Raw genomic sequence first — 55,654 nt, forward strand, 5'->3', positions numbered from 1 at the left:
GAGTCGGCTCGTCTTGACGAGCCGACTCGGCGGGAGTTTCGGTCAGGACGAGCCGACTCGGCGGGAGTTTCGGTCAGGACGGGCCGACTCGGCGAAATCAGGCCGAGCCGCGCGCGGCCCAGTCGCGCAGGGTGTCGATGCGGGCCTTGAGCTGGTCGGCGTTGGCGACCGCGGCGGGCGGGCCGCCGCACTCCTTGCGGAGCCGGTTGTGGGTGACGCCGTGGGGCGCCTTGGTGCGGTGGTGCCAGGCGGCGACCAGCCCGTTGAGCTCACGGCGGAGCACGGCGAGCTGCTCGTGGGCGGCGACCGCGGCGACGGGCTCGTCGGCCGCGACCGGACCCGCGGCGGACTTCTGCTTGCGTGCCCGGTCGCTCTGCCGCTGCTGGAGCAGGGTCTTCATCTGGTCAGTGTCGAGCAGTCCGGGGATGCCGAGGAAGTCCATCTCCTCCTCCGAGCCGACGTGCACCTCACCGGAGTGGCCGAACTCGCCGCCGTCGAAGAGCACCCGGTCGAAGCGCGCCTCCGAACCCATGGCCTCCCAGGCTCCGAGCTCCTCCTCTGAGGCCCCCTCCTCGGCGTTGGCCGCGGCCATCAACGCGTCCTCGGCCGCGAAGATGTCGTCCTCGCTGGTGACCTTCTTGCCGAGCACATGGTCGCGCTGCAGCTCCAGCTCGGAGGCGAAGCCGAGCAGGTTCGGGACCGAGGGCAGGAAGACGGAGGCGGTCTCGCCCCGCGTACGAGCACGTACGAAGCGCCCCACCGCCTGCGCGAAGAAGAGCGGCGTCGAGGTGGTGGTCGCGTAGACCCCGACCGCGAGCCGGGGCACGTCGACGCCCTCGGAGACCATCCGGACCGCGACCATCCAACGGTCCTCGGACTCGGAGAACTTGGCGATCTTCTTCGAGCCGGCCTTCTCGTCGGAGAGCACCACGGTCGCGCTCTGTCCGGTGATCTCGCGCAGCGTCTTGGCGTAGGAGCGCGCCGAGTCCTGGTCGGTCGCGATGACCAGGCCGCCCGCGTCCGGGACGTGGCGCCGCACCTCGGTCAGGCGCTTGTCGGCTGCTGCCAGCACCGACGGGATCCACGATCCGGCCGGGTCGAGCGCAGTCCGCAGCGCCTGCGAGGTCAGGTCCTTGGTCAGCGGCTCGCCGAGGTGGGCGGCGATCTCGTCGCCGGCCCGGGTGCGCCACTGCATCTGTCCCGAGTAAGCCATGAACAGCACCGGCCGGACGACATGGTCGCGCAGCGCCTCGGCGTAGCCGTAGGTGTAGTCGGCCGCCGAGCGCGGGATGCCGTCCTCGCCCGGGGCGTAGGTGACGAACGGGATCGGGTTGGTGTCGGAGCGGAACGGCGTGCCGGTCAGCGCCAGCCGCCGCGCGGCCGGTTCGAAGGCCTCCCGGACGCCCTCGCCCCACGAGAGCGCGTCGCCGGCGTGGTGGACCTCGTCGAGGATCACCAGCGTCTTGAACCGCTCGGTGCGGATTCGCATCGCGAGCGGGTTGACCGCGACACCCGCGTACGTCACCGCGATCCCGACGTAGTCGGCCGAGGTCTTTCCCTGCCCGGCCGAGTAGGTCGGGTCGATCGGGATACCGGCCCGCGCTGCCGCCTCGGCCCACTGGACCTTGAGGTGCTCGGTGGGCGCGACGATGGTGACCCGGTCGATCAGGCGCCGCCCGAGGAGCTCGGCGGCGACGGTCAGCGCGAAGGTCGTCTTCCCGGCGCCGGGCGTCGCGACAGCAAGGTAGTCACGGGGCTGTTCGGACAGGTATCGAGACAGCGCCTCCTGCTGCCAAGCGCGCAGCTTGGTCGCAGTTCCCCACGCGGCCTTGTTCGGCCACGCCGGTGTGAGTGCGCCGGGCAGATCGGCGCGGCTCACTCGTCGTCGCCCTCGCCACCGCTTGGCGGCATCCCCTCGAAGATCTCCTTGCAGTCGGGGCAGACCGGGAACTTGGACCCGTCGCGGCTCGGCACCCACACCTTGCCGCACAGCGCGACCACGGGCGTGCCCATGACCATCGCCTCGGTCAGCTTGTCCTTCTCCACGTAATGGGAGTAGCGGTCGTGGTCACCCTCCTCGGTGGGGACATCCTGCTCGCGGATGTCCTCCCGTTCCTTGACGGCTTCTTTCGTGCCGAATCCCAGGATGCCCATGCCGTCCAGTCTACTGGTCCTCTAGTTGAGTTCCGGATCGGGCGGTCGCGTGGCGTGGAAGGCCAGCTCACCGGGCTGACGACGGAGCACCGCGGCCCACATCGTGCTCACGTCGTCGAGGAAGGAGTCGTACGGCTCGCCGTCGACGACATACCAGGACCCCTCCTCCACCTCGCCCTGGAGCTGGGCAGCCCCCCAGCCCGCGTATCCGGCGAAGATGCGCAGCCGCGCCAAGGTGCCGTCGACCAGCTCGACAGGCGTGTCGAGGTCGAGCAGCCCGAGGCGCCCGACGACGGGCCGGAACCCCAGCGGCGGGTCGTCGGAGTCGACCAGGAGCGCCACCGCGATCGCGGAGTCCTTGCTCACCGGGCCGCCCTGGAAGAGGACGTCAGGATCGGCGACCGAGGTCGCCCACGGGTGCAGCACCTCGGCGACCGGCACGGGCGAGGGCCGGTTCAGCACCACGCCCAGCGCACCCTCGTCGTTGACCTCGATCAAGAGCACGACGGTGTCGACGAAGTTGGGATCGCGAAGCTCCGGGGTGGCTACCAGCAGCCGCCCGGCGCGTACGTCCTTCTGCTCCGTCATGACGCCATGATCGCATCACCTGGGTCACGTCAGCCGCAACAAGAAACCAACAAAGCCCGCCGATCGGATCGAGACGGGAAAAGGACCCGGGGCCGGCACTTAGGGAGGTGCGGAGGGAGTCCGCGGAGGGAGCGCACCGGCACCCGGGACCCGGTCAGGCTGCCGAGCGGACCGCTCGGAGCATGTCGACGAGGCCGGCGAAGGGCCCGCGCTCGACGACCTCGACGGCCGGTACGTACTCGGCACGGGCACGCGCCTCGATCATCGAGCCGAGACGGACGCACTCGGCGTCGGCGAAAGCACCGCGGCCGGCCATGACCGCGAGAGTCAGGTGCTCCTTGGCCTGGGACTTGGCCAGCGCGGTGGCCATCGCGTCGTCGACGGGAAGGGCGTGGTAGCGGTCGAGGACCGTGCGGATGCCGGGCAGGTCGTCGGCAGCGCCGTGCCAGGCCCGGACGACGGCGTCCTCGAGGTCCATCGGCTGGTTGGCGAGCTCGGACTCGATGCGGCCGGACAGGCGGGTGTGCCAGCGCAGCTGCAGGGCGGCGAGCAGGTCGAGCTCGTCGGTGAAGGTCTCGGTGACGCCGGGGAGATCCATGGGCAGCAGGCCGTCTCGACGCTCGTCGATGACGGCGACCACGCCGCGGAGGATCTCTCCGCGCTTGTGATGGCTGGTCCAGCTCATTTTCTCGGCTCCTTGCGGAAGGTGAGCACTTACATACCGTGAGTACGTACCTATAGTACGGGACATACTGACGGTATGGCCATCACCTGGGACGGTGATTCCGGACACGGCCGTTAGAGTGGACGGGTGGCAAAGTCGTCCGTGAGCAAGCTCGTCCCCAAGGTTCCTCCGCTTCCGTCGGTGCCGGGGATGTCACGGAGGCAGCAGTTCTCCGCCTCGACCAAGAAGACGCTCGTCGAGGTCGCCGAGAGGCTCTTCACCGAGCACGGCTACGCGAGCACCTCCCTGGACGCCATCGTGGCCGGGGCCGAGGTCACCAAGGGCGCGCTCTACCACCACTTCAGCGGCAAGCAGGCGCTCTACGAGGTCGTCTTCGAGAAGGTCGAGGCCGCCACCGCGCAGAGCATCGACGCCGCCATGCGCGAGACGAAGGACCCCTGGGAGCAGGCCCGGGCCGGGCTGCGTACGTTCCTGGAGGCCGTCCAGCAGCCCACCTACCGCCGCATCGTCGTGCAGGAGGGGCCTGCTGTCCTGGGCTACCAGCGCTACCGCGAGCAGGAGGAGCGCTCCACGTTCACCGTCGTCGAGGACATCGTCGCCGCCGTCCTGCGCGCCGGCGACCGAACCGTCGACGACGAGATGGTCGCGACCTTCGCCCGACTTTTCTTCGGAGCGATGTCGGCGGCCGGCGAGTCCGTCACCGAGGCCAGCGACCCCGAGGACGCGGCCGAGCGCATCGAGCTGGCCGTGACCTACCTGCTGACCGGGGTGCAGACCCTGGCCAAGCAGGGCGTCAAGGTCGAGGACATGCGCTGAGCCGTCCGGCTACTTGACGGTGACGCCGCCGGGCTCGACCTGGCCGTTGCCCTCCGGGATCAGGTCCAGCCAGACCTTGCCCGGCGGGATCTCGATCGCGGCACCGCTGGCGTCGGTGAACGTCACCGCACCCTTCTCGCCCTTCTTCACCCAGGTCGCCTCGACGATCTGGCCGGCGCGCATGATCCACGCCTTGCCGCGGCCGGTGAAGTGCGAGACCGGCACGATCGCGCCGCCCGGGTCCTTGTAGGGGGCGATGGTGGTCTTGGTCTGCGCGACCACGACGGTGTCTGCGAGGAACTGGCCGCTCTTCGACATGTAGTTGTTCTGCAGGCGGTACTTGCCACCCCTGAAGACCCAGTTGTCCGTGCGCGCCTGAGAGAACTTCACGTCCACGGCCTTGGCGGGCTTGCCACCGGCCAGCTTGGTCGTCGCGTCGCCCCAGGGCATGAAATCGGCCGGCCGCTTGGCCTTACCGTCCTTCGCGGCGGCCTTGCCGGCCTTGGCGACCTTGCCGACCACGCTGTGCAGATAGTCGTGCGGCTTGCTGGTGTCGCGTACGACGTAGGGGGTGGACATGTCGAGCCACGAGATGTCGTGCTTCTTCAGCTGCGCGAAGGTGTAGGGAGCCGCGCCGCTGGTCATGATCGTCGCGTCGATCGGTGCGGCGATCCCGGCGTCGGTCGCCCGCATCGAACGGACCGGCCCCGCCTCCTTCGGAAGGAAGGAGTAGTACGCGACGGCCAACCGGGTCACGCCGCCCTCGACCAGCTCCTGGACGACCATGTCGGCCTTGGCGAGACCGTACTGCGGGTCGCTGGCCGAGGTGTTGTCGATCTTGACGATGTAGGCGGGGTGCTTGCGCGCAGCGGTCTGCCCCTCAGGGAGCTCGACGCCCGTCAACGGCTCGTGGTCGGGCTCAGCGGGCGCGGACGGCGACGGCTTCGCGTCCGTCGGCTCCTCCGCGGAGCCACAGCCGGTCAGGACCAGCCCCGCGGCGGCCAGCGTCGCCGCTGCTCGCAGGAAGAACCCCGGGCGGGACGTACGCATCATCAATCTCCATCTGCATCGGCTCACTACCAAGACGAGTGACAGACGGTAATCGTTGCGCCCAACCAGGCCGCGCCCGGGGTTGCTTCGTCGAAGAACTCAGGCGACCGTGGCGCCGCCGTCGACATAGAGGGTCTGGCCGGTGATGTAGGACGACTCGTCGCTGGCCAGGAAGGCGGCAGCGGCAGCGATGTCGGCGGGCTCGCCGACGCGCTTGACCGGGTTGGCGTCGGCCGAGAGCCTGCGGAACTCGTCGACGTCGAGACCGAGGCGGGCCGCGGTCTGGTCGGTCATCTCGGTGGCGATGAACCCCGGCGCGATCGCGTTCACGTTGACGCCGAACGGGCCCAGCTCGAGCGCGAGGGTGCGGGTGAAGCCCTGCACGCCGGCCTTCGCCGCGGAGTAGTTGGCCTGCCCGCGGTTGCCGGTCGCCGAGGTGGAGGAGACGTTGATGATCTTGCCGTACTTCTGCTTCACGAAGACGCTCTGCGCGGCCTTCGACATCAGGAAGTGTCCCTTGAGGTGGACGTTCATGACCAGGTCCCAGTCGTCCTCGGTCATCTTGAAGAGCAGGTTGTCGCGGGTGATGCCGGCGTTGTTCATCAGGATGTGCAGGCCGCCGAGCTCCTCGACGACGCGGGCCACCGCGGCCTCGGTGTCCTCAGCCTTGGCGACGTTGGCGCCGATGCCGACCGACTTGGCACCCTCGGCCAGCGGAAGCTTGGCGGCGGCCTCAGCGGCAGCCGCCTCGTCGAGGTCGATGATCGCGACCGAGGCGCCCTCCTCGGCGAAACGCGTGGCGACTCCGAAACCGATCCCGCGCGCTGCCCCGGTGATGACTGCGACGCGTCCGTCGAAACGACCCATGACTCAAACTCCTTTGGTTGTGACCGGGCCCACGAACACGTGCGGCCCCCGCCGACAATAGCGAGGGCCGTACGTCATGTCGCGAGGTGTCTACTGATTGGTAGGTTCTACCGATTCTTCAGCCAGGCGTCCCGCGCGGCGACTCCCAGGTCGGGGTGGTCGGTGAAGAACGCGTCGACACCGGCGTCGAGGTAGGCGCCGACCTCACAGGCCAGGTCGCCGATCGCGATCGGGTCGGTGCCCTTGCGGCACTCCACCGGGAGGTTCTTGTTCTCGGCGCGCATGGTCCAGATGACGGTCGGCAGCCCGACGCGTTCGGCCCGGCGGGCGAGGTCGGTGGGCTCGCCGAGCGTGTTGTCGGTGGTGCGCGGGATGAAGTAGTACTTGTAGGGCGCCACCTGGTCGGCGTACTTCTTGATGCTGCGCAGGCCCTTGTCGGTGACCAGGTAGTCGTTGGTCACACCGGTCCCGGCAACCACCTGGTCGTAGGGGGCGCCGCCGAAGTCGACCAGCTGCACCAGCTTGGTGTCGACCATGCGGTTGAGGTCCTTGAGGTTGCTGACCTCGAAGGACTGGATGACCGCCGCGGCGCGCTTGCCGCCGAGGCCGTGCCGCTTGAGGCTCTTGGCCAGCGGCTCCTCGAGCGAGAGACCGATCGAGTCGAAGTACGTCGGGTGCTTCGTCTCCGGGGCGACGCCGATCGTGCGGCCGGTCTCGGCTTCCTTCCTCTCGACCAGCTCGAGGACCTCCTCGAAGGTCGGCACCTGGAAGAGGCCGTCGTAGGCGGTGTTGGCCGGGCGGTCACCCGGGATCCGCTCCTTGGCGCGCAGCGTCTTCAGCTCGGCGAGGGTGAAGTCCTCGGTGAACCAGCCGGTCAGCGCCTTGCCGTCGATGGTCTTGGTCGCCTTCCGGCCCGCGAACTCAGGGTGCGCGGCGACGTCGGTCGTGCCGGAGATCTCGTTCTCGTGCCGGGCGACGAGCACGCCGTCCTTGGTCGAGACCACGTCGGGCTCGATGAAGTCGGCACCCTGCTGGATGGCCAGGTCGTACGCCGCCAGGGTGTGCTCGGGACGGTAGCCCGAGGCACCGCGGTGCCCGAAGACGATCGGCTTCGACGTGTGGTGGTGCTTGCCTGCGTGGACGGTGGCGGCGCCGGTGTCGACACCGGCGGCGGTCGCGGGGCTCGAGACCAGGACGGTCCCGGCGGCGAGCGTGGTGGCCAGGGCGAGGACGACGCGACGCATACGGGTGGTGGGGTTCAACGTGGTCATGCCCCGATCCCACCGGCCCCGGAAGTACCTGGGCCGGTGGGCGGGTGAACGTCTCGTGACGATCTGCCGAAGCGCCTCAGGCGGCATCGGCCAAGTCTAGGGAAGAGGCACGCCGCCCGCCGATGACTTCGCGGAGCACGTCCGGTTTGTTGGTGATGATGCCGTCGACACCGCGGTCCAGGACCGCGCTCATGGTCTCGGCGTCGTCGACCGTCCAGGAGTGGATGTGCATCCCGAGCGCGTGCACCCGGGCGACGTAGCCGGCGTCGAAGGAGCCGAAGTGCGGGTTGATCTGGTCGGCCCAGGTGTAGCTGTCCAGGTCCGCATAGGCCGGGGTGCCGAGCAGGCCGACCGGCATCTCGGGCTGGACGCGCTTGTAGGTCCGCATCGAGTCGAAGTCGAAGCTCTGCACCCCGAGCCTCCCGGCACGGACCGCGGAGCGTACGTAGCCGGGGAACGAGTCGAAATCGGCCGCGACCTGCTTCTCGATGCCCGGGTAGAGCTCGGGCGACTTGAGCTCCATCAGGATCCCGGACCGCGACGGCCGCACCAGCCGGACCATCTCCTTCAGCGTCGGCACCTTCTCGCCCTGGTACTCCTCGCTGAACCACGAACCCGCGTCCAGCGTCCTGATCTCGGCGAGCGTGAAGTCCTTGACGTTCCACGGCGAGCGGCCGGGGAAGCGCTGCTCGACGTCGGTGGTGCGCGACAAGGTGGTGTCGTGCATCAGCACGAGCTCGCCGTCCCTGGTGGCCTGCACGTCCGACTCGATCCAGTCGGCGCGCTGCTCGATGCCGAGCGCGAAGGCGGCGAGGGTGTTCTCCGGGGCGTACGCGCTCGCGCCGCGGTGGGCGGTGATGGTGATGTGGTCGGCTCGGTGGGCCTCGACGGCGTTCACCGCCACCGGAACGATCATCGTGCCTGCGGCCAGCGCGATGCCGGCCAGGGTCGAGGTGAAGGTCTTGGACGCGACGGACGACAGCGACATTGCGCACTCCCGAGATCAGTGGACGACAACTGATCTCGAGTGAATCGGTCACCGCCGACCTCCCCCCGACGGGCTGATGGCCGAAGCCGTACGCCTCGGTGAACTCGGTTCGGGGCCCGCCGCTCGGCATCGACCTTGCCGCCCGCTATGGCAGAGGGTCCGACCTTGTGACTACTTCACAAGGTCGGACCCTCTGTCATAGCGGATGGTCTCGGCGTTGGCCCGCCAGTCATTGCATGTAGCGCGCGATCGGATGGGTCCAATCGGCAGTGCAGTAGTAGGTCTGCAGGGCGTACCCGCGGCCGATGTCCAGATCCGCGGCCGACTGGCTGAGACGCCGGTCGTCGTAGGAGGTCTTGCCCGCGTCCTCGATCGGCCGCCAGATCTCGGTCCCGTCCCACTCGTCCTCGAGCTGGATCAAGGCATCGAGGGCAGCTCCGCACTTGCATCGGAAATAGTCAGGACCGGCAGGACCCCAGAACGACGCTGAACCCGCCCAGCCGCCGACCTTGATGCCTTGGGCCACCGCGAGCAGGTTGTAGGTGTAGGTCGGATCCTCGCCAAGAGCCTCGCAGCGCTGGACGGCCTCGACGAGTTCTGTGGGCAACCAGTCGACCGTCGGATACTCGGTGATCTGTTCCGGGTTGACGACGCACCGCGCTGGAACGATCTCCGCCCACATGCGTTCGTGGGGCGGCGCAGGCGGGTCTGCCAGCACCGTCTTGACGTCCGAGGATGCTCGCCAGAACACCTGGAGATGCCCGTCCGCCGTATGGTCGTCCGCCTCGATCCCCAGCGTCGGACACCACATCATCTGAAGCAGGTCGGCGCCAGGCGGGTGCGGGAGGGAAGGAGCATCTCGCAAATACACCTGTACACCCGCGATGAGCGGAAGCGGATCTGGGCCGTCCTGGTCGAGCGCATGCTCGCCGGGGCACAGCGGCCAGGGCTCATCGGCAGGCCACAGCATCGGCCCGCCGACCGAGCTCTCGAGCACAGTCGGGCTGCCGGGGCGCGGATGCAGCCTGGCCGCCTGTCGAGCCAGCCCGACGATCCGAGGATCGATGCCCTCGAGAGCCACCGGACGCGCACTGGTGGTCAGACTAGGCACGTCAATCTCCTCCGATGGTCGAGCACGTTTCGCGGCGCGCGGATCTTTCCACACCCTCTCCGCTCACGCCAGTCAGCCAAGCACTGCGCGCAGCCGGTCGGCGTACTCCTTCTGTTCGCCGTCGCCGTACTTGTGGCGGGGCCAGAAGAAGCCCTTGAGGCCGTCGCCGCGGGTGCGGGGGACGACGTGCAGGTGGAGGTGGGGGACGGACTGGCTGACCACGTTGTTGACCGCCACGAAGCTGCCCTGGGCACCGAGCCCGTCCACGACCGCGGCGGCCAGCCGCTGGGCGTTCGCGACGAAGCGTTCGTGCAGGTCAGGAGGGAGATCGAGCAGGGTCGCGAGGTGCTGTCGCGGAACCATCAGGATGTGCCCCTTCTGCACCGGCCGATGGTCGAGGAAGGCCAGAAAACCCTCGTCCTCGAAGACCACCTCGGCGGCCAGGTCACCGCTGACCACGTCGCAGAAGACGCAGCTCACCGCTCATCTCCCCACGAGAGCGTCGCGATCACGAGATCGACGGTCGGCAGGGCCAGATCGGCGAGGTCGGGGTGCGGGAACGAGTAGATCAGCCGCGACTCGTAGAGCCGGTCGGGCGAGGCCACCCACCGCTCCCCCACCGTCGTGGTCTCGGCCTGCAGCGGGTGCCGCACCATGCCGAAGGGAGCCGGCCGGCTCAGCGCGACCGCCAGCCCGGCCGGGCGCCGCCCGACCCGCTGCAGCCAGTAGGCCAGGAAGGCCGCGTTCTGCTCGGCAGCCGCATCCTTGGCGGCAGCCATCCACCGTGCCCAGTCCGGCTGCTCGACCCTGGACCGCTGCACCTTCGGGAGCACCTTGGCGGTCAGGTCGGCGAGCTGATAGTCGCGTACGTCCCCGTCGGACATGTCCACGACATACCACTCCTGCGCCTTCGGCAGCCGCAGGTCGACGTGCGGCTTGGGGCCGAGGGTCTTGAGCACGTCCTTGATGCCCGAACGGAACCGGTTCGGCCCGGCCGGGTCGAAGGTGACGTACGCGATCTCCTCGATGTTGGCGGTGAGGAACTCACGCAGCCCGTCGGCGTTGCGCAGCTGTGCGCGCCGGCGGGTGTCCTCGGCGAGGAAGGTCTCCAGCGCCTCCTGGGAGGAGAAGAGCATCGCCTCGTACGGTGGCCGGTTGCCGCGATCCCCGGGAAAGACCCTGATCCGGGCCTCGTCGAGCTGGGGAACGACAACCTGCCCCGTACGCAGCGCGGCCCCGACCGCGTCGGCGTCGGCGGCGGCGAGCGCCACCTCCAGCGCGCGGTTGCGGTAGCCGTCGGGATTCATTCCCCGAGGTTAAGCCCCGTTTGCCGCCGCTAATGGCACGACACGGCATCCGGGCCGCACGGCATGATCTCCCGGGCAGCGACCCGGCCGCTGACCGGAGCGTCGAAGTGGTGCAGGTCGCCCGAGCCGTACGTCCACCGCATTCCGTTGTTGCGCATCGCCCGGACGACGCCGTGGCTGGTGCTGCGCCAGGCCACCCGCGGGTGGGAGCGCGAGGGCCACCACCTGTTGGGCACGTAGCCGTCGCGCGACCGGTAAGGGTTCTCCCAGGGGTTGACGTCGAGGGAGCGACCGTAGGAATGCGGCGAGCGCACACCCGGCCGGCCGACGACGTTGCGACAGTTGAAGGCCGAGGTGTTGTCGGCGTCCATGGACGCGTAGTCGTTGCCGCCACGCAGCGTCCTGGAATAGCCGAACCGGTCGACTCGATACATCCGTCGGATCGGGTAGCGGCCGGCGTACATCGCGGTCAGGGCGTTCTTCATGCGGCCCACCGAGTCTCGGTGGGCGATGATCTCGCCGCGGCGGCGGTAGCCGGAGTAGTCCCAGTAGTTGATGCGCAGCAGCCGCAGGCTAGCCCGCCCCACCGGGCAGCCGCTGTGCCAGGAGACGCCGACCATCGAGCGCCACACCCCGTCGGAGATGCTGGTGACGACGCCGTTGGCACCGCTCCCGGTGGCACGCGGCTGGGCCGGTGGGTTGCGTCTCGGCTTCGGGGCGGCGCTGGGCAGCCGCACCGGGGCCACCGGCGGGACGTTGTCGAGCCGGTAGTAGTTACTCCACGCCGCGTTCACACCGACGACGGCACTCGAGTTGGCCCGCCAGATGGTGTCGTAGCGGGGACGTACGCTGACGCTGGCACGCCCCTCGGCATTGGTCGTCACCGCCGTGTGAAGAGCGTAGCCATCGGCGCCCGCCGTCTTGGTGTAGAGCTTGACCCGGCTGCCAGGGACCGGCCGGCCACCAGGCGTGCGCAGGGTGATCGTGATCGTCGAGCTCCGCTCGTCGACCACCGTCCCGGGACCGGAGAGCCGCAGGACACCGTCGACCGCCGCCGACGCAGGCACGCTCCACAGGAGCGTGACAACACATGCCAGAACAATCCCGACCCAGGCGAATCTACCCATCCCCATGAACCGAGTGTGGGATGACCTAGGACACCCCGCCAGTCCAATTCGTGTATCCGGGCCTGTTCGAGATCTCGCCGCCGAGATCTCGAACAGGCTCTCAGGTCAGGCCTTGGCTGCTACCCCGAGCCTCGCGGGGGTGTCATCGTCGCAGGTCGCGAAGAAGTTGCCGACCTCGTCGACCATGTGGCTGAACGACTCCGCAGCGAAGAGCACCGGCTGGTAGTGGGTGATGTCGTAGTCGACCGTCGCCATCTGAGCGAAGTCGATCGGCCGCACCTCCACCTCGTGCATCTCCTCGATCTCGCCGTAGGAGGAGAGCAACCCGGCCCCGTACGCCTTGATGTCACCGTCCTCGTGGAGCACGCCGAACTCGATCGTGAACCAGAAGACGTCGGCCACGACCTGGAGCGCCTCCCTGGTCTCGACGCGACGCGCGGCGGCGCCGGCGAGACGCTTGACCTCGGCGACCTGCGGGTCGGCGAGGAGGTTCCCGTGGCCGATCACCTCGTGGATGATGTCGGGCTCCGGGGTGTAGAGCGGCACGGCGTGGTGACGCAGATACTGCGTCGAGTGGAACTGCCCGTCGGCCAGGCTCCCGTAGAACTCCTCCAGCGGGACGATCCCCGCGGCCGGGACGTACTCGAACCCGGTCAGCGGCTTCAGTCCGGCGCTGACCTCGTCGAGCTGTGGCACCCGGTCCTGCGGCAGGTTGAGCGACTCGACGGCCGCGATGAAGTTGCGGCAGGCGTACTTCGCGTGCAGCGGTGCGATCTCTCGGCACACCGTCCGCCAGATCTCGTTCTCCGTCTCGGTGTAGTCGATCCGGGGCACTGGCTGCCCCGGCTTCCAACCGAGCGCCGCGCCAGCGATCTCGCTGCGTCGTGCCCGGTAGTCCTGGTCTGCGAACCCGGGGTGGTTGTCCCCCAGATGCACCTCGACCTGCCCATCCTCGCCCACGGTGACGGGTGAGTAGAGCTGTCCTTCCTCGAACATCCTTACCTCCATGTGACGTACGCCTCACAACCCTATCGCGCACGCAACAGAAGTCATCCCGCCAGGGAGGTGAACAACCGGAAGTCTTCCGCCGACAGCAACGGGTCGGAGACACCAGCCCCGCCATCAGGGGTGCGGGTGGCGAAGCCCCCGCCTCCGCGCAGCATCAACGACGCACAACTAAGGGGGTGCGGGGGATATCCCCCGCCGCGACGCGAAGCGTCGCCTATAAATGACGAACCGACGTGGCCCTCCATCTGGAGGGCACACGTCGGCCAAAGGTTCGTGGAGCTGCGGGGAATCGAACCCCGGTCCTCGAGCGCCGTGCCAGGTCTTCTCCGGGTGCAGTCTGTGGGTGGCGTTCTCTCGTCCCCGGGGCTCGACGCAGACACGTCCCCGACAGGCTCAGCCGACTAGATGTCCCTCATGCCCCGTCGGCATGTGCATGAGGTGGAGTCTTCTAGATGACGCCTGGGTCCGAGCCGAAGACGGATACTCGGTCAGACGCTTCGATCACCGCGTCAGGCGGCGAGAGCGAAGGAACTGCGCTTAGCGTTGGCAGTTATTGGTTTCCAGCGATCGTTTACGAGATGACGCTGGCTCCTCGACCCGCTTCCCCTGGGAGCAACGTCCCAAGTCGAAACCGATCAGCCCCTTTTGAGTTTTCAATGCCCGTGGTGCAGGCAGTAAGAGAACACTACAGCCCCCGGCGGGCATTCCCCACTCGGTTATCCGGTCATGCCCTTGAGCTTGCGACCGACCTCGACCTCGGCCTCCCGCTTGGCCGTACGCTCGGCGATGGTGTTGCGCTTGTCCCACGACTTCTTGCCCTTGGCGACGCCGATCTCGACCTTGGCGCGACCGTTGAGGAAGTAGAGGGCGAGGGGGACGACGGTGAGGCCCTTCTCGGAGACCTTGCGCTCGATCTTGTCGATCTCGGCGCGGTGCAGGAGCAGCTTGCGCTTGCGGCGAGCGGCGTGGTTGGTCCAGGTGCCGTTGAGGTATTCGGGGATGTGGATCCCGTGGATCCAGGCCTCGCCACGGTCGATGTCGACGAAGCCGTCGACCAGGGAGGCGCGACCCTCACGCAGCGACTTCACCTCGGTGCCCTGCAGGACCATGCCGGCCTCGTAGGTGTCCTCGATGTGGTAGTCGTGTCGCGCCTTCTTGTTCTGCGCGATCATCTTGCGCCCCTGCTCCTTCGCCATTCCACCATTCTCTCAGGCGCACGGTCATGACCGCGAAACGTTTAGCGCCCGAGTCACAGACCCAACATGGGCATCGGGTCGACGATCTCGCCGTCCTTCAGGATCATGAAGTGCAGATGGCACCCGGTGGACCAGCCGGTCGTGCCGGCGAGCCCGATGACGTCCCCACGCGCGACGGTGTCGTCGACGTCGCTGCGGTACGCCTCGAGGTGGTTGTAGACGGCCGTGTAGGAGTGCCCGTTGATCTTCCCGAGGAACAGGTGCAGGCGGTTCCCGTACGCGTCGTTCCACTCCTGCGCGATGACCGTGCCCGACTCGGCGGCCAGCAGCGGCGTGCCACAGGGGGCGTGCAGGTCGACGCCGTCGTGCAGCTTGTACTCACCCGTGGTCGGGTGGGTCCGCATCCCGTAGGGCGAGGTCACGTAGGAGTCGGCGACCGGCATCTTCAGCATGCCCACGAGCGTGTCGACGGTCCGGTTCCGTGCGCCCTCGGCGAGCGCAGCGATCTTCTTCTCGAGCGCCGCGTCCTGCTTCTCGAGCTCGGCGAGGACCTTGCGGTCCTCCTCCGCCAGCTCGGCGGCCTTCTTCTTCGCGGCGGCGGTCCGCGTCACGAGCGCGGCGATGTCGTCGCGGGCCTCGGCCACGCGGCGCCGGAGCCGCTCGACCTCGGCGACCTTCCTGGCCGCGGTCTGCTCGGTGGCCGCGACGGCGGCGGTGGCCCTGCGCTGGCCGCGCTCACGGCGGGCGACCAGCCGCTCCCCGGCCTCGAGCCGCTCCATGGTGCTGGCCTTCGAGGAGGTCACCGCGTCGGTGTAGTTGCGCCGCCGCATGAGTTCCTCCAGCGTCGCTCCCTCGAGCAGCGCCGAGAACTCCTCGAGCCGCGGGTCACCGACGGCGGTGAACTCCTCCAGGATCGTGTCGCGTAGGTCCTCCCGCGACTCGGTCGCCCGTTTCCGGGCCGTCCGGAGATCCGTACGCGCCGCCTCGAGCACCGCCCGCTGCCGCTCCAGGGACGCCTCGGCACGTCGATGCGCGCGGGCGGCCGCCCGCAGGCGTACGTCGGTCTTCTTCAGGCGATTCCGGGCGCCGGCCAGCTTCTTCTGGGCCGAGGCGAGGGCAGTGGTGGCTCCTTGCAGGGCGTCGCTGGAGTGCTCGACGGCGTGCTGGGCCGCCTCCTTCTCCTTCTCGATCTGATCCTGCTGGTCCTCGAGCGAGTCGTCTGCTCGGGCGATCGGGGTGATCAGCGTCCCGGCGAGCACGCAGCCGATGAGCAGTGCGATCAGGGGACGGCTGCGGCGGATGGCGCCGAGTCGCGCGGGGTACAACGGATTGCCTCCGGTGGCAGTGGGGGTGACCGGACGAGCAGGAGACGATACCCCCGCGGGTTCAGCCGTCCAGAGTCAGCCCACGCCCAGAGTCAGCCCAGCAGCGGCATCGGGTCGACCGGGGTCCCGTCGCGCAGGATCGTGAAGTGCAGGTGGCAGCCCGTGGACCAGCCGGTGGTCCCGGCGTACGCCACGGTCTCACCGCGCCCGACGGATCCCGAGCGCCTCGCGTAGCTCGAGATGTGGTTGTAGACGGCGGTGTAGGAGTGCCCGTTGACCTTGCCGAGATACAGGTGCAGGCGGTTGCCCCACACGCTGGAGTACGAGGTCGAGATGATCTGCCCCGAGTCGATGGCGAGCAGCGGCCGGCCGCAGGGCGCGTGGAAGTCGGTGCCGTTGTGCAGCGAGACGTAGCCGTAGATCGGGTGCTTGCGGATGCCGTAGGGCGAGGTGACATAGGTGTCGGTCACCGCCGGCCCGAAGAGCCCGCCGACCGACCCGACGTTGCGGTCGGTGCCGGAGCCTGCCGAGGCGAGCGACCGGATCTTCGTACGCAGCGCCGACTCCTCGGCCTCGAGCTCGCGCAGCTCGGCGGCGTCCGCCGCTCTGGCCGCCTCGGCCGAACGCTTCGCGGTGGCTGCCTGGGCGGCCAGCGTGGACATCTCGGCGTGGGCCGCGGCGGCCTGGTCCCGGAGCAAGTCGACCTCGGCGACCAGCTCCCGGGCCTTCTTCTCCTTGGCGGCGATCGCGTCGGTCGCCTCCTGCACCTCGCCCTCGCGGACGACGAGCATCGTCTCGGTCGCCTCCATCCGCTGGAGGGTGGCGTCCTGGCCCGCGGAGGCCGCGTCGACGTACGTCTGCTGGCGCATCAGGTCCTCGAGGGATCCTCCGGAGAGCAGCGCCGCCGCCTGGGCGAGCCGCGGGTCTCCCCCGGTGAACCGGGTCAGGATCGCGTCGCGCATCTCCTCGCGCTGCGCCTTCACCTCGGCCTGGCCCTCGGCGAGCTCCCGCTTCGCCTCGGCGAGCAGCAGCCTCTGCTCGGCGAGCTCGGCCTCGAGCTTGGTGTGGGCCGCCTGCACCTCGACGAGCCTGGCGTTGAGCTCATCGAGACGGGTCTGGGCCCGGTCGAGCTTCTTCCGCGCCGCGTCGTACGTCGCCGAAGCCTCACGCAGCCCCTTGCTGGAGTGCTCCAGGTCCTCGGCGGCAGCCTTCTGATCCCGCTGGACCTCCCGCTGCTCCTGCTCGAGCCGGTCCTTCTCATCCGCAGCGGACGGCAAGGAGGGCGAGAGCAGGACGGTAGCCACCACTGCGCAGCTGAGCGCAGCAGCCAGCCGACCGGCACGGGGGAAGACGCGCACGGATCAACCTCGGTCTGTGGGAAGTATTACCGACAGACCGTAGGCGATCCGGATCAGACCTTGATGTATTTCCTCGTGAGCAAGAGTGTCGGGACGAGCGTGAGCAGGATGCCGAGGAGGGCGACGATCGCGAAGGAGCTGAAGAACTCCTCCCAGCCGACCCACTGGGTCACCGCGGTCGAGGAGAGCCGCTGCTCGACGCCGAAGTACATCACCGCGGCCAGCGCGATCCCGGACAGCCCGATCCCGACCAGGGCCACCACGAGCGACTCCAGGAGGAACGGCAGCGCGATGTAGAGGGTCGAGGCACCCACCAGTCGCATGATCCCGATCTCGCGACGGCGGGCGAAGGCTGCCAGCCGGATGGTGTTGGCGACCAGCAGCAGCGCCGCGATCACCAGCACGATCGCGCCGACCAGCGCCGCGCTCTGCAGCCCGTCGACAGCAGCGAGGATGGGCCCGGTGACCTCGTGGACGTCGCCGACGTGGTCGATGCCGTCCAGGCCGGCGACAGCCTCGATGATCTCGGCGGAGTGGTGCGGGTCGGTCATCGTGACCCAGTAGGACTCCCACATGTCGCTGGACTTCACCACCGGGTCGGGACCGCTGACGCCTTCGACGTCGAGAGCCTGCAGCCGCCCGTAGGCCTGCTCCTGGCTCTCCTCCTCGATCTTGTCGACGTACCTGTTGTCCTTGAGGGCGTCGGTGATGACCTGCTTCTGGCTGTCGTCGACGGCCCCGGCGCACTGCGGGTTGCGGTCGTTGGCGCCGTTGCACATGTAGAAGGTGATCTGCAGCTCGTCGCCCCAGACCTCCTCGGTCAGCTGGGCCTGCTCACGCAGCAGCAGGCCGACGCCGGCGAGGGTGAGCGAGACGAGCAGCGTCAGGGCCACCGCGACGTGCATCGACAGGTTGCGGCGTAGCCCCTGGCGGAGCTCGGTGAATACATAGCGCAGCTGCATGGCGGGTCGAGAAACCTTTTCTGGTCGTGAACCTGGTCGGGCGAGGGGTCCGGCTGAGCGCCGAAGGCTAGAACTGGGCCCCGTAGCCGCCCTGGACCTGGTCGCGTACGAGGTGCCCGTGCTCGAGCTCGATGACGCGCTTGCGCATCTGGTCGACCATCTGGACGTCGTGGGTCGCCATCACGATGGTGGTGCCGGACCGGTTGATCCGGTCGAGCAGACGCATGATGCCGACGGTGTTGCCGGGGTCGAGGTTACCGGTCGGCTCGTCGGCGATCAGGATCATCGGCCGGTTGATGAACGCGCGGGCGACGGCCACCCGCTGCTGCTCCCCGCCGGAGAGCTCGTCGGGCATCCGGTCGCCCTTGCCGTCGAGACCGACCAGCTCGAGCGTCTCCGGGACGCGCTCCCGGATCTCGCGGTTGGAGTGACCGGTCACCTGCATCGCGAAGGCGACGTTCTCGGCCACGTTCTTGTTGGCGAGGAGGCGGAAGTCCTGGAAGATCGTGCCGACCTGGCGCCGCAGCCGCGGCACCTTCCAGCCGGCGAGCCGGTTGATCTCCTTGCCGGCGACATAGACCCGGCCGGTGGTCGGGCGCTGCTCACGCAGCATCAGCTTGAGCGCCGTCGACTTCCCCGAGCCCGATTGGCCCACGAGGAAGACGAACTCCCCCTTCTGGATGTCGATCGAAAGGCTGTTGAGGGCGGGGCGCGCCTGCCCTGGGTAGGCCTTGCTGACCTTCTCGAAGCGGATCACCGCACCGAGGGTAGTGCAACGGTGGCTGGGCTCAACACTTCGGCTCTGAGATACCTGCCCCTGTACTCTGACGAAGTGCGCTCTGCAGTCCGGATCCTGATCGGTGCCGTAGTCCTGACCGCGATCGCGGTCGGGGTCGGCGTGCTCACCCTGAAAGACGACGAGCCCGAGGTTCCCGAGGTGAAGGGCGACCTCAGCACCGCCGACACCACCATGATGCAGGTACGCCGCGGCGCGTTCTGCGACCGCGTCCCGACCGAGGATGCGACCGCGGCCCTCGGCGGCGCCGCCACCGAGAAGAAGGCCTACGGCGACGGCGACCAGACCGCCATCTCTGGCGAGGTCAACGACGTCTCCCAGGAGTACGGCTGCATCTGGACCGGGCCGGAGGGCTCGGCCACCTCGGCCCGGGCCTGGGTCTTCGCCCCGCCGGTCACCCTGGACTGGGCCACGCAGATGACCAAGAACGTGCCCAAGGGCTGCAAGGCCGCGTCGACCCCTGCGTACGGGAAACCGTCGGTCACCCTCACCTGCACCGACGCGAAGAAGCAGACGAAGGTGGTCTACCGCGGCCTCTTCGGCGACGCCTGGCTCTCCTGCGAGCTCACCGGCAAGGCCGGCGAGGCGCCCGCGACGGTCCAGAAGCGCGCCTCGCGGTTCTGCCTGGTGACCCTCACCGCGGCCGCCGCCTGACCTCTGCCGTCCTCGACCGGGGCTCCGATTCCGGCGCGTCGTTTGCACCGACGCAAAGTCTAGTGCTTTAATCGACTTAGTCGCTCGGGTCGGGTAGGCACCTCACCGGGCGGCGCGCGACGCCGCGGGCACTGAGTCAGAGCAGAGCCGGCCGGCGAGAGCGGGTGGGGTCCTTAGGGATGGGGATCCCACCCGCGACGCGGGACGCGTCGCATCCGGCGCAGCGACGACGCGGGACGCGAGCCAGGCCAGGACGGTCTCGGCGAACTCGGCGGGCTGGTTGCGATGCACGAAGTGACCGACGTCGAAGTGGACGAGGTCGGCCTCCGGAATCCGCTGGGCGACCTTCTCCAGGTCCGACTGCGGGATGTGGCTGTTGCCGCCACCGGCCACGATCAGGGTCGGCATGGGCAGCAGCTCGAGCTGCTCCCACATCCACGCGTCGTACATGGTCGCCTCGACCAGCAGCGACGCGATGCACTCCCAGTCGTGGCGCATCGGCCTGGCCGCGCGGCCGGGCGACCTGCGCTCGCGCGGCGCGGGTGGCACCACGTCCTCGATGATCAGCCGCGAGACCAGGTCGGGTCGGTGCATCGCGACCAGGAGGGCGACGTTGCCGCCGGTCGAGTGCCCGACGACCACGGCACCCGAGATCCCGAGCGCCTCCATCGCCACGATGACGTCGTCGGCGATGAGCCGGTGGGAGTACTCCGAGGCCCAGTCCGAGTCCCCGTGCCCACGCATGTCGAAGGCATGCACCCGGTGGTCGGCCGCGAACGGCGGCACCACACCCTGCCACCGCGTCGCGCTGCCACCGAGCTCGTGCAACAGCACCATCGGCACCCCGTCCTCGGGGCCGTAGGCGTCATAGACGTACGTCGCCCCGCGGCCCGGGAGTGGAAGCCTGGTGCGCGTCAGCGCAACCATGAGGTCAGTTCTGCTCGGCCTTCTCGGCGCCACGGCGCCACCGGATGCCGGCCTCGAGGAACCCGTCGATGTCACCATCGAAGACCGCCTGCGGGTTGCCGACCTCGTAGGTCGTACGCAGGTCCTTGACGATCTGGTAGGGGTTGAGGACGTAGTTGCGCATCTGGTCGCCCCAGGAGGCGGCGACGTCGCCCTTGAGCTCCTTGAGGTGCGCCTCCTCCTCGGCCTTCTTCAGCGCGAGCAGCTTGGCCTTGAGGACGATCATCGCGGCGGCCTTGTTCTGCAGCTGCGACTTCTCGTTCTGGCAGGAGACCACGGTGCCGGTGGGGATGTGGGTCAGCCGGACCGCCGAGTCGGTGGTGTTGACCGACTGGCCACCAGGGCCCGAGGAGCGGTAGACGTCGACCTTGATGTCGTTCTCGTCGAGCTCGATCTCGTCGGTCTGCTCCAGCACGGGCACGACCTCGACCGCGGCGAACGAGGTCTGGCGGCGACCCTGGTTGTCGAACGGGCTGATCCGCACCAGGCGGTGGGTGCCAGCCTCCACGGAGAGGGTGCCATAGGCGTAGGGAGCGTGGATCGCGAAGGTGGCGGACTTGATCCCGGCCTCCTCGGCGTAGGAGGTGTCGAAGACCTCCACCGGGTATTTGTTGCGCTCGGCCCAGCGGACGTACATCCGCATCAGCATCTCGGCGAAGTCGGCGGCGTCGACGCCACCGGCGCCGGAGCGGATCGTGACCAGGGCCTCCCGGGCGTCGTACTCCCCCGCGAGCAGGGTGCGGATCTCCAGGCTCTCGACGGCCTTCTTCACCCGGCCCAGCTCGGCCTCGGACTCGGCGAGCGTGTCGGCGTCGCCCTCCTCCTGGGCCATCTCGACCATCAGGCCGAGGTCCTCGATCCGGGTGTGGAGCTCGGTGAACTTGTTGAGCTCGCCCTGCAGCAGGGAGAGACGGCCGGTGACGCGGGTGGCGTTGTCCTGATCGTCCCAGAGGTCGGGCGCAGCGACCTGCTCGCCGAGGTCGGCGATCTCCTTGCGCATCGCATCCAGGTCCAGCACCTGGCCGATGGTCTGCATCGTTGCCTGGAGCTGCTTGATCTCGGTGTCGAATTCGGGGCCTGCCACGTCTTACAGGTTACTTGACGCGTGGTGCTGCACCCGATTCGACGGCCCCCCAGATATGCGCTCGCCCTCCGGCATGGGGAACCGGAGGGCGAGCGCCAGGGGGATGTCGCAAAAAGCGGTCAGGCCTGGTGGGTCGAGCCGGCGAACCAGCCGTCCCAGGCAGCCTCCTCGCGAACGCTCGCGCCCGGCTTGGGGGCGTGCAGCATGATCGCCTGTCCGTTCTCCCAGCGCAGGAAGATACCCACGTGGTAGACGGGGCTGCCCCAGAACATCAGGTCGCCGCGCTTGATCTGGTCGTTCGGGACCGTCGGCAGCGCAGCCGCCTGGTCCCGCGAGACCCGGGGAAGCTCGATGCCGGCGGCGCTGAAGGCGTACTGGGTCAGGCCGGAGCAGTCGAACGAGCTCGGACCGGTGGCACCCCAGACGTACGGGTCGCCGATCTGCTCCGAGGCGACGCTGATCGCCCGCTCGATCTTGCCCTCCTGGCTCGCGGCGAAGGCCTTCGCCTCCGCCTCGGCCTTCTTCTTCGCCTCGGCGGCCTTCTTGGCGGCGATCGCTGCCTTGCGCTTCGCCTCGGCCGCCTTGCGGGCGGCCTCGGCCTTGCGCTCCTGCACCTCGACAGCCCTCTCGAGCTGCTTGATGTCGGTGAGCATCGCCGTGGGGGTGGCCGAGGCCTCCAGGGTCGGAGCCTCCACCACCTTGGCCGGCTCGACGGTGGAGGTCTCGTGGGAGACCGGGGCGGCGTTGGCGGCGGGCACCGCCACCAGGGCACCGGCGGCGATGCCGCTGGCGAGGGTGACGCGGCCGACGAACTTGCCGTGGGCCCTGAGCGTCGTCCTGAGCTTGTCGAAGGGAGATCCTGCGATCGTCCGGGCGATCGAGACGTTCGGCGACCGGAACGGCCGGGGCGCGCCTCGATGGGCAGGATGAGATACGGACTTGGACATGCGTGAGTTCCTTCCCACGCCTGCGAGGTGAGCTGTCGGGTTCGGGCTAGAAGGTTGCCCGGCCATCCTGCGATGGCTTCACCCCAAGCGACCGTCCGAGTTAGTCGCGTGGAACTTGGGTCCCCCGCTCCTGTCCCATACGTACTGCTGAGTGTGAGGGTAAAGGGGGTTCAGTAGTCGGGGCCGGCGTCCGGAGGGACAGGATTCGGCGTGTACCGGGGCCGGTCGTGCGTTGTGCACAGCCCAACCAAGGTGACATGCCAACCAAGCCGGATCCAAGCCCGAACGGTCGAATCTGGAGCACATCCGGCGTGTTCACGCGTGACTTTGCCCTGGTTTGTGAAACATCTCACGCGCCGAACACGCATATGACACCGTGTCGAACTTGCGTTTACTCCGCTGCTTCGAGCCGGAAACCGACGCCGCGGACCGCGACGACCTTCTCCTGCACACCGGCCGCCTCGAGCTTCTGGCGCAGGCGTCCGACCGTGACGTCGAGCGTCTTGGTCGAGCCGTACCAGTTCTCGTCCCAGACCTCGGCCATCAGCCGGTCACGGGAGACGACCTTGTCGCGGGAGGCGGCCAAGACGGCCAGGAGGGCGAACTCCTTGCCGGTCAGGGTCACCTCGCGCTCACCGGCGTAGACCCGGTGGGCAGCCACGTCGATGCGCAGGGCGTCGTCGTCGGCGCCGGGCTCGACCGGACCCGAGCGGCGCAGGAGGGCGCGGACCCGCGCCTGGAGGACGGCCAGCGCGAACGGCTTGGCCAGGTAGTCGTCGGCACCGGCGTCGAGCCCGACGACCAGGTCGATCTCGGCGTCACGGGCGGTCAGGATCATGATCCCGCCCTCGTAGCCGTTGTCGCGCGCGGCCTTGCAGACCTCGAGCCCGTCCATGTCCGGGAGGCCCAGGTCGAGCAGCACCAGCTCGGCGTCGTAGGGAGGCGCCAGCAGCTCCAGGGCCTTCTTGCCGGAATCGACCCAGGTGACGTCATAGCCCTCACGCTGGAGCGTGCGCACCAGGGGAGCAGCGATGTCCTCTTGGTCTTCTACGACAAGCACGGAGTTCGACATGAAGAGAACAATAGTTACAGCCCCGTAGGGCTTGTGAAGAGATCCCCCCTTTCAGATAAGCGCGTGATCACATTGTTAGGTCCGAGCTGGTCGATACCGAGCGGATCCTCGGCCCCTTCCGTGACCTCGTCCCAGGTGACCGGGGCCGCGACCGTCGGGATCTCCTTGCCACGCAGCGAGTAGGGGCAGATCGTCGTCTTCGATCCCGAGTTCTGCGACCAGTCCAGGAAAACCTTGCCTGACCTGCGACTCTTGGTCATCGTCGCGGTCACCTTGCTCGGGTGGGCCTTCTGGAGGTCCTCGGCGATCTCCTTGGCCAGCGCCGTGGCGACCTCTGGCTCGACCGGCTCCGGCAGGGCGGCGTACAGGTGCACGCCCTTGCTCCCGCTGAGCACCGGCGTCGCGGCGAGGTCACGGGCGCCCAGCGCCTCGCGCACCAGCAGCGCCACCTCGCAGCACTCCTGCAGGCCGGCGGGCTCGCCGGGGTCGAGGTCGATCACGATCCGGTTCGCCCCGGCCGGGGTGCCGTCGGCGCCGACCGTCCACTGATGGACGTGCAGCTCCAGCGCGGAGAGGTTCGCGGCCCAGGTGAGGGCGGCGAGGCTGTCGAGGATCGGAAAGGTGAGTGTTCCCTCCTTGTGGTCCGCGGTTCGGGATCCCGTTGTCGGAACGGTGACGGTGCGTACCCAGCTGGGCGTGCCGGCCGGTGCGTTCTTCTCGAAGAACGACATGTCGCCGATGCCGTGCGGCCAGCGGATCCTCGTCACGGCGCGGTCCTGGAGCTGCGACAGCAGCGCGGGCGCGACCTGGGCGTAGTAGTTGAGCACCTCGCCCTTCGTCATGCCCGTGCGCGGATAGAGCACCTTGCTGAGGCTGGTCAGGGTCAGCACCCGGCCGTCGACCTCGACGCGTACCTCTTCGCGTTCGACCATCACAGATCCTCCGGCTCGATGTCCTCGCGGATGCCGATGAAGCTCGGCTGCCGCAGCCGGCCCTTGTAGCTCGCCGCCGCGAAGGCGGTGCCGTGGGTCTCCACTTCGACGACGAGGAAGGGCTCGACCCAGTGGGTGCCGCGGGCGTCGACCGGCGGCACTCCCCCGTCGGGGTCGACGTCGGGTCCGGCGAAGGGGTTCCGGCCGGTCTCGCGGAGCAGGTCGCCGAGCCGCTGGGCGCGCTTGCCGCCGATGCCGCTGCCGACCCGCCCGCGGTAGACCAGCCCGTCGGACGTCGGCTGCCCGACGAGCAGAGCGCCGATACGTTCCGTGCCGCCCTCGGTGCCCACCTCGGGCCGCCAGCCGCCGACCACGAGCGAGGCCCGGTAGCGGTGGGCCAGCTTCACCCAGTCCTTGCTCCGCTCACCGGGTCGGTAGCGGCTGATACGCCGCTTCGACACGATCCCCTCCAGCCCCTGGTCGCGGGTCACCTCGTGGAGCATCCGGCCGTCGTCGTAGGTCGCCGGCACCTGCCAGGAGCCGAGGTCGCCGTCGGCGTGGACCGCCTCGAGGATCTTGCGGCGCTCGGCCCAGGGCTCCTCGATGAGCAGCCGCCCGTCGAGACGGAGAAGGTCGAAGACCATGTACGTCGCCGGGATCCGCTCCGCGAACCGCGCGGCGCGGCCCGCGTCGCGGTTGTGCATCCGATCCATGAGCACCCGGAAGTCGGGCAGCCCGGCGTCGTTGAGCGCGATCACCTCGCCGTCGACGAGCACGTCGCGCGCCGGGCCGATGGCGATCTCGGGCCAGGCACGGGTGGCGTCGTTGTCGTTGCGGGTGGTCAGCCGGGTCTGCGTACGTCCTTCCGGGCTGTCGCCGAGGAGGCGGATGCCGTCCCACTTGACCTCATGGACCCACTCCTCCCCCGGCGGAACGTGGGCGCCGGGTGTGGCGAGCATGGGACGCATGCGTCCATCTTGGCCGAGGATGTGGCGTTTGACGTGCTCAAATGGGTTCCCGGAACGATCTATCCGACGGATACTGGGCACGTTGTTGCCTTTGTGGAGGGAGTCACCATGCGTGCGATCTGGAAGGGCGCGGTGTCGTTCGGGCTGGTCAGCGTGCCTGTGAAGCTCTATTCGGCGACGGAGTCCCACGACGTCTCCTTCCGTCAGGTGCACCAGTCCGACGGCGGCCGGATCCGCTATCAGCGGATCTGTTCGATCGACGGCGAGGAGGTGCCCTACTCCGAGATCGCGAAGGGCTATGAGACCGAGGACGGTGAGATGGTCGTGCTCACCGACGACGACTTCGCCAACCTGCCGACGACATCCTCGCGCGAGATCGCGGTGGAGAAGTTCGTGCCGAGCGACCAGATCGACCCGATGCTCTTCGAGAAGAGCTACTACCTGGAGCCGGAGAACACCGGGGTCAAGCCGTACGCGCTGCTGCGCCAGGCCCTGCTCGACGCCGACCGGGTCGCGCTGGTGACGGTCGCGCTGCGCCAGCGCACCACGATCGCCGCGCTGCGGGTGCGGCCGACCGACAACGGTGACGTGATCGTGCTACAGACGATGATGTGGCCCGACGAGATCCGGGTGCCCGACTTCAAGGTCGAGGCCGGCGAGATCAAGGACTCCGAGATCAAGATGGCCAACATGCTCGTCGAGACGCTCGCGGGTGACTTCCATCCCGAGGAGTTCTCCGACGACTACGCCAGCGCCGTCGAGGAGATGGTGAAGGCCAAGATCGAGGGCGGCGAGGTCGAGCGGACCCCCACCTCCACCAAGACCTCCGGCGAGGTCGTCGACCTGCTCGCCGCCCTGCAGCGCTCGGTCGCGGCAGCGAAGAAGTCCCGCGGCGAGGAGGTCCCGGACGAGGCCGAGGACAAGAAGAAGAAGAAGTCGAAGGCGTCCTAGGCGGCCGGGGCGACACGTACCGAAATCTCTGGTGCGGGCGTGTCGAAAGCGGCAGGCTCTCCTCGACGCGTAGGCGACGACGCGCAACGGACGCGTCGCCGACCCGCAAGGAGAAGCAGATGCGCTACATGATGTTCGTGAAGATGGACCCGCAGGCCGGGCCGCCGCCGGCCGCGCTGATCGAGGCGGTGGAGGCCGAGATCAAGCAGCAGTACGCCGACGGCATCCTGCTCGACGCCGACGGGCTCGGTCCCGCGGTGGAGATCCGGCTGAGCGCCGGAGAGGTGACCCACGTGGACGGGCCCTTCGCGGAGGCCAAGGAGGTAGCCGGTGGGTTCTCGCTCTTCGAGGTCCGCTCGCCGGACGAGGCCATCGAGCTCGGCCGCCGGATGATCCAGCTCCACGAGGAGCTGTGGCCGGGGCAGGACGTGACGGTGGAGATGCGGCCGCTGTTCGGTCCGCCGACCCCTGCTGAATGAGCTCTCCCACCGAAGACGCGATCGTCGCGGTCTGGCGCAACGAGTCCGTACGTCTCCTCGCCGGTCTGGCGCGGATGACGCACGACCTCGACCTGGCCGAGGACCTCGCCCAGGATGCCCTTGTCGCGGCGCTGGAGCAGTGGCCGCACGAGGGCATCCCTCGCAACCCCGGCGCGTGGTTGATGTCGATCGCGAAACGGCGCGCGATCGACGGGTTCCGCCGGGACGAGGTGCTGCGCCGCAAGGTCGCCCTGCTGGGCCACGAACTGGAGGAGGGTGAGATGCCTGACCTGGCTGCCGCGGTCGACCACATCGAGGACGATGTGCTGCGGCTGATGTTCCTCTCCTGCCATCCTGCGCTGGCTCCCGACTCCCGCACCGTGCTGACGCTGCGGCTCGTGGGCGGGCTGACGACCGCCGAGATCGCCCGGGCCTACTTCGCCAAGGAGTCGGCCGTCGGCCAGCGGATCTCGCGGGCGAAACGCACCCTGGCCGAGGTCGGTGCCTCGTTCGAGCTGCCGGTGGGGGTGGAGCGGGCGGCTCGCCTGCGCGATGTGATGCAGACGATCTACCTGGTCTTCAACGAGGGCTACGCGGCGACGTCGGGACCGTCGTGGACCCGGCCCGAGCTGTGCCTGGAGGGGATGCGGCTGGCCCGCATGCTCGCCGCGCACGCCCCGGGCGATCCCGACGCCCAGGCGCTGCAGGGGCTGCTGGAGATCCAGGGGTCGCGGCTCGCGGCGCGGGCGGACGCCGATGGTCACCCGGTGCTGCTCGAGGACCAGGACCGGACACGCTGGGACCAGCTGCTGCTGCGTCGCGGCCTGGCCGCGGTCGACCGGGCGACGGCGCTCGCCTCCTCCGGCACCCCCGGCGGGAGCTATCTGGTGCAGGCGATGATCGCCGCGTGCCACGGCCGTGCCCGGCGGGCCGAGGAGACGGACTGGGCCGAGATCGCGCGGCTCTACGACATGCTCGCGAGCGGCGTCCCGGGCGCCGTCATCGAGGTCAACCGGGCGGTGGCGCACGGGCGTGCCTTCGGTCCCGACGCCGGGCTGGCCATCCTGGCGACACTCCCCGAGGGAGCCCTTCCGGGGTCGCATCTGCCTGCCGGCGTACGTGGTGACCTGCTGCACCGCGCCGGGCGGCACCTCGAGGCCGCGGTGGCGTTCGACGAGGCGGCGTCGTTGACCACCAATGCCGGGGAACAGGAGCTTCTCGAGCGACGTGCCGCCGCGTGTCGAAGCGACGAGGACTCGTCCGACGCGTAAGTATCAACCGGATCTTTCGAGGAGTGAACCATGACCACAACCACCGCCTCCGCCGACGGCACCACGATCGCCTACGACGTCGTCGGCACCGGCCCGGCGCTCGTCCTGGTCGACGGGGCCCTGTGCTACCGCGGCTTCGGGCCGTCGAAGGAGCTCGCCGACGCGTTCTCGGACCGGTTCACCGTCTTCCGCTACGACCGCCGCGGCCGCGGCGACAGCAACATCGCCAAGCCGGCGGCCGCCGGCACCATGGAGGCGGTCGAGCAGGAGGTCGCCGACCTGGGCGCGGTGATCGAGGCGGCCGGCGGGCACGCCCATCTGCTGGGCCTGAGCTCCGGCGCCTTCCTCGCCCTGGAGGCCGCGCGGGCCGGGCTGCCGATCGACAAGATCGTCGCCTACGAGGCGCCGCTCATCCTCGACGACACGCACCGCCCCAACGACGCCGACCTGGCGCAGCAGGTCGAGGCCCTGGTGGAGAAGGGCAAGCGGGCCGCCGCGGTCGAGCGGTTCATGCGCGTGGTCGGCATGCCACTGGTCGCGGTCAAGATCATGCGTCTCACCCCGGCCTTCAAGAAGCTCACCCCGGTCGCCCACACGCTCGTCTACGACCTGGGCATGTGCGTGCCGTTCCAGCAGGGTCTGCCCCTGCCGGGCGGCTACTTCAAGAGCGTGTCGGTGCCCGTGCTGTCGGTGGCGGGCAGCAAGAGCCCGACCTACATGACCAATGCCCAGCAGGCCATCGCCAAGGCCGTTCCCGAGGGCCGCTACGTCGTCCTCGACGGGCAGGACCACATGGTCAAGGCGTCGGCCCTGGCGCCGGTCGCGGCGGAGTTCTTCACCGCCTAGCGCACCGTCGTCCCGCCGAGTCAGCGCCGAGTCGGCCCGTCATAACGAGCCGACTCGGCGGGACAACTGGTCAGAACGCGCCGACTCGACCGGACAACCGGTCACGACGCGCCGACTCGGCGGGATAATCGGTCACGATGCGCCGACTCGGCGGGATGGCTGGTCATCTAGGCTGCGGAGCATGGCGCAACTGTGGGACATCTCTCCGCCGATCCAGGCAACGTCGCCGGTGTTTCCCGGTGACCATGCGACCGAGGTCGGCTGGACCTTCCGGATCGGTCCCGGCTGTCCGGTCAACGTCGCCGAGATCTCGGTGTCGGCCCACGTCGGAGCACATGCGGACGCGCCGCTGCACTTCACCGACGGCGGGATCCCGGCGGGCGAGATGGCGCTCGAGCCGTTCCTCGGCCCGTGCCGGGTGGTCGACGTCACCGGCGTGCGCCCACTGGTCACCGTCGACGACATCGACGTCACCGACCTGCCGCCGCGGGTGCTGTTCCGGACGTACGCCACCCAGCCGACGACCTGGGACGACGACTTCTGCGCGCTCGACCCCGCGCTGATCGACCTCCTGGCCGCCCACGGGGTGCGGCTGGTCGGCACCGACGCGGCCAGCCTGGACCCGTCGTCCTCCAAGGATCTTCCGGCCCATTTCGCGACCCATCGTCATGACGTACGCATCCTGGAGAACCTGCTGCTCGACGAGGTGCCCGCGGGCGACTACGAGCTGATCGCGCTCCCCCTCAAGCTCACCACCGCCGACGCCGCGCCCGTGCGGGCCGTGCTCAGGCCGATCAAGGAGATCAACGAATGAACCGCGACGACGCCGTCGCCCTCGACCGAGCCGACCCACTGGCTCCGCTGCGCGACCTCTTCGACCTGCCCGAGAAGACGATCTACCTCGACGGCAACTCGCTCGGCGCGCTCCCCCGCGCCACCGCCGCACGGGTGGCCGAGGTGGTCACCCAGGAGTGGGGGCAGGGGCTGATCGAGTCCTGGAACACCGCCTCCTGGATCACCCTGCCCCAGCGGGTCGGCGCCAAGATCGCCAGGCTCGTCGGCGCAGGTGACGGCGAGGTCGTGGTCGCCGACTCGACCTCCCTCAACGTTTACAAGGTGCTCGCCTCGGCGCTCTCGATCGCGGCCGTCGACTCGCCCGAGCGCCGGGTCGTGGTCAGCGAGCGCAGCAACTTCCCGACCGACCTCTACATCGCCTCCTCGCTGTGCCGCGACCGCGGCTACGAGCTGGTGCTGGTCGACTCGCCCGACGAGATCGAGGGGCTGCTCGACCGCACCGCGGTGCTGATGCTGACCGAGGTCAACTACCGCACCGGCTACCTGCACTCGATGGCCTCGGTGACCGCGCTCGCCCGCGAGCACGGTGTGCTGGCCGTCTGGGACCTGTGCCACTCGGCCGGCGCGGTGCCGGTCGACCTCCGTGGCGCCGACGCCGACTTCGCGATCGGCTGCGGCTACAAGTTCCTCAACGGCGGCCCCGGCTCGCCGGCGTTCCTGTGGGTCAACCCGCGCCACGTCGACCGCTTCGAGCAGCCGCTGTCGGGCTGGATGGGCCACGCGGCGCCCTTCGAGATGTCGCCGGGCTACCGTCCCGCGGAGGGTGTCTCGCGCTACCTGTCCGGCACCCCTGCGGTCATCGGCATCTCCGCCTTGGAGTGCGGGGTCGACACGCTGCTGGCCGCCGAGACCTACGGTGGTCTCGAGGCGATCCGGGAGAAGTCGCTCGCGCTGACCCGGCTCTTCGCCGACCTCGTCTCCTCCCGGCTTCCCGGGTTCACGATCGAGTCCCCGCTGGACGATGCGCAGCGCGGCAGTCAGCTCTCGCTGAGCATCGGCGAGGGTGCGTACGCGATCGTGCAGGCGCTCATCGAGCGCGGGGTGGTCGGCGACTTCCGAGCCGGGCCCAAGAATTCAACCCAGCCTGACATCCTGCGCTTCGGCGTCACCCCGCTCTACACCCGCTACGTCGACGTCTGGGATGCCGTCGACCACCTGGTCTCGGTGATGGACAACGACGAATGGCGCGACGAGCGCTTCTGGACCCGAGGAGCAGTCACATGAGCAGCACGCAGGACCTTCCGATGGACTACTCCGACTACCTCCACCTGCCGGAGGTGCTCGGCGCGCAGCACCCGCTCTCGGGCGACCACAACGAGATGCTCTTCATCGTGCAGCACCAGGCGATGGAGCTGTGGATGAAGCTCGCGCTGCACGAGCTGACCGAGGCGCAGCGACTCCTCGCCGAGGACGCGGTACGCCCGGCGTTCAAAGGGCTGGCCCGGGTCTCGAGGATCATGGAGCAGCTCGTGCACGCCTGGGACGTCCTCTCGACGCTGACCCCCACCGAGTACGACAAGTTCCGCCCCTACCTGGCCACCGGCTCGGGCTTCCAGTCGTGGCAGTACCGCTGCATCGAGTTCGCGCTCGGCAACAAGGCCGCCTACACGCTCCGCGTGCACGAGGGACGGCCGCACGAGCAGGACGTGCTCGCGGCGTACGGTCGGCCCTCGCTCTACGACGAGTCGCTGCGGCTGCTGGCCCGGCGCGGCTTCGACATCCCTGCCGATCACCTCGACCGGGACTGGAAGCAGGAGTACGCCGCCTCCGACGCCGTCGAGGCGGCCTGGGGCGAGGTCTACCGCGACCCGGAGAAGCACTGGGACCTCTACGAGCTGGGCGAGGAGCTCACCGACCTGGAGACCGCCTTCCGGGTCTGGCGGTTCCGGCACGTGACCACCGTCGAGCGGATCATCGGGTTCAAGATCGGCACCGGCGGGACCAGCGGTGTCTCCTACCTGCGCAAGCAGCTCGACATCATCCTGTTCCCCGAGCTGTGGGCGATGCGTACGGGGCTGTAGACCTCAGCGCGCGAGCTTCCCCCGGAGCCGCTCGGCGAGACGTACGGACGCCTCGATCTCGACCTTGCGGATCGAGACCGACTCGATGTTGATGCCGAACGGCACCCCGAGCTGACGGCAGAAGGACATCAGCTCGATCGCCGTCGCCTCGGCCTGCTCGAGCGAGGCGTCGAGGGTGTCGGTGGCGTGACGCAGCTCGTTCTCGATCCAGCGCGGTACGTCGACGCCGAGCCAGCGGAGGAACTCGAGGGTCTTCATCGAGCCGCAGACGGAGAAGGTGAACACGATCGGCACCGGCGCCAGGCCGCGGGAATCGCACTCGTAGCGGTAGTCGGAGACGAGGTTCTTGGCGGCGTTGACGTCGTAGACGACCTGGGTGACGAAGTAGGAGCAGCCGGCCTCCTGCTTGGCGATCAGCCGAAGGTGCTCGTCGCCCTTGGCCGTGTGGCGCTCGGGGATCGCGACAGCGCCGAGGAGCAGGTCGGGGTTGATCTGGTTCCGGATCTCCTGGGCGCGGCGCAGGCTGGTGGCGACGCGCTTCTCCCCCGAGGATGCGCCGACGAAGACCGACAGCGCCTTGGCCGGGTCCTGGGTCTTGACCCAGTCGCGCAGCGTCGGCTCGTCGTACTTGCCGGTGGCCCGGTAGACGACCGCCGGCACGTCGAGACCGGCGAGGTTGCGCTCGAGGAAGTCGGCGGGGTCGAGGGTGCGTACGAACGGGAACGGCCGTTCCTCGGGGTTGCGGTCGGACTCGTCGTCGATGTCGTAGAGGATCAGCCCGTCGACGTCGAGGGGCCGGATCCGCTCGAGCGTGATCTCGGCGATCTGCTGCACCCTCTCGGGTGCCGTCGTCACCCTCGGCGGGGTGACGGCGAACAGAAGAATCTCACCGGCCCGGTCATTGATGCGCTGCTGCAGATCCACGGCGTCAACGCTAGCCGAGTACGTGGGGACCCGGCGCGTGCGTCCAATCACAGCGCCGGGTCGGCGTCGTCAGTAGACGCTCGGCCCCGAGACCGGGTCGCCGTAGGTGTCCGGCTTGATCTTGAACAGCTCGGCACGACGCTTGATCGTCTCGGCACGAGCCAGGCGCGGCTTGTCGCTGCCGTCGCGGATGACTCGGCCGCCCTCCTCGAACTTGTGCAGGAACTCGTGGGCCCAGGTCACGTCGGACGGGGACGGGCTGAACGACTCGTTGATCACCGCGGGCTGCTCGAGATCGAGGCAGAGCTTGCCGGTCATGCCCATCGCGACGCCGTCGGCCGACTGCTCACGCAGGAGCGGGTGGCTGCTGCCCACGGTCGGGCCGTCGATCGGACCCGACAGGTTGCCGATCCGCGAGGCGAGGACGAGCTTGGTCCGCGGGTAGGCCATGGCGAGCGGGTCGTTCTCCGCACCCGTGTCGCGGCGGTAGTCACCGGAGCCGAAGGCGAGCCGGTAGGCACCACGGGCGCGCGCGATCGTCGCGGCGTCCTCGATCCCGAGCGCCGACTCGAGCAGCGGGATCACCGGGGTCGACCCGCCGAGCCGCTGGAAGGTGTCGGTCACCTGGTCGGGCGACTCGGTCTTCGCGAGCATCACCCCGGCGAGCGTCTCGATCCCGGCCAGCGCCGCGAGGTCCTCGCTCCAGTCCTCGGTGGTCCAGTCGTTGATGCGTACCCACGCCCGGCCGCCGCCCTTGAGCCAGCTGGTCACGTTCTCGCGCGCCTGTGACTTGAGCGAGGTGTCGATCGCGTCCTCCATGTCGAGGATGATCTGGTCGGCTCGGCTCAGCTGGGCGTCGTCGAAGATCTCGGTACGCATCGCGGAGACCAGCAGCCATGACCTGGCGTTGTGCCCCTCGACTCGGTTGGCTTCGCGCACCTCGCGCTTCTCGGCGATCTGGGTCGTGCTCATCGTTCGCGTATCTCCCTACTGGCGTCCTGGGCTGGGCGCAATTGGACGGTAAACCAACGCGCCGGTGACTCGCGAGTAGGAAGTCGGCAGCCTGGGGCGCGTGAGACATAACCCACATCAGGCCTCGTGCTCGCCGGCCAGGTCCGGCATCGGCTGGATGAGCTGGTAGACCGAGTAGAGCTCGAGGTCGTCGTCGGAGGACTCTCTGCCGACCTCTCGATAGCGGGCGACGACCTGGTTCAGCTCTCGCTGGAGCCGCTCGGCGTCGTCCTTGGTCAGCCGCAGGGACGACTCGGAGACGATCCGCTTGGCCGGGTCGTCATCGCGGGCGATCTGGAAGGCCTGGTCGACCAGGTGGTGGCCCCAGGCGACGGAGCTGCGCCGGAACACCGTGTACGCAGCCTCGCCCCCGGGCTGCTCGACCATCTCCCGCGGGCTCAACGTGATGTCCTCGTCGACCAGCCTCCAGACCCGGTCGCGCTTGTCGCGGCCGGCATCGGGGGCGACCTCGACGAGGCCGTACTTCGCCAGCTGTCGCAGGTGGAAGCTGGCCTGGTTGGCCGGGATGCCGGTGCGCTTCGCGATGTCTGCAGCGCGGAGGGAACCGGCTGCGGACAGCTCGTGCAGCACGCGGTTGCGCGTCGGGTGGGCGATCGCTCGCAGGATTCGCGGATCGTCGTACGTGGCCATGACCCCACCCTAGCGAATCCCGCAACACATAGTGCGCAAGAACTATTGCGCAATATATGTTGCGCACTCTACGGTGCGGGTATGCCCTCCTACCGCGAGCTCGCCCGCAACCACGACTTCACCGCTCTCTGGATCGGCGCCACCGTCGCCGAGCTCGGGACCCGAGTGAGCCTCTTCGCGATGCCCCTGGTCGCCTACGCGATGACCGGGTCGGCGTTCTGGGCGGCCACGGCGGAAGCCGCCCACCTCATCGGCATGGTCGGCATGCTGCTGCCCGCCGGGGTGATCGCCGACCGGCGCGACCGGCTGCGGATCATGCGGCTCGCCCACGGGTCGGGAGCGATGCTGTACGCCTCGCTCGCGGTCGCCGGCCTGCTCGGGTCGCTCACCCTTCCCCACCTGCTCCTCGTCGCCCTGCTCACCGGAGTGCTCAACGGGCTCTTCGTCCCCGCCGAGAACTCGGCGATCAGATCGGTGGTCCGGGCCGAGGACCTGCCCACGGCGCTCTCCCAGCAGCAGGCCCGCCAGCACATCGCGGGGTTGCTCGGCGGACCGCTCGGTGGCGCGCTGCTCGGGCTCTCCCGATGGGCGCCGTTCGCCGGGAACGCCATCGCGTACGCCGCCGGCTGGCTGCTGCTCGCCCGGGTCCGCGCCGATCTCTCGGCGCCTCCGGTCGACGAGCAGGACACCCGGCACAAGCCGCTGGCCGACCTGCTCGCGGGCTTGGGCTACAGCTGGCGGCAGCCGTTCCTGCGTACGCTGCTCTTCTTCAGCCCTGCCGCCAACCTGGCGATCAACGCCCTCTTCTTCCTCGCCCTGCTGCGGCTGGTCGAGGCCGGGTTCCCGGCATGGCAGATCGGTCTGGCCGAGGCCGCCATCGGTGCCTGCGGCATCCTCGGGGCCCTCGCCGCGCCCTGGCTGATCGAGCGGCTGCCGACCGGCCGGCTGACGATCCTCGTCGCCTGGAGCTTCGTGCCGCTCTCGATCCCGCTGGCCTTCTGGACGCACCCCGCGGTCATGGCCCTGGCCGCGTCGGTGGGGCTCTTCCTCAACCCGGCGGGCAACGCCGGGATCGCCGCCTACCGGATGGCGACCACGCCGCAGGAGCTGATCGGGCGGGTCCAGTCGGCCGCGCAGTTCGTCGCGATGCTCTCGATCCCGCTGGCACCCGCGCTCGCCGGGGCGCTGCTCGCCGTCACCGACGGTGCCACGGCCGTCCTGGTGGTGACGGCGATGACCGCCGCGGCAGCCCTGATCCCGACTCTCGCCCGGTCGGTCCGATCGATCCCGCGTCCCGCGGACTGGCAGGCTCAGCCGTCGAACGACGACAACCTCGATCACACACGCGCTTCAGAGCGTAAAAACGAGGTTCTGCAGGGATAACCTTCTGAAGATCCATCAACGCAACGTTTGCTGCTCGGAAGCAAAGGAACCCCTCCCATGTTCAAGCGGGCCTGTCTGGCGTTGGCACTTCTGGCCGGAGTGTTCGTCACGGTGCTGTCGCCGGCGCCGGCTCACGCGATGACCGACTCGTGGGCCGAATGGGCTCCCGTCTCCGGGACGTCCAACGACTACTCCACGACGATGACGCAGCGGTCGACGGGCTTTCCCGCGGCTCAGATGGCCAGTGACTCCCGGGCCAACGTCGCCCTCCCCAGCGGCGCGACCACCTTCCTCGACGCCGGGACGCCGCCGGGGGCGAAGTACGGCTCGAGCCGCGGGTCGGCCTACATCAACCTGCGGCCGAAGGCCGACACCCCGAGCGGCGCCTCGACCACGACGTACGCCTTCGAGCACCCCACGCCCGACACCGGCTGGGCGTTCGTGCTCGGTGACATCGACTCCGACCAGGTCCAGGTCCAGGCGACCGACGAGAACGGCGACCCGGTCACGGCCGCGGAGATCTCCTCGTGGTTCCAGGGTTCGTTCAACTACGCCGGCGGCGCTGACCTGCCGACCTGGAACCCGGCCACCTCGACCCTGACCGGCAACCCGACCGCCACCGACACCAACGGCGCCACCGGCTGGTACGAGCCCGACATCCGACTCACCAGCCTGTCCTTCGTCTTCACCCGTCGTGCCGGGTTCCCGGTCTACCAGACGTGGTTCGTGAGCAGGGCGCGGCCGATCGGCGGCACGGTCACCGACGTGTCGACCTCCGGGTCGTGCCCGGTCGAGGAGTCGGTGCTCACCCTGGTCTCGCCCTACGGGGAGACGCTGGCGACCACGAGCCCGTCCGCCGACGGCACCTACACCTTCGGCGAGCTCGCGACCCAGGACGGCTACACCGTCCGGCTCACCCGGCCCGAGGCGTGTGCGACGGTCGGGCAGACCGAGGCGAGCGTCAGCAACCGCGGCAACGACGACGACCCCGCCTCACGGGCCGACTTCGAGGTGCGGCAGGTGATCCCGCACGCGATCAGCGGAACCGTAAGCGACGACGCCGGTGCTCCGGTTCCAGGCGCGACCGTGACCCTCACCAAGCCCGACGGAAGCACCGCGACCACGACCACCTCGACGGACGGCAGCTACCTCTTCGACGACAACGCGGTCGGCACGGGCTACTCGCTGACCCTCACCGTGCCCGACGGCTACACCCCCGGCCCCGACGGCACCACCCGTTCCGGCATCACCGTCATCGACGCAGCGGTCACCGACCAGGACTTCGTGGTGGACCAGCTGGCCGGCGTCTCGGGCACCGTGACCGGCGGTGGCGGCGGCCTCGGCGGCATCCAGGTGCGCCTGGTCCCCGCCAACGGCGGCGACCCGATCACGACCGTCACCGACGGCGACGGCAACTATGCGCTCGACGGGGTGCCGCCCGGCGACTACACCGCCGAGATAGACGCGCCCGAGGGCTACACGGGCGCCACCAGCCGACCGGTCACCGTGGCCGCGAGCGACGTGACCGGGGTCGACTTCGACCTCACCCGACCCGGGACGATCGCCGGACGGGTCTCCGACGCCTCCACCGGAAACCCGGTCGCGGGAGTCACCGTCACCATCGACGGCCCCGAGGGCCCGATCACCGCCACCACCGACGAGGCCGGCGACTACTTCGTCGAGGAGCTCCCCCCGGGCGACTACACGATCACCATCACCGCGCCCGAGGGGACGCAGGTGGTGGGCGAGACGTCGCGTACGGTCACGATCACGTCGGCCGGCGAGATCCGGGGCGGACAGGACTTCCGGGTCGACGAGGTCGCCTCGCCGAGCCCCACGCCGACCCCGACGCCGACTCCCACGCCCACCCCGACGCCGGATCCGACGCCGACGCCGACGCCCGATCCCACCGACGTGCCGACCCCGGGCGGAGACGAGAATCCGCCGGCGGCCCCGAACCCGGGACCGCCGACGGAGACCTCACCTCAGAGCTCGCTGCCGGAGACCGGCGGCCCGTCGTGGGTGTTCGCCGCGCTCGGCATCTCGCTCCTGCTCGCCGGCACAGTGCTCACCGTGACAGCGCGTCGAGCGTCCCGAATGCGAGGTTGACCTCCTCGTTGACCACCGAGGTCGCCCAGATCTCCCACCGAAGCGGGTGATCCACGATGGCCTCGGGGAACCGCTCGCGGATCGCGGTCGGGAAGTACGCCACCAGGCGCTTCGTCATCTCGGGATCCGCGGCCGGGTCGGGAACTCCCTCGGCGACCAGCTCGCGCCGGCGCTCGATCTTGGTCCACGCGAGCACGACGGCGAGCTCGGGGGCGGTGAGCCCCTCCCCCGCCTCCAGGCGACGCGCGACCTCGGTCGCGGAGGGCAGGCCCTCCACGTCTCGGTCGAGCAGTCCGGCCGTGACCCACTCCGCGATCTGACGCTCCTGAGCCTCCAGGAGCTGCGGGGCCGAGGCCACCGCGCGGGTCAGGGTCACGTTGTGGGCCTCGTTGTCGGCCAGCACCAGCGCGGCGACCTCGTCGGTCATCTCCTCGAGGAGCTCGTCACGCGCAGCCAGCGTCAGCGAGCCCGCACGTACCTCTCGTTCCAGCAGGATCTTGAGGTTGACCTCGTGGTCGGAGGTGTCGACACCGGCTGAGTTGTCGATCGCGTCGGTGTTGATCAGCCCACCCTTGCGGGCGAACTCGACGCGGCCGGCCTGGGTGATCCCCAGGTTGCCGCCCTCACCGACGACCCGCACCCGCAGCTCGGCGGCGTCCACCCGGACCCCGTCGTTGGCGTGGTCACCGGCGTCGGCGTCGGTCTCACCCGACGCCTTGACGTACGTCCCGATCCCGCCGTTCCACAGCAGGTCGACCGGGGCTCGCAGGATCGCGCTGATCAGCTCCTGCGGGGTGAGCCGCTTGACGTCGGTCGCCAGACCGAGCGCCTGCCGCACCTCGGGGCTGATCGGCACCCACTTCAGCTGCCGCGACCACACGCCGCCGCCCGCCGAGATCAGTGAGGCGTCGTAGGACTCCCAGGTCGACCGGGGCATCTCGAAGAGCCGCTTCCGTTCCTGGAATCCCATCGTCGCGTCGGGCGTGGGGTCGATGAAGACGTGCCGGTGGTCGAAGGCGGCCACGAGCCGGATCTTGTCCGAGCGCAGCATGCCGTTGCCGAAGACGTCACCGGACATGTCCCCGACGCCGACCGCGGTGATCTCGTCGGTCTGCGGGTCGATGCCGAGTCGCTTGAAGTGGTGCTGCACCGAGACCCAGGCGCCACGCGAGGTGATGCCCATGGCCTTGTGGTCATAGCCGGCCGAGCCGCCGGAGGCGAACGCGTCGCCGAGCCAGAAGTCGTACTCCGCCGCGACCGAGTTGGCCAGGTCGGAGAACGTCGCGGTGCCCTTGTCTGCGGCGACGACCAGGTAGGAGTCGTCGGCGTCGTGGCGGACCACGTCGGCCGGCGGCACGATCTCACCGTCGACCCGGTTGTCGGTGACGTCGAGGAGACCACGCAGGAACGTGACGTAGGCGTCCGGACCGGCCACGCCCTTGGGGACGAAGCCACCCTTGGCGCCACCCGGCACGATTACGGTGTTCTTGACCTGCTGCGCCTTCGCCAGCCCGAGCACCTCGGTGCGGAAGTCGTCGCGCCGGTCGCTCCATCGCAACCCACCACGAGCCACCGCGTCGAAGCGCAGGTGCACGCCCTCGACGTCGGGCGAGTAGACGAAGATCTCGTACGCCGGCCGCGGCAGCGGCAGGTCGGGCAGCTGCTGCGGGTCGAACTTGAACGAGAGATAGCTACGCCCGCCGGCCTCATTGCCTCGGGCTCCGCTTCGGTGGCCCTCATTGCCTCGGGCTCCGCTTCGGCGGTAGTAGTTCGTCCGCGTCGTCGCCAGGATCGTGGTGACGTAGCTGCGCAGGATCCGGTCCTGGTCCAGGCTGGCCACGTCGTCGAGCGCCTCGATGATCGCCTCGGCCCGCTTCGTCTCGTCACGCACCGTGAGCGAGGGGTCGAACCGGGTCTCGAACAGCTCCACGATCTGCCGGGCGATGCCCGGGTTGGTGCACAGCGCGTTGCCGATCGAGAAGAACGAGTTCGGGGTGCCGGCCTGGCGCAGGTAGCGGCCGTAGGCACGCAGCATGGAGACCTGACGGTGGTCGAGACCGGACAGGACGAGTGCGTTCAGCCCGTCGATCTCGCTGCGACCGGACCACGCCTGGTGCAGGGCGGCGACGAGCTGGGTCGGCGCGCCGACCGGGGTGCCGGCGTAGGCGAGGCCGAAGTCGTAGATGAACCACTCCTCCGAACCCGAGGTGCCGACACCCTCGATGTCGTAGGGCCGCTCGTCGGTGACCTCGAAGCCGAACGAGGACAGGATCGGGAGCATCAGGGACAGCGAGAGCGGTCCACCGGTGCGGAAGATCTTGATCCGGAACCCGCCGGGGCTCTCCGGGTCCTTGTAGAAGGAGAAGTCGACCGCCTCGCCCTGGTGCGAGAGCGACTCGAGCCGGGTCAGGTCGGCGGCGCCGGTGTCGGCGTCGAAGTCCTCCTTGTAGGCCTCCGGGAAGGCGTCGAGCACGTGCGAGAGCCGGGCCGCGCCGTCCTCCCCGGCATGGGCGATGACCGCGCTGACCAGGTCGTCGCGCCAGCTCCGCGCAGCCTTGCGCAACCGCGACTCGAGGCTGTCGACCAGCCCCGGGGTGTCCAGGGCCTTCCCCAGCGACTCGGTGGTGCCGTGGACCACGAAGTGCACCCGCGCGGTGGTCGACTCGCTGATGCGTACGGTGAACTCCAGGTCGGTGCCACCGAGGACGTCGAGAAGCACCTTCGAGAACCGCTCGCGGACCGTCGTGTTGTAGCGGTCACGCGGCAGCGAGACGAGCACCGAGACATAGCGACCGTACGTGTCCGGCCGGACGGCCACCCTCAGGATGCGACGCTCGATGGCTCCCAGCGCCGCCTCGGCGAGGTCCATCAGCTCCTCGGCGGAGGCGTGGAAGAGCTCCTCGCGCGGGTAGGACTCCATCGCGTCGAGCATCGCCTTGCCGGTGTGGCTGCGGGCGTCGTAGCCGGTGTGGTCGAGGACCGCGGCGACCTTGCCGCGTACGACCGGGATCCGGGTCACCGACTGCCGGGCCGCCTTCGTGGTGAAGAGGCCGAGGAAACGGTGCTCGCCGATCACCTCGCCGGCGCCGTTGAAGATCTTGATGCCGACGTGGTCGAGGTAGGCGGGCTCCCCGACCGTCGAGCGGGAGTTGGCCTTGGCCAGGACGAGCATGACCTTGTCGCGCGCATGGGCGGCGACCTTGGCCGGCATCTTGCCGTGGTCGGCGGCCTGCGGCGGGTCGGCGCGCAGGATGCCCAGACCGGTGCCGGAGCGACCGCGCAGGTAGTCGCCGTCGAGGCGGTACTCGCGATAGCCGGTCAGCAGGAAGTGGTCCTCGGCCAGCCAGGCCAGCAGCTCGGCGGCCTCGGCGGCCTCCTCGCGCGGCACGCTGTTGGGCGGGGTGTAGCGCAGGCCGGCCGCGATCTCCGCCAGGCGGCGGTGCAGTCTCGGCTCGTCCTCGACGACCTCGCGTACGTCCTCGAGGACTCCCTCGAGGCCCGCGACGATCTCCTTGGCGGCGTCGGGGGCGAGGCGGTCGATCTCGATGTGCATCCAGGACTCGCGGATGTCGCCTTCGTTCACCCCCTCGAGCGCACCGGTCACGTCACGGGCGACGTCGATGACGGGGTGGACCACGAGATGTACGTCGAGGCCACGACGGTAGAGCTCGGTCTTGACCGAGTCCACGAGGTAGGGCATGTCGTCGACGACGATCTCGACGACGCTGCGGCCTCCGGCGGACCAACCGTCTGCGGCGGTGGTCGGGGTGAGGATGCGCACGGCGGCGGTGCCCTGCGGGCGGTTGGCTGCCAGCGCCAGATGCGATCCCACCGCGCCGGCGAGATCAGTCTCGCTGCGGCCGGTGAGCTCCTCGGGGGCTACGTGGCGGAAGTAGGTGGTGCTCGGCAGGCGGAACTGCTGGACGTTCTGCGGAGCTTGGACAGGTTTGATATGCGTCTCCGTTGACACACCTGTCACGGTATCCCGGGATCGTTTCGAATAGATGTCCCGATCCGAAGGAATCGCCGATGTGAGTCATAGGCCCAAGGCCCACCCGCTCGCTGCGCCACCGCAAGCATACCGAAGGAATGTGTCGGTTCTCTCGGCGGCTTCACTGGTGACTCCGGACCGGGTAGGCGTCATGATGTGTGTTTATGAGTAAAAAGCTGTCGATCGACCTGGCCTACGACGCGCCGATCGCAGCCGTCTCCGGGATGCTCGCCGACGCGGCGTTCCGCGAGCAGGTCTGCGACGCCCAGCACGCGCTGTCCAAGAGCGTGGCGATCACCGGGTCGACCGTGAGTATCCGCTACGCCCAGGCGGTCAGCGGGGTGCCCGGGTTCGCGAAGAAGTTCGTCGGCGACACCATCGAGGTGCACCAGGACGAGATCTGGTCGGCCGACTTCACCTCCGGCGACCTCAAGCTCACCCTGCCGGGCAAGCCGGGCTCGCTCTCCGGCATCGCGCGGCTGGCCGAGAACGGCACGAAGACGATCGAGACGGTCACCCTGACCGCTACCGTGAATGTGCCCCTGGTCAGCGGAAAGCTGGAGGATCTCATCCTCTCGATCTTCAAGAGGGCGCTCGAGAGGGAGCACGAGGTAGGCACCCGCTGGCTCCTCGCCCGAGCCTCCTGATCCCCCGTCCCAACCCGCAGAAGAGCCCAAAGGATTCGGCAATGACGACGACCCTTCAGTACGAGCTCGTCTACGACGCCCGCATGGGCGAGGTGTCCGCGATGCTCGCTGATCCGGGCTTCCGCGAGCGGGTCGCCGACGCCCAGGGAGCGCTCCGTCGCCGGGTGACCATCGGCGGTGCCCCGCGGGAGGTCCGGATCGACCGGGTGCAGTCGACCGTCGGCGTACCCTCCTTCGCGAAGCGCATCGTCTCCGGCGACGTCACCGTCCGTCAGAGCGAGGTCTGGTCCTCCGACACCGTCGCCGTCGTCGACATCACCGTCCCCGGCGGCCTGGCCACCCTGCGCGGCAACATCTCGCTGTCCGAGTCCGACGGACGCACCACCGAGAGCGTGCGACTGAACATCAAGGTGCCCGTGCCGCTGGTCGGCGCCAAGCTCGAGGAGTACGTCGAGGAGCTGATGCTCAAGGCCTTCGACCTCGAGCAGGCCGTCGGCGCGGCGTACCTCTCGCGATAAATTCTCCTCGATCCGATGCAACCGGATCGAAAAGTTAACCGTCACCATATGTGGCTGGCAATAAATTGCCGGTACTCGGCCTCGGATCAGGAGGGATTCGGGCCACTCACTAGGGGGCATCTCGATGGTCAAACCTCGTACGCGCACTCGGCAGCTGGTCTCGGCCGGCATCGGGCTGGTGGCAGCCGCGCTCGTCGTCACGACGACGGTGACGGCGAACTCCGGTCCCGCGAGCGGCAGCACCGGCAAGGGATCACTGAAGCTCGTGGCCGCCTCGGACACCGTCGAGGTCGAGGCCTGGGGCGGGGAGGCGTTCGTCCAGCCGTCGGTCTGGCTGGCCGCCTATGACGCAGCCTTCGAGTTTCGCGCGACCCAGTCGTCCTACGACAAGCCGGTCAAGCTGACCAAGACCGTCATCCGGGGCAAGAAACGCACCACGACGACCGCGCCGGCCGCGATCGTCGACAGCATGAAGGGCTTCAAGAACGGCCTCCGGGTCACGCTCAAGAACAAGGCCGGCAAGGTGATCCTCGACGAGAAGCGCCCGCTCTGCCCCGGCGGCTACGACCGGCAGCGGGTGCAGACCGACGGCGCCACCGGCCCGGTCTACCCCGAGTTCTGTGGCGGCAACTGGTTCACCAAGGGGATCCTGTACGGGATCGAGCGCGGCATGGCGGTCCCGACCGTCTCCGACCTCGGCTTCGAGACCAAGGGCGAGACCGAGCTCATCATGACGATGAGCATCGACAAGCCGGTCGCCGACTTCCTCGGGCTGCCGAAGTCCAACCGCACCGCCAAGCAGAACCTGGTCATCGTCGACCAGTGCCCCGACGGCAACTGTGAGGGGGAAGGCGAGGAAGGCGTGGGCGCCATGGCGGCCGACGGAGCGCACGACGACCAGGGGGCTCGCACGGTCGTGCCGCGAGAGACCCTCGAAGGCGGCGAGAACGGCCGCGGCCGGCTCCCGCTGGGCGGCGCCCGCGGCGAGATCAAGCCGGGCAAGCCCAAGCGGGACACCCTGCCCGACCTCATCTCGCTGCCCGCGTGGCAGATCTCGACCGAGGTCGACGAGGGCGGCACCGACCGCCTCAACTTCGCCGCCAACGAGTGGAACGCCGGCCCCGCACCGATGGTCGTCGAGGGCTTCCGCCGTGGCACCGCACCGGTGATGGACGCCTACCAGATGTTCTACCGCGACGGTGAGCAGGTCGGGGTCAAGAAGACCGGCACCATGGAGTTCCACGAGGCTCCCGAGCACAACCACTGGCACTTCCTCGACTTCGCCAAGTACGAGCTGGTCGACGCCAAGGACAAGGTCGTCTCGACCAGCGGCAAGCAGTCCTGGTGCCTGGCGCCCACCGACCCGGTCGACCTGACCGTGCCCGGCGCGACGCTGCGACCGGGCCAGACCGGCCTGGAGTCGGCCTGTGGCGCCAAGTCCGCGCTCTGGCTGCGGGAGAGCATGCCGACAGGCTGGGGCGACACCTACGACCAGTCCCAGACCCAGGCCTTCGACCTGCGCAAGGTCAAGAACGGCACCTACCGGATCAAGGTCACCGTCAACCCCGACGGCAACCTCTACGAGCGGACCCGGTCGAACAACGTCAGCCACCGCACCGTCATCATCGGCGGCAAGGCCGGCGCCCGCACCGTCAAGGTCCCGCCCTACCAGGGCGTCGACACCGAGACGTGGTGGAACGAGGAGTGAGCTAGCCGATCAGGTCGGGGATCTCCTGGGTCGCGAACCAGCCCAGGTCCTCGTCGGGGTCCGCGTCGGCCGGGCGATCAGCCAGGTCGGCGTGGACCGCGGCGACGAGCTTGAGCGGAACCACCTGGCTCTCCAGATGATGGGCCACAGCCGCCGGGGCGTCGACGACGACCACGACCCGGCGCCCGGGGCCGGCCAGGAGCGCCGCCGAGTCGTCAGCGGCGCTCATCAGCGCGGCGTACTCGGCCTCTTCGCTGTCGTCGGGGGACGCGTAGCCGTCGGCGGTGCCGGGCAGCTCGCCCTTGGCGTACCAGTCAGCGAGGAGCTCGAGCGTGGCGGGTACGTAGATGCGGGTCACGGTGGGATTGTCTCACTGTGCCTCACTCGCCGGAGTTCTTGACCACGCGCAGGCCCCGAGGTGCCCGGAAGCGGCGCCCCGAGACGGTGTCGCGCAGCTCGTCGAGGGCCTCGCTGATGCACTGCCCGACCAGCGACGCATCCGGCACCAGGTCGCGGTCGGCGGTGATCGCGAAGAAGACCTGGCCGTCGTAGGAGGTCACCCCGATCGCGAGCGTGTGCCCCTCGGCCAGCGGGTGGATCGGGTAGGAGGCCACCAGCCGGGAGCCGGCCGCATAGCGCGGCTCCTGCGGGCCGGGCACGTTGCAGACCGAGAGCAGGTAGTCGTGCTCGCTCTCGGCGGCCACCCGCGAGCCGACCACGTGGAAGGTCGCCGGGGCGAAGCCGCTGATCCCGGCCAGCCGCTGCGCACTGACCGTGCGGGCGTTGGCGTTGTGCTGCTCGAAGGAGTAGGACACCTGATGGAGCCGGACGACAGGCGACGGCTCCGCGACCGGGAGCACCACGAAGTGGGGCGCCACCGCGGAGCCGAGCTGGGTCGGGTCGAGCTCCTCGTCGATCACCGAGACCGGCACCAGCGCCGGCACCTGCCGTACGCCGGCCAGGGACTGCTGCCGGGTCATCAGCCAGGCGCGCAGACCGCCGGTGACGGCAGCCAGGATGACGTCGTTGACAGTGCCGCCGTGGGTGTCCCGGATGCGACGGAAGTCGGCCAGGTCGGCCTCGAGCGTGACCACGAGCCGCTGCTGGGACAGCGTCCCGTTGAGCGGCGTCGGCCGCTCCGGAGCCCGGCGGGTGAGCGCCCGGGCGATGCCGACACCCGCGTTCTGGACGTCCTTGGCCACACCGGTGACCCGGCCCAGCGCGAAGCCGCCCAGGCTGCGCGCCGTGCCGGTCAGGCCGCTGACCGAGGTGACCGCGTCGAAGACCGCGCCCGCGACCAGGCGCGCGCTCGACTGCGCCTCCGGCGGCGTCCACAGGTCCGGCACGACCGGCCCGACCTCGGGCTTGTCGTCGAGCAGCAGCTGGACCAGGTCGACGGTCTCGGCTCCGTCCACCAGCGCCTGGTGGGTCTTGGTGACGAGCGCGACCCGGTCGCCTGCCAGCCCCTCGATGACGTACAGCTCCCACAGCGGCCGGGAACGGTCCAGGGGCCGGGAGACGATCCGTCCGGCGAGGTCGAGGAGCTGATCCATCGAGCCCGGGCGGGGCAGCGCGGAGCGGCGTACGTGGTAGGTGAGGTCGAACCGGTCGTCGTCGGCCCAGACGGGGTAGGCGATCCGGCCGGGCACGACCCGGACCCGTTGGCGGTAGCGGGGCACGAAGGCGAGCCGGTCCTCGACGTGCTCGAGGAAGGCTCCGTAGTCGAAGCCCTCGGCCTTCGGTTCGATCAGCTCGATGCTCGCCACCTGGTGCGGCACCGCTAGCGTCTCCCTGTCCAGGAACGCCACCTCGCGTGCACCCAACCGCTCGCTCATGCCGCGGCCCATGGCCGCTCGCTGACGCTCGCTCATACCGCCGCCTCCGTAGCGCAAGCGCCATCGTACGGACGCGGCGGCCTGAGGCCTATGGCCGCTCGCTGACGCTCGCTCATACCGCCGCCTCCGTAGCGCAAGCGCCATCGTACGGACGCGGCGGCCTGAGGCCTATGGTCGCTCGCTGGCGCTCGCTCATGCCCTCTCAGCCCCCTCTTTGGTTCATGTGCGATTGTGGCAGAAGCCAGCTCGAACTTAGCCCACGAAACGGGGGAGTAATGCGCCTCACGGCCCGGATCATCGCGGTCGTGGCAGCAATCTGCGGGATCGCGTCCATAGCGACAGCCTGCGGAAACAACGTCGCCACCGAGCCCAGCAACGACAGCGACCCGGTGGTCGTCGAGATCAACTTCTCCGGTGACTCGGTCGACCCGCACGGGACCCAGGTCGACGTACCCGTCGGCCACGCAGTCGAGCTCGACGTGACCGCCGACGCCGCCGGCGAGATCCACGTGCACTCCGATCCGGAGCAGTCCGCCGCCTACGGCGTGGGCACCACCCGGATCAGCCTGGGCGCGTTCGAGATCCCCGGTCAGTACGAGGTGGAGTCGCACACTCTCGGCAAGACCATCGTCACCCTCGAGGTGCAGTGAACCTTTCCTCGGGGATCCTCACGCACGGCGTGGGCGGTCGACAGGACCTGCCGCTACCCCTCGAGTACGTCATCGCGGGCGCGGTCCTCGCCCTCCTCGTCTCCTTCGGGCTGCTGGTGCTGACCACCAAGCGCGCCGCCGAGGGCCAGGTGGTCGGCGTACGGAATCCACGCGGCTGGCCGCTGCCGCGTCTCGGGCGTGTCGTCGACTCCCCCGCCTGGACCGCACTGTGGCGCGTCGTCGGGCTGCTGATCTTCGCCTACTTCGTGCTGGTCGCCTTCGCCGGCTCCGACAACGCCAACAACCCCATCTTCGGGATGACGTACGTCTGGCTGTGGGTCGGCCTCGTCCCGTTCTCTCTCCTCTTCGGACGGGTCTGGAGGGCGATCAGCCCGGCCCGCACGATCGTGGCCGGACTGACGTGGCTGCGCGGTGCCGGCGATCCGCCGCTCCGCCTGCCCGAGCGCCTCGGCCTCTGGCCTGCGGCGTTCACCATCCTCGCCTTCGCCTGGCTCGAGCTGGTCTACCCGGAGAACAACTACCTCGGCCCCGTACGCCTCTGGCTGGCCGTCTACCTGGCCGTGATGATCCTCGGCGGCGTGCTCTTCGGCGAGAAGTTCCTGGAGCGCTGCGACCCGTTCGAGGTCTACTCCTCGCTGACCGCGAAGCTGTCGGTGTGGGGACGTACACAGGCCGGCAACCTGGTCCTGCGGACCCCGCTCGGCAACCTGGACACCCTGCGGCCGACGCCGGGCCTGGTCGCGGTCGTCTCGGTCCTCTTCGGCACCATCGTCTACGACTCCTACCGGGAGTCGCCGGCATGGCTCCAGTTCGTGCAGAACCCGGAGATGTCGGGCAACACCGCCTACCTGATCAGCAACGTCGCACTGATCGCGTTCCCGCTGCTCGTGGCCGGGTTCTACTGCGCCGGGACGATGCTGACCGGCGTCGGCGACGTGCCGCGCCGGGCCCTGCCCGCCGAGCTGGCGCCGTCGCTGGTGCCGATCATCGTCGGCTACGTCGTGGCCCACTACCTCAGCTACTTCTGGGAGAGCGGGCTGGCAACGCTGCGCAACGCCTCGGATCCGTTCGGAAACGGAAGCGACTGGTTCGGAACCGCGGACATGCCGGTGTCCTACTTCTTCGCCTTCCACGCCACGCTGCTGGCCGTCATCAAGGTGGCCGCGGTGATCACCGGACACGTGCTGGGAGTCTGGTCGGCCCACATCCGCGCGCTCCAGGTGCTTCCGCCGCAGCACCTGGTGACCGGGCAGATCCCGCTTCTGCTCACGATGGTCGGCTTCACTGTCGGTGGGTTGTATCTGCTCTTCGCTGCATAGCGCGTCTCTGCTTCACGGTTCACCCACCACGCATCCACAAAGCAGCGCAACAGTACCTAATGCGGACTAACAGGTTGGCGCGATGGTTTACGGCCGCTTGCAGAGTCTGGGAGACTGATCCTTATGTCTGGTACCCCCCGCTTCCTGACTCTTGCCGACGTCGCCGAGGTGCTCAACACCTCGAGCGCACAGGTCTATGCCCTTGTCCGCCGTGGTGAGCTCCCCGCCATCAAGATCGGCGGGCGCGGCCAGTGGCGCGTTGAGTCCAGCGTCCTCGAGAAGTTCATCGATGACATGTACTCGCAGACCAAGGCCTTCGTGGCCGACCACCCGTTCGTCGAGGCCGAGCCTGCTGCGCCCGCCGCCACGCCGGACGCTTCTTGAGTCAAAGCAACCTCAACCCCCACAACTAAACCTTCCCCACAACAACGCGAAGAGCTGCCAGGCATCGTGCCGAGCAGCTCTTCGCGTCTTTTCTGGCTGGTCAGGCGAGGTTCTCGGTCTGCGCCTCCAGCTTGATCTTGAGCTCGTGGCGGGCGCCGTTGCGCATCACCGTGAACTCGATCGTCTCCCCCGGCTGGTGAGCCCGGATGGCGACGATCATGCCGATCCCGTCGGTGACGGTGACGTCTCCCACCTTGGTCACCCGGTCGCCGTCCTTGAGTCCACCGGCGGCAGCCGGAGAGCCGGCGTCGACCACCGAGATCAGCGCTCCGTTGTGGTCGGCGGCCTGCACGTCGACGGAGGCTCCCACGATCGGGTAGGTCGCCTTGCCTGTCTTCAGGATCTGCGCCGCGGTCACCTTGACCTGGTCGATCGGGATCGCGAAGCCGACGCCGATGCTGCCGCCCTCTCCGCCTTCTCCCCCACCGGCCGTAGCGATGGCCGAGTTGACCCCGATGACCTGGCCGACGAGGTTGACCAGCGGACCGCCCGAGTTGCCGGGGTTGATCGCCGCGTCGGTCTGGACGGCGTTGATGTAGGAGGTGTCGTCCTCGGTCTGCCCGGTGCTCACCGGGCGCTGGAGCGCACTGACGATGCCCGAGGTCACCGTGGAGCTGAGGCCCAGCGGCGACCCGATGGCGACGACGCCCTCGCCGATCCTCAGCCGGGACGTGCTGCCGAGCGAGGCCGGCTCGAGCTCCTTGACCTCGGGAACGTCGAGGACCGCGAGGTCGTAGACGGCGCTGCGGCCGATCACGTCGGCCTTGTAGCGGCGACCCTTGTGGTCGACCACCTCGATGCTGCCCTTGGCCTTGGCCGCGTCCGCCACGACGTGGTTGTTGGTCACCACGTGGCCGTTCCGGTCGAAGACGAACCCGGAGCCGGTCGCGGCGTCCTCGACGCCCTGGTACTCGGCGAAGATCTGGACCGTCGAGGGCAGCAGCGTCGCGGCCACCTTCACGATGCTGGCGTCGTCAGCCTCCAGGGGCGCGTCGGTCTCGATCGAGCCCGGGTCGAGCCCACCGCCGGCCAGGCTGGACATGTCGTCCTGGTCCTCGAGCACGCCGCCCGCATAGCCCCCCAGCACGCCGAGCAGGAACGCGACCGCGGCCGCGAGCGCCCAGATCGGGCCAGGGACGCGGCGTCGCGGCGAGGAGTCGGTCCGGGATGAGGGCGGTGGCGCAGGAGGGACATCGAACCCGGGCAGGGATCCGCCCGGCGGTGGCGGCACCAAGGGCGGCAGCGGAGCGGTGTCGGCTGCCGGAACCGGCGCGGCTGCGGGTGCGGGCATGCCCGGCAACGGCACCTCGGCCGTGTCCCGCTCGTCGTCGACAAGGTCTTCAGGGGACGGCTGCCCGGCCGGGGGCACGTCGGACGGTGGTGCCCAACGGGAGATCGGCCGCGACTGGTCGTCTTGTGGTTCCTGCGTCACGACACCCATTCTTCCCACCCGCACCAACAATCGGCAGCCCGGGTCTCGTGTCGGGTCGCCGCGCCGACGTTCAGCGGCGTACGTGGGCGACGACGGGAGCGCCCGGGGTGCCCGGGACCTGGGTGACCGCGGTGATCGGGAGATTCCTGGGGACCGGCGCGTCGGCCGGCGCGGCAGCGAAGGTGAACATGCCGAACACGGCGGCGCTGACGGCACCGCCACCGGCGGCGACCATCACCAACGTACGCCGCATCGACCGGGGGTCGGAGTAGGCCTCGTCGAGGTCGTCGGCCGGCCACACCGAGGCAGCCAGGGCGCCGCCACGGAGCGAGCCCTTCAGGTCAGCAGGCGCGGTGACTCCGGGGTCGACGCTGAGGCCGGCCAGGCGTCGCTTGAGCCAGCCCTCACGCTCCACGGCGCGGCGGCAGGCGCAGCACTCGTGCACGTGGGCCCAGGCCCGCTCCTCCTCCACTACGGGGAGCTGTCCGTCGAGAAGGGCGCTGGTGCGCGCGCCGAGGTGGTTGCCGAGAAGACTCATGAAGCCCCGCCCCACAACACCTTGGGCCCGGAGTGACGCAGTCGTCCCCCGCGCGGGGCGCGGTGGGCGAGGGCGTCACGGAGCATCGCCCGGCCGCGGTGGATACGCGAGCGGACGGTGCCGAGCTTGGCACCGAGGATCTCGGAGATCTCCTCGTAGGAGAGCCCCTCCACGTCACAGAGCACGACCGCGGCCCGGAAGTCGGGTGGCAGCGTGGCCAGCGCGCGCTCGATGTCGTCGTCGAAGCGCTGGTCGGTGTAGGCCACGTCCGGCGTCGGGCCGCTGCTCGTCAAGCGCGAGGCGCGCTCGTCGGAGAGGGCATCGAAGCGGATCCGCTGCTTACGACGGGCCTGGTCGAGGAAGAGGTTGGTGGTGATCCGGTGCAGCCAGCCCTCGAAGGTGCCGGGGCTGTAGGTGTCGAGAGAGCGGAAGACGCGCACGAAGACCTCTTGGGTGAGGTCCTCCGCGTCGTGGCGGTTGCCGGTGAGACGGTAAGCGAGCCGGTAGACCCGGTCGGAGTGCTTCTCCACGATCTCGTCCCACGTCGGAACACCCGGCTCTACGGTCGGGGTCTGCGTGGGCTCCGCGGTCATGGTGCTCCTGTCGTCTGTCTCGCTGATCGCTGACATCTCCTACGTTAGATCGCCTGGGACCCTGAAGGGCTGAGAGTTGCCTGTGAGGCTCCTATTTTTCCTCTTCCCGTGCTCTTCCAACGCACAAGTTGGATCAGGCGTTCCCGCACCGTTGCGCGAAACAGGTTAGGTTTTGCGGTGTGACCAGCCCTGTTTCGACCGCAAGTTGGACCTACGCCGACGAGTTCGTCGCGGAGGACGACCTCCTCGCAGCCGCCCGATCCCGGGCCGAGGAGGTCGGAGTCGCGCCGATCGGGCCCGGTGGCGGAGCGGCGCTGCGCTTCCTCGCCTCCGTCCTCGACGCGAAGAACGTCGTCGAGGTCGGCACCGGCACCGGTGTCTCCGGACTGTGGCTGCTGCGCGGCATGCGTCCCGAAGGGGTCCTGACCACCGTCGACATCGAGACCGAGCACCAGCGGCTGGCCCGGCAGAGCTTCACCGAGGCCGGCTTCGGCCAGCGGCAGGCTCGGTGCATCGCCGGCGCCGCCCTCGACGTGCTCCCCCGCCTCACGGACAACCACTACGACCTGGTCTTCGTGGACGGCGACAAGACCGAATACTCCGCCTACCTCGAGGAAGCACTGCGTCTGCTCCGTCCCGGCGGCGTCGTCGCCTTCGACAACGCGCTGTGGCACGACCGCGTGGCGGACCCGTCCGTGCGCGACGAGGAGACCGCCACCATCCGCGAGCTCAACCAGCGGGTCGCCGACAACGACGATCTGATCCCGCTGCTGCTCCCGGTGGGCGACGGCCTCCTGCTCGCGCGGAAGCTCGAGGCCTGAGCCTGCTTCCGGACGGGGCCTCAGGTCAGCACAAGTGAGTGGCGCACCAGTTGGCTCGGTCGTGGCTGTCGATCATCCGGTTGACGGCCTTGATCAGATTCCGAAGCGCGCTGAGCGCCTTGGCGTAGCGATGTGCACGGGCGTAGCTGACGAAGGCGGAGCGAGCCCTCTCGACCGTCTGGGCGGCCTGCCCGGAGCCGATGGCCTGCTGGATGGTGGACATCTCGTTGCTGACGGGCGCGATACGAGGCTTCCACGCCTTCCACGTGCGGTGTGAGCTCAAGTACGAGTACTTGCTGGTCAGCGCCGCGTTCGACTGCTTGATCTCGGCGAGATTCACACGGATCCCGCTCGCAGCCTGCGCCGGTTGCGACGCCATCGTGAGCAGTCCGAGCGGAAGCAGCAAGGCGGCGACGAGCACCAGGAGTCTGGCTCTCATGAAGAGTCCTTTCGACTAGGTGACCTACGGTCCGAGGTCGACCCACGATCGCAGGACCGAGTGTGCTGGCGCTCCCGTAGCCTGCCCGTACAAAACCCGTAGCCGAACCCCTGGGGAGAGTTGTTCGAACGGCGTTCGGATCACCCTCCCCAGGGTCACGACAGGCTCGCGGGCGTCAGGAGCCTACGCGCGCCAGCGGATCCTCACCGGCGAGCCAGGTGAGGAGGACCCGGGCACCGAAACCGGTGGGTCCGGGAGTGAGCTCGTGGACGTCGGCGTACGCGTCACCGCAGGCGACGTCGACGTGGGCCCACGGGACGCCACCGGTGAAGTGGTGCAGGAAGAGCGCGGCGGTGATGGCGCCGGGCCCACCGGGGGCGTTGTCGGCGTCGGCGACCTTCGAGGAGAGCTTGTCCTCGTAGTCGGCGACCAACGGCATCCGCCACAGCGTCTCGCCGGAGATCTCGGACGCCTCGGCCAACTGCGTGGCCAGCGCGTCGTCGTCGGCGAAGTAGCCGGCCATCGTCTGCCCGAGCGCCACCCGCATCGCACCGGTCAGGGTGGCGATGTCGACCAGGGCCGCCGGCTTGAGCTTGTCCACGGCGTACGCCATCGCGTCGGCCAGCACGAGCCGGCCCTCCGCATCGGTGTTGGTGACCTCGGAGGTGCGGCCGCCGTAGTGGGTGACCACATCGCCGGGGCGCATCGCCGAACCGGAGATGGAGTTCTCTGCGGCGGCGATGAGTCCGACGACCTTGACCGGGCAGCCGACCTCGGCCAGCGCCGCCATCACGGCAAGCACCACCGCGCCGCCGGTCATGTCCCGCTTCATGTTGAGCATGCCGTCGCTGGGCTTGATGTTGAGCCCACCGGTGTCGAAGGTGATGCCCTTGCCGACCAGCACCACCGTCGGCGTCTTCCTCGACGAGTTCAGCCGTCCGGTCTTGCGGGGGCTGTAGTCGAGCCGGATCAGCCTCGGCGGAGTCACCGAGCCCTGACCGACCGCGACGATGCCTCCGAAGCCGTCCTTCTCGAGCTCGCTCTCGTCCCAGACCGTGATCTGCAGACCCTTCTCGGCCGCGAGCTCTTCGGCCTGCTCCGCCAGCCAGACCGGGTTCTTCAAGTTGCTCGGGACCGAGGCGTAGAACCGCGCGCGCCTGCTGGCGCGCGCGATCGCCTGAGCCCGGTCCAACGCTGCCGCCTGGTCGTCGCCGAGGTCGGCCAGGGTGATCGTCTCCACCGGCTTCCACGGCGCGCCCTCGGAGCGCCAGTGGAAGAGGAAGGAACCCAGCGTCGCGCCGGCCACGAACGGCTCCAACCCGACCCCCGGGTCGGCCGCCGGAATGGTCGTGACCACCTCGGACCGATCCCGCACGGCGCGAGCCAGCGCGGCCCCCGCCCGCCGGAAGTCGTCGCGACGTTGCGCGCCGACACCGATCAGGAGGATCTGTCGCAGGGTGCCGGAGCCGGTGACGGCGTACGTCGTCACCTCACCGGCACTGCCGGTGGCACCTTCGAACTCGAGGTGACCCAGGAGGTCGTGCCGGTCGCCGAGGTCGGCGGCCCCGGGTCCGATGGTCAACACATCGTCGCCCGGAATGACCGGCAGCGCGATGATCTCGGCATCGAGGCGCTCCGGGCCGAGCGGGTTGAGCGTGAAGGTGGGCGGCCCGACCTGCGACGGCAGAGCCGGTGACGGCAGCGTTGTGGTCATCTACGCGTTCAGCCCAAGACCTTTGATCTCTTCGCCGAGCGCGGCGGCCTCTTCGGCGTTCAGTTCGACGACCAACCGGCCACCACCCTCGAGCGGGACGCGCATCACGATGCCCCGACCTTCCTTGGTGACCTCCAGCGGACCGTCTCCTGTCCGCGGCTTCATCGCCGCCATGCGGCACCTTCTTCCGTGTCTCGCGTGTCGGCGCTCACCTGCCGGATGGCCTCGGAGCGCGCATTGCACGTCCATTATCCCTCATCAGGTCCGCAGACCTGACGGCAAGGTGGGAGTTTCGGCGGGTTGACCTGCCTTCGAACCTGTCAGATGACCGAGGTTCCGTACGCCCAGGTCAGCCAGATCGCGAGGATCACCAGCGTGATGTGCACCACGATGGCCGCGCCGGACGACTCGTTGAACGCTCCGCCCCGGTCCCGACGGTCGCCTCCGACGGACCGATCATAGGCATCGTCGTAACGCTCGTCGTAGCGCTCGTCATAGCCGCGGTCGTAGGCGTCGTCGTGGTCGTAGCCCTGCGCGTACGCCGGGTCGTAGCCCTGGTCGTAGCCCTGGTCGTAGCCCTGGTCGTAGCCCTGCTCATAGCCCGCATAGGCAGGCTCGTCGCGATGCCCGGAGCCGGTCGAGGAGTAGCCCTGGTCCCGCTGACGTCGCCGCGGCTGGGCCTCGGGCGCGGGCGGGATCTGGGCCGGGGGCTCGACCCGTTCCCGGTCGCGGTCCTGCGGACCGTAGGACTCGAAGGAGTAGGGGTCGTACGCCTCGGGCTGCTGCTCGGTACGGCGGCCTGACGGCCGGCCCGGCGCCTGCGGTGAAGGCGCGGGCTGCGGTGCCGGTCGAGGGTCGGGCCGGGGCGCCGGGCGCGGCGCGCGCGGCGGACTCGGCGGGTTCGGCTGCTGGCCCGGGTAGTCGGAGTAGCTGCTGTCGCGCCGGTAGCGGCGGTCGGCGAACTCGTCCTGGCTGTCGTTGCGGCGGTCGTCGTAGCGATCGTCGTAGCCACGCGGGCGGCGCTGCGGCGGCTCCTGACGGCGGCCCCACGGGTCCTGGCCGCCGCGGCCCGGCTCGCCCTGACCCGGCTGCGGCTGCTCGGGCGCGGGACGCGGTGCCGGACGCTGAGGTTCCGGACGCTGAGGTGCCGGACGCTGGGGAGCCGGACGCTCACGCATCGGCTGCTCCGGGGCTCGCCGCTCCGGTCGCGCGGGCGCCGGGCGGTCCTGCCGCGGCCGGCCGGGGGCCTCC

The 55,654-nt window shown here is 69.3% G+C and carries 55 protein-coding genes, 1 other RNA gene and 1 riboswitch (1 of these 57 cut by a window edge); of the genes, 18 read left to right on the forward strand and 38 right to left on the reverse strand.

Features of this window, described 5'->3' with window-relative positions; translation table 11 throughout:
- Positions 1 to 97: 97 nt before the first annotated feature.
- The 4 genes from ACFV9G_RS16835 to ACFV9G_RS16850 form a co-directional block, all read right to left on the reverse strand.
- The gene (locus ACFV9G_RS16835; RefSeq protein ID WP_378728637.1) at positions 98 to 1,879 is read right to left on the reverse strand and encodes a DEAD/DEAH box helicase; all 1,782 of its coding nucleotides are present in this window, start codon (positions 1,877 to 1,879) and stop codon (positions 98 to 100) included.
- Positions 1,876 to 2,154 (reverse strand): DUF3039 domain-containing protein, encoded by a 279-nt coding sequence (locus ACFV9G_RS16840; RefSeq protein ID WP_160024715.1) that lies wholly within the window; start codon positions 2,152 to 2,154, stop codon positions 1,876 to 1,878. Before ACFV9G_RS16840 ends, ACFV9G_RS16835 begins: the two co-directional genes overlap by 4 nt.
- A gap of 21 nt (positions 2,155 to 2,175) precedes the next feature.
- Positions 2,176 to 2,742, reverse strand: coding sequence for a YqgE/AlgH family protein (locus tag ACFV9G_RS16845; RefSeq protein ID WP_378728638.1), 567 nt, complete (start codon positions 2,740 to 2,742; stop codon positions 2,176 to 2,178).
- A 154-nt stretch (positions 2,743 to 2,896) separates the two neighbouring features.
- Positions 2,897 to 3,427 (reverse strand): hypothetical protein, encoded by a 531-nt coding sequence (locus ACFV9G_RS16850; RefSeq protein WP_378728639.1) that lies wholly within the window; start codon positions 3,425 to 3,427, stop codon positions 2,897 to 2,899.
- A gap of 126 nt (positions 3,428 to 3,553) precedes the next feature.
- Between ACFV9G_RS16850 and ACFV9G_RS16855 the strand changes: the two genes are divergently transcribed.
- Positions 3,554 to 4,243, forward strand: a complete 690-nt coding sequence (locus ACFV9G_RS16855) for a TetR/AcrR family transcriptional regulator (protein WP_350664140.1) — start codon at positions 3,554 to 3,556, stop codon at positions 4,241 to 4,243.
- Between the two features lie 9 nt (positions 4,244 to 4,252).
- On the opposite strand, the gene ACFV9G_RS16860 is transcribed toward ACFV9G_RS16855, so the two are convergent.
- From ACFV9G_RS16860 to ftsE, 15 genes are all read right to left on the reverse strand, one after another.
- On the reverse strand, positions 4,253 to 5,293 hold the full coding sequence (locus ACFV9G_RS16860; protein WP_378728640.1) for a DUF3048 domain-containing protein: 1,041 nt from the start codon (positions 5,291 to 5,293) through the stop codon (positions 4,253 to 4,255).
- A 99-nt stretch (positions 5,294 to 5,392) separates the two neighbouring features.
- On the reverse strand, positions 5,393 to 6,160 hold the full coding sequence (locus ACFV9G_RS16865; protein ID WP_091049154.1) for an SDR family NAD(P)-dependent oxidoreductase: 768 nt from the start codon (positions 6,158 to 6,160) through the stop codon (positions 5,393 to 5,395).
- 107 nt (positions 6,161 to 6,267) lie between these two features.
- On the reverse strand, positions 6,268 to 7,431 hold the full coding sequence (locus ACFV9G_RS16870) for a glycerophosphodiester phosphodiesterase (protein WP_378728641.1): 1,164 nt from the start codon (positions 7,429 to 7,431) through the stop codon (positions 6,268 to 6,270).
- 76 nt (positions 7,432 to 7,507) lie between these two features.
- Entirely contained in the window at positions 7,508 to 8,419 is a 912-nt protein-coding gene (locus ACFV9G_RS16875; RefSeq protein WP_378728642.1) for a glycerophosphodiester phosphodiesterase, read from the reverse strand.
- Positions 8,420 to 8,648: 229 nt separating this feature from the next.
- Positions 8,649 to 9,530, reverse strand: a complete 882-nt coding sequence (locus ACFV9G_RS16880; protein ID WP_378728644.1) for a hypothetical protein — start codon at positions 9,528 to 9,530, stop codon at positions 8,649 to 8,651.
- Positions 9,531 to 9,602: 72 nt separating this feature from the next.
- On the reverse strand, positions 9,603 to 10,010 hold the full coding sequence (locus ACFV9G_RS16885; protein ID WP_378728645.1) for an HIT family protein: 408 nt from the start codon (positions 10,008 to 10,010) through the stop codon (positions 9,603 to 9,605).
- Entirely contained in the window at positions 10,007 to 10,837 is an 831-nt protein-coding gene (locus tag ACFV9G_RS16890) for a hypothetical protein (RefSeq protein WP_378728647.1), read from the reverse strand. Before ACFV9G_RS16890 ends, ACFV9G_RS16885 begins: the two co-directional genes overlap by 4 nt.
- Positions 10,838 to 10,866: 29 nt before the next feature.
- Positions 10,867 to 11,904 carry a M15 family metallopeptidase gene (locus ACFV9G_RS16895; RefSeq protein WP_378728649.1) on the reverse strand — a complete coding sequence of 346 codons (1,038 nt, stop codon included), beginning with the start codon at positions 11,902 to 11,904 and terminating at the stop codon, positions 10,867 to 10,869.
- Between the two features lie 165 nt (positions 11,905 to 12,069).
- Complete coding sequence (locus ACFV9G_RS16900) at positions 12,070 to 12,960, reverse strand: phenylalanine 4-monooxygenase (protein ID WP_378728651.1); 891 nt, start codon at positions 12,958 to 12,960, stop codon at positions 12,070 to 12,072.
- Between the two features lie 283 nt (positions 12,961 to 13,243).
- Positions 13,244 to 13,615: a transfer-messenger RNA gene (gene ssrA / locus ACFV9G_RS16905) on the reverse strand.
- A gap of 73 nt (positions 13,616 to 13,688) precedes the next feature.
- Entirely contained in the window at positions 13,689 to 14,168 is a 480-nt protein-coding gene (smpB, locus tag ACFV9G_RS16910) for an SsrA-binding protein SmpB (protein ID WP_091049138.1), read from the reverse strand.
- A 53-nt stretch (positions 14,169 to 14,221) separates the two neighbouring features.
- Positions 14,222 to 15,493, reverse strand: a complete 1,272-nt coding sequence (locus ACFV9G_RS16915; protein ID WP_378728652.1) for a peptidoglycan DD-metalloendopeptidase family protein — start codon at positions 15,491 to 15,493, stop codon at positions 14,222 to 14,224.
- A 92-nt stretch (positions 15,494 to 15,585) separates the two neighbouring features.
- Entirely contained in the window at positions 15,586 to 16,851 is a 1,266-nt protein-coding gene (locus ACFV9G_RS16920; protein WP_378728653.1) for a peptidoglycan DD-metalloendopeptidase family protein, read from the reverse strand.
- 53 nt (positions 16,852 to 16,904) lie between these two features.
- The gene (gene ftsX, locus ACFV9G_RS16925; RefSeq protein ID WP_378728654.1) at positions 16,905 to 17,813 is read right to left on the reverse strand and encodes a permease-like cell division protein FtsX; all 909 of its coding nucleotides are present in this window, start codon (positions 17,811 to 17,813) and stop codon (positions 16,905 to 16,907) included.
- Positions 17,814 to 17,880: 67 nt separating this feature from the next.
- Positions 17,881 to 18,570 (reverse strand): cell division ATP-binding protein FtsE, encoded by a 690-nt coding sequence (ftsE, locus tag ACFV9G_RS16930; RefSeq protein WP_008358693.1) that lies wholly within the window; start codon positions 18,568 to 18,570, stop codon positions 17,881 to 17,883.
- Between the two features lie 75 nt (positions 18,571 to 18,645).
- On the opposite strand from ftsE, the gene ACFV9G_RS16935 reads away from it, so the two are divergent.
- The gene (locus ACFV9G_RS16935) at positions 18,646 to 19,263 is read left to right on the forward strand and encodes a hypothetical protein (protein WP_378728656.1); all 618 of its coding nucleotides are present in this window, start codon (positions 18,646 to 18,648) and stop codon (positions 19,261 to 19,263) included.
- A 102-nt stretch (positions 19,264 to 19,365) separates the two neighbouring features.
- Here the strand turns inward: ACFV9G_RS16935 and ACFV9G_RS16940 are convergent, their stop codons facing one another.
- The 6 genes from ACFV9G_RS16940 to ACFV9G_RS16965 all read right to left on the reverse strand — a co-directional run bounded on the left by ACFV9G_RS16940 (position 19,366) and on the right by ACFV9G_RS16965 (position 25,232).
- Positions 19,366 to 20,190, reverse strand: coding sequence for an alpha/beta fold hydrolase (locus tag ACFV9G_RS16940; RefSeq protein ID WP_378728657.1), 825 nt, complete (start codon positions 20,188 to 20,190; stop codon positions 19,366 to 19,368).
- Positions 20,191 to 20,194: 4 nt separating this feature from the next.
- Positions 20,195 to 21,313 (reverse strand): peptide chain release factor 2, encoded by a 1,119-nt coding sequence (gene prfB / locus ACFV9G_RS16945; RefSeq protein WP_378728658.1) that lies wholly within the window; start codon positions 21,311 to 21,313, stop codon positions 20,195 to 20,197.
- Between the two features lie 119 nt (positions 21,314 to 21,432).
- Positions 21,433 to 22,260, reverse strand: a complete 828-nt coding sequence (locus ACFV9G_RS16950; protein WP_378728659.1) for a C40 family peptidase — start codon at positions 22,258 to 22,260, stop codon at positions 21,433 to 21,435.
- 5 nt (positions 22,261 to 22,265) lie between these two features.
- Positions 22,266 to 22,438, reverse strand: a riboswitch (cyclic di-AMP (ydaO/yuaA leader).
- A 213-nt stretch (positions 22,439 to 22,651) separates the two neighbouring features.
- Complete coding sequence (locus ACFV9G_RS16955; protein ID WP_176884042.1) at positions 22,652 to 23,332, reverse strand: response regulator transcription factor; 681 nt, start codon at positions 23,330 to 23,332, stop codon at positions 22,652 to 22,654.
- 14 nt (positions 23,333 to 23,346) lie between these two features.
- Positions 23,347 to 24,264: a non-homologous end-joining DNA ligase gene (gene ligD / locus ACFV9G_RS16960; RefSeq protein ID WP_378728660.1), complete on the reverse strand. Its 918-nt coding sequence runs from the start codon at positions 24,262 to 24,264 to the stop codon at positions 23,347 to 23,349.
- A complete protein-coding gene (locus tag ACFV9G_RS16965; protein ID WP_378728661.1) occupies positions 24,264 to 25,232 on the reverse strand; it encodes a DNA ligase in 969 nt (322 codons plus the stop codon). The genes ligD and ACFV9G_RS16965 overlap by 1 nt, the downstream gene beginning before the upstream one ends.
- A 108-nt stretch (positions 25,233 to 25,340) precedes the next feature.
- Here ACFV9G_RS16965 and ACFV9G_RS16970 point away from each other — a divergent pair, with 108 nt between their 5' ends.
- The 7 genes from ACFV9G_RS16970 (at position 25,341) to kynA (ending at position 31,655) form a co-directional block, all read left to right on the forward strand.
- The gene (locus ACFV9G_RS16970; RefSeq protein ID WP_378728662.1) at positions 25,341 to 26,183 is read left to right on the forward strand and encodes a Ku protein; all 843 of its coding nucleotides are present in this window, start codon (positions 25,341 to 25,343) and stop codon (positions 26,181 to 26,183) included.
- Between the two features lie 119 nt (positions 26,184 to 26,302).
- A complete protein-coding gene (locus ACFV9G_RS16975; RefSeq protein ID WP_378728663.1) occupies positions 26,303 to 26,662 on the forward strand; it encodes a YciI family protein in 360 nt (119 codons plus the stop codon).
- Complete coding sequence (locus ACFV9G_RS16980) at positions 26,659 to 27,933, forward strand: RNA polymerase sigma factor (RefSeq protein ID WP_378728664.1); 1,275 nt, start codon at positions 26,659 to 26,661, stop codon at positions 27,931 to 27,933. Before ACFV9G_RS16975 ends, ACFV9G_RS16980 begins: the two co-directional genes overlap by 4 nt.
- A 30-nt stretch (positions 27,934 to 27,963) precedes the next feature.
- Positions 27,964 to 28,779 (forward strand): alpha/beta fold hydrolase, encoded by an 816-nt coding sequence (locus ACFV9G_RS16985; RefSeq protein ID WP_378728665.1) that lies wholly within the window; start codon positions 27,964 to 27,966, stop codon positions 28,777 to 28,779.
- Positions 28,780 to 28,960: 181 nt separating this feature from the next.
- Positions 28,961 to 29,593, forward strand: coding sequence for an arylformamidase (kynB, locus tag ACFV9G_RS16990; RefSeq protein ID WP_378728666.1), 633 nt, complete (start codon positions 28,961 to 28,963; stop codon positions 29,591 to 29,593).
- Complete coding sequence (gene kynU, locus ACFV9G_RS16995) at positions 29,590 to 30,858, forward strand: kynureninase (protein ID WP_378728667.1); 1,269 nt, start codon at positions 29,590 to 29,592, stop codon at positions 30,856 to 30,858. The genes kynB and kynU overlap by 4 nt, the downstream gene beginning before the upstream one ends.
- On the forward strand, positions 30,855 to 31,655 hold the full coding sequence (gene kynA, locus ACFV9G_RS17000) for a tryptophan 2,3-dioxygenase (RefSeq protein ID WP_160024742.1): 801 nt from the start codon (positions 30,855 to 30,857) through the stop codon (positions 31,653 to 31,655). Before kynU ends, kynA begins: the two co-directional genes overlap by 4 nt.
- A gap of 3 nt (positions 31,656 to 31,658) precedes the next feature.
- On the opposite strand, the gene ACFV9G_RS17005 is transcribed toward kynA, so the two are convergent.
- From ACFV9G_RS17005 to ACFV9G_RS17015, 3 genes are all read right to left on the reverse strand, one after another.
- Complete coding sequence (locus ACFV9G_RS17005) at positions 31,659 to 32,579, reverse strand: methylenetetrahydrofolate reductase (RefSeq protein WP_378728668.1); 921 nt, start codon at positions 32,577 to 32,579, stop codon at positions 31,659 to 31,661.
- Positions 32,580 to 32,648: 69 nt separating this feature from the next.
- Complete coding sequence (locus ACFV9G_RS17010; RefSeq protein WP_378728669.1) at positions 32,649 to 33,551, reverse strand: HpcH/HpaI aldolase/citrate lyase family protein; 903 nt, start codon at positions 33,549 to 33,551, stop codon at positions 32,649 to 32,651.
- A 117-nt stretch (positions 33,552 to 33,668) separates the two neighbouring features.
- Positions 33,669 to 34,241, reverse strand: a complete 573-nt coding sequence (locus ACFV9G_RS17015; protein WP_378728670.1) for an ArsR/SmtB family transcription factor — start codon at positions 34,239 to 34,241, stop codon at positions 33,669 to 33,671.
- 81 nt (positions 34,242 to 34,322) lie between these two features.
- On the opposite strand from ACFV9G_RS17015, the gene ACFV9G_RS17020 reads away from it, so the two are divergent.
- Positions 34,323 to 35,624, forward strand: a complete 1,302-nt coding sequence (locus tag ACFV9G_RS17020; protein WP_378728671.1) for an MFS transporter — start codon at positions 34,323 to 34,325, stop codon at positions 35,622 to 35,624.
- A 57-nt stretch (positions 35,625 to 35,681) separates the two neighbouring features.
- The gene (locus ACFV9G_RS17025) at positions 35,682 to 37,733 is read left to right on the forward strand and encodes a collagen binding domain-containing protein (RefSeq protein ID WP_378728672.1); all 2,052 of its coding nucleotides are present in this window, start codon (positions 35,682 to 35,684) and stop codon (positions 37,731 to 37,733) included.
- Here the strand turns inward: ACFV9G_RS17025 and ACFV9G_RS17030 are convergent.
- Positions 37,693 to 41,703: an NAD-glutamate dehydrogenase gene (locus ACFV9G_RS17030; RefSeq protein ID WP_378728673.1), complete on the reverse strand. Its 4,011-nt coding sequence runs from the start codon at positions 41,701 to 41,703 to the stop codon at positions 37,693 to 37,695. The two genes, ACFV9G_RS17025 and ACFV9G_RS17030, sit on opposite strands and share 41 nt — an antisense overlap.
- A 185-nt stretch (positions 41,704 to 41,888) precedes the next feature.
- On the opposite strand from ACFV9G_RS17030, the gene ACFV9G_RS17035 reads away from it, so the two are divergent.
- From ACFV9G_RS17035 to ACFV9G_RS17045, 3 genes are all read left to right on the forward strand, one after another.
- Positions 41,889 to 42,371 (forward strand): DUF2505 domain-containing protein, encoded by a 483-nt coding sequence (locus ACFV9G_RS17035; RefSeq protein ID WP_378728674.1) that lies wholly within the window; start codon positions 41,889 to 41,891, stop codon positions 42,369 to 42,371.
- A gap of 41 nt (positions 42,372 to 42,412) precedes the next feature.
- The gene (locus tag ACFV9G_RS17040; protein WP_091049078.1) at positions 42,413 to 42,889 is read left to right on the forward strand and encodes a DUF2505 domain-containing protein; all 477 of its coding nucleotides are present in this window, start codon (positions 42,413 to 42,415) and stop codon (positions 42,887 to 42,889) included.
- A 124-nt stretch (positions 42,890 to 43,013) separates the two neighbouring features.
- Positions 43,014 to 44,597 carry a lysyl oxidase family protein gene (locus ACFV9G_RS17045; protein ID WP_378728675.1) on the forward strand — a complete coding sequence of 528 codons (1,584 nt, stop codon included), beginning with the start codon at positions 43,014 to 43,016 and terminating at the stop codon, positions 44,595 to 44,597.
- A 1-nt stretch (position 44,598) separates the two neighbouring features.
- On the opposite strand, the gene ACFV9G_RS17050 is transcribed toward ACFV9G_RS17045, so the two are convergent.
- The gene (locus ACFV9G_RS17050) at positions 44,599 to 44,955 is read right to left on the reverse strand and encodes a DUF6912 family protein (protein ID WP_378728676.1); all 357 of its coding nucleotides are present in this window, start codon (positions 44,953 to 44,955) and stop codon (positions 44,599 to 44,601) included.
- Between the two features lie 22 nt (positions 44,956 to 44,977).
- The gene (locus tag ACFV9G_RS17055; protein ID WP_378728677.1) at positions 44,978 to 46,468 is read right to left on the reverse strand and encodes a wax ester/triacylglycerol synthase family O-acyltransferase; all 1,491 of its coding nucleotides are present in this window, start codon (positions 46,466 to 46,468) and stop codon (positions 44,978 to 44,980) included.
- Between the two features lie 239 nt (positions 46,469 to 46,707).
- Here ACFV9G_RS17055 and ACFV9G_RS17060 point away from each other — a divergent pair, with 239 nt between their 5' ends.
- From ACFV9G_RS17060 to ACFV9G_RS17070, 3 genes are all read left to right on the forward strand, one after another.
- Positions 46,708 to 47,082, forward strand: coding sequence for a hypothetical protein (locus ACFV9G_RS17060; RefSeq protein WP_378728678.1), 375 nt, complete (start codon positions 46,708 to 46,710; stop codon positions 47,080 to 47,082).
- Entirely contained in the window at positions 47,079 to 48,422 is a 1,344-nt protein-coding gene (locus tag ACFV9G_RS17065; RefSeq protein WP_378728679.1) for a hypothetical protein, read from the forward strand. Before ACFV9G_RS17060 ends, ACFV9G_RS17065 begins: the two co-directional genes overlap by 4 nt.
- 123 nt (positions 48,423 to 48,545) lie before the next feature.
- Positions 48,546 to 48,806 (forward strand): helix-turn-helix domain-containing protein, encoded by a 261-nt coding sequence (locus ACFV9G_RS17070; RefSeq protein ID WP_355018617.1) that lies wholly within the window; start codon positions 48,546 to 48,548, stop codon positions 48,804 to 48,806.
- 100 nt (positions 48,807 to 48,906) lie between these two features.
- Here the strand turns inward: ACFV9G_RS17070 and ACFV9G_RS17075 are convergent, their stop codons facing one another.
- From ACFV9G_RS17075 to sigE, 3 genes are all read right to left on the reverse strand, one after another.
- Positions 48,907 to 50,298, reverse strand: a complete 1,392-nt coding sequence (locus ACFV9G_RS17075; protein WP_378728680.1) for a S1C family serine protease — start codon at positions 50,296 to 50,298, stop codon at positions 48,907 to 48,909.
- Between the two features lie 70 nt (positions 50,299 to 50,368).
- Entirely contained in the window at positions 50,369 to 50,836 is a 468-nt protein-coding gene (locus ACFV9G_RS17080; RefSeq protein ID WP_378728681.1) for a hypothetical protein, read from the reverse strand.
- Positions 50,833 to 51,429: an RNA polymerase sigma factor SigE gene (gene sigE, locus ACFV9G_RS17085; protein WP_218131415.1), complete on the reverse strand. Its 597-nt coding sequence runs from the start codon at positions 51,427 to 51,429 to the stop codon at positions 50,833 to 50,835. Before sigE ends, ACFV9G_RS17080 begins: the two co-directional genes overlap by 4 nt.
- 179 nt (positions 51,430 to 51,608) lie before the next feature.
- Between sigE and ACFV9G_RS17090 the strand changes: the two genes are divergently transcribed.
- Positions 51,609 to 52,250: an O-methyltransferase gene (locus ACFV9G_RS17090; RefSeq protein ID WP_378728682.1), complete on the forward strand. Its 642-nt coding sequence runs from the start codon at positions 51,609 to 51,611 to the stop codon at positions 52,248 to 52,250.
- A 25-nt stretch (positions 52,251 to 52,275) separates the two neighbouring features.
- On the opposite strand, the gene ACFV9G_RS17095 is transcribed toward ACFV9G_RS17090, so the two are convergent.
- From ACFV9G_RS17095 to ACFV9G_RS17110, 4 genes are all read right to left on the reverse strand, one after another.
- A complete protein-coding gene (locus tag ACFV9G_RS17095; RefSeq protein WP_378728683.1) occupies positions 52,276 to 52,689 on the reverse strand; it encodes a hypothetical protein in 414 nt (137 codons plus the stop codon).
- A gap of 175 nt (positions 52,690 to 52,864) precedes the next feature.
- On the reverse strand, positions 52,865 to 54,403 hold the full coding sequence (locus ACFV9G_RS17100; protein WP_378728684.1) for a leucyl aminopeptidase family protein: 1,539 nt from the start codon (positions 54,401 to 54,403) through the stop codon (positions 52,865 to 52,867).
- Positions 54,404 to 54,577: a DUF3117 domain-containing protein gene (locus tag ACFV9G_RS17105; RefSeq protein ID WP_008358749.1), complete on the reverse strand. Its 174-nt coding sequence runs from the start codon at positions 54,575 to 54,577 to the stop codon at positions 54,404 to 54,406.
- Between the two features lie 146 nt (positions 54,578 to 54,723).
- Positions 54,724 to 55,654, reverse strand: the 3' portion of a protein-coding gene (locus ACFV9G_RS17110; protein ID WP_378728685.1) for a hypothetical protein. Its footprint extends 887 nt past the window's final position; 931 of the gene's 1,818 nt are visible here — the last part of the coding sequence; its start codon lies beyond the right edge, outside the window; the stop codon is at positions 54,724 to 54,726.

The sequence above is a fragment of the Nocardioides sp. NPDC059952 genome (assembly GCF_042730435.1).
In the GTDB taxonomy this organism is placed as follows: domain Bacteria; phylum Actinomycetota; class Actinomycetes; order Propionibacteriales; family Nocardioidaceae; genus Nocardioides.

Excerpts from the sequence above, each read along its gene's own strand:
- ACFV9G_RS17055 (WP_378728677.1), bottom strand. The coding sequence starts at position 46,468 with ATGAGCGAGCGTCAGCGAGCGGCCATGGGCCGCGGCATGAGCGAGCGG.
- ACFV9G_RS16900 (WP_378728651.1), bottom strand. The coding sequence starts at position 12,960 with ATGTTCGAGGAAGGACAGCTCTACTCACCCGTCACCGTGGGCGAGGAT.
- ACFV9G_RS17070 (WP_355018617.1), top strand. The coding sequence starts at position 48,546 with ATGTCTGGTACCCCCCGCTTCCTGACTCTTGCCGACGTCGCCGAGGTG.
- ACFV9G_RS16950 (WP_378728659.1), bottom strand. The coding sequence starts at position 22,260 with ATGTCCAAGTCCGTATCTCATCCTGCCCATCGAGGCGCGCCCCGGCCG.
- kynB (WP_378728666.1), top strand. The coding sequence starts at position 28,961 with ATGGCGCAACTGTGGGACATCTCTCCGCCGATCCAGGCAACGTCGCCG.
- kynA (WP_160024742.1), top strand. The coding sequence starts at position 30,855 with ATGAGCAGCACGCAGGACCTTCCGATGGACTACTCCGACTACCTCCAC.
- ACFV9G_RS17035 (WP_378728674.1), top strand. The coding sequence starts at position 41,889 with ATGAGTAAAAAGCTGTCGATCGACCTGGCCTACGACGCGCCGATCGCA.
- ACFV9G_RS16970 (WP_378728662.1), top strand. The coding sequence starts at position 25,341 with ATGCGTGCGATCTGGAAGGGCGCGGTGTCGTTCGGGCTGGTCAGCGTG.
- ACFV9G_RS17010 (WP_378728669.1), bottom strand. The coding sequence starts at position 33,551 with ATGAGCACGACCCAGATCGCCGAGAAGCGCGAGGTGCGCGAAGCCAAC.
- ACFV9G_RS17080 (WP_378728681.1), bottom strand. The coding sequence starts at position 50,836 with ATGAGTCTTCTCGGCAACCACCTCGGCGCGCGCACCAGCGCCCTTCTC.
- ACFV9G_RS17020 (WP_378728671.1), top strand. The coding sequence starts at position 34,323 with ATGCCCTCCTACCGCGAGCTCGCCCGCAACCACGACTTCACCGCTCTC.
- ACFV9G_RS16955 (WP_176884042.1), bottom strand. The coding sequence starts at position 23,332 with ATGTCGAACTCCGTGCTTGTCGTAGAAGACCAAGAGGACATCGCTGCT.
- ACFV9G_RS16875 (WP_378728642.1), bottom strand. The coding sequence starts at position 8,419 with ATGTCGCTGTCGTCCGTCGCGTCCAAGACCTTCACCTCGACCCTGGCC.
- ACFV9G_RS16865 (WP_091049154.1), bottom strand. The coding sequence starts at position 6,160 with ATGGGTCGTTTCGACGGACGCGTCGCAGTCATCACCGGGGCAGCGCGC.
- ACFV9G_RS16850 (WP_378728639.1), bottom strand. The coding sequence starts at position 3,427 with ATGAGCTGGACCAGCCATCACAAGCGCGGAGAGATCCTCCGCGGCGTG.
- ligD (WP_378728660.1), bottom strand. The coding sequence starts at position 24,264 with ATGGTCGAACGCGAAGAGGTACGCGTCGAGGTCGACGGCCGGGTGCTG.
- ACFV9G_RS16840 (WP_160024715.1), bottom strand. The coding sequence starts at position 2,154 with ATGGGCATCCTGGGATTCGGCACGAAAGAAGCCGTCAAGGAACGGGAG.
- ACFV9G_RS16985 (WP_378728665.1), top strand. The coding sequence starts at position 27,964 with ATGACCACAACCACCGCCTCCGCCGACGGCACCACGATCGCCTACGAC.
- ACFV9G_RS17095 (WP_378728683.1), bottom strand. The coding sequence starts at position 52,689 with ATGAGAGCCAGACTCCTGGTGCTCGTCGCCGCCTTGCTGCTTCCGCTC.
- ftsX (WP_378728654.1), bottom strand. The coding sequence starts at position 17,813 with ATGCAGCTGCGCTATGTATTCACCGAGCTCCGCCAGGGGCTACGCCGC.
- ACFV9G_RS16975 (WP_378728663.1), top strand. The coding sequence starts at position 26,303 with ATGCGCTACATGATGTTCGTGAAGATGGACCCGCAGGCCGGGCCGCCG.
- ACFV9G_RS16870 (WP_378728641.1), bottom strand. The coding sequence starts at position 7,431 with ATGACCACGTTGAACCCCACCACCCGTATGCGTCGCGTCGTCCTCGCC.
- ACFV9G_RS17105 (WP_008358749.1), bottom strand. The coding sequence starts at position 54,577 with ATGGCGGCGATGAAGCCGCGGACAGGAGACGGTCCGCTGGAGGTCACC.
- ACFV9G_RS16860 (WP_378728640.1), bottom strand. The coding sequence starts at position 5,293 with ATGCGTACGTCCCGCCCGGGGTTCTTCCTGCGAGCAGCGGCGACGCTG.
- ACFV9G_RS16940 (WP_378728657.1), bottom strand. The coding sequence starts at position 20,190 with ATGGTTGCGCTGACGCGCACCAGGCTTCCACTCCCGGGCCGCGGGGCG.
- ACFV9G_RS16890 (WP_378728647.1), bottom strand. The coding sequence starts at position 10,837 with ATGAATCCCGACGGCTACCGCAACCGCGCGCTGGAGGTGGCGCTCGCC.
- ACFV9G_RS17025 (WP_378728672.1), top strand. The coding sequence starts at position 35,682 with ATGTTCAAGCGGGCCTGTCTGGCGTTGGCACTTCTGGCCGGAGTGTTC.
- ACFV9G_RS17040 (WP_091049078.1), top strand. The coding sequence starts at position 42,413 with ATGACGACGACCCTTCAGTACGAGCTCGTCTACGACGCCCGCATGGGC.
- ACFV9G_RS17100 (WP_378728684.1), bottom strand. The coding sequence starts at position 54,403 with ATGACCACAACGCTGCCGTCACCGGCTCTGCCGTCGCAGGTCGGGCCG.
- ACFV9G_RS17015 (WP_378728670.1), bottom strand. The coding sequence starts at position 34,241 with ATGGCCACGTACGACGATCCGCGAATCCTGCGAGCGATCGCCCACCCG.
- ACFV9G_RS16845 (WP_378728638.1), bottom strand. The coding sequence starts at position 2,742 with ATGACGGAGCAGAAGGACGTACGCGCCGGGCGGCTGCTGGTAGCCACC.
- ACFV9G_RS16965 (WP_378728661.1), bottom strand. The coding sequence starts at position 25,232 with ATGCGTCCCATGCTCGCCACACCCGGCGCCCACGTTCCGCCGGGGGAG.
- ACFV9G_RS17060 (WP_378728678.1), top strand. The coding sequence starts at position 46,708 with ATGCGCCTCACGGCCCGGATCATCGCGGTCGTGGCAGCAATCTGCGGG.
- ACFV9G_RS17045 (WP_378728675.1), top strand. The coding sequence starts at position 43,014 with ATGGTCAAACCTCGTACGCGCACTCGGCAGCTGGTCTCGGCCGGCATC.
- ACFV9G_RS16980 (WP_378728664.1), top strand. The coding sequence starts at position 26,659 with ATGAGCTCTCCCACCGAAGACGCGATCGTCGCGGTCTGGCGCAACGAG.
- smpB (WP_091049138.1), bottom strand. The coding sequence starts at position 14,168 with ATGGCGAAGGAGCAGGGGCGCAAGATGATCGCGCAGAACAAGAAGGCG.
- kynU (WP_378728667.1), top strand. The coding sequence starts at position 29,590 with ATGAACCGCGACGACGCCGTCGCCCTCGACCGAGCCGACCCACTGGCT.
- sigE (WP_218131415.1), bottom strand. The coding sequence starts at position 51,429 with ATGACCGCGGAGCCCACGCAGACCCCGACCGTAGAGCCGGGTGTTCCG.